A 56,708-nucleotide genomic window follows, 5' to 3' on the forward strand; every position below is an offset into this window, starting at 1 on the left:
ATCCACGACACCGCGCCGATCCGGCTGGGATCCGACGCCGACCGCGTCCAGTACTGGCTCGCGTCACCGGGGATGAGCAGAAACATCAGGCCTTCCAGCACGACGAACGCGCCCAGCGCCCGCGCCGCGTCCTGGCGGCGCCCGGTGATCAGCAGGTGCGGGATGAAGATCAACGGCGTCAGCTTCACCGCCGCGGCGACGCCGACCAGGATGCCGCCCCACCGCGAACCACGGGCGCACAGCACGAGGACGTCGAGCAGGACCATCGCCATCAGGATCAGGTTGATCTGGCCGAGCAGCAGCGTCTTCCACACCGGCTCCAGCGCCATCGCGAGCACCACGCAGCCCGGCAGCGCCCACCAACGCGCGTCGACAAGCTTCGGCGCCGACACATGCAGCGTGACGGCCAGCGCGACGATCGACACCGCCCCGACAACACCCCAGGTCAGCCCGGCGGGAACCCCAGCGAGCGGCACGAACAGCAGTGCGGCGGCCGGCGGGTAGGTGAACGGCAGCAGCACCCACGACGGCAGTGTGGAGAGCGCCTCGGCGGGGTACAGGTGTTGCCCGCGCAGGAACGTCAACGCCCCCGCGCGGTAGACGACGCTGTCCGCGCCGAGATGCCACTCACCGAGCCACGCGCCCAGCCCCAGCCCGAACATCGCGACGGCGAGCGCCGCCACGAGTAGCCAGGCTGTGCGGGGCTTAGAGCGGGGTCGAGTCGACATCGCTGGCCGCGGCGCGGCCGGCCCGTACCTGTATCCGCCAGCGGACGAACAGCACGATCGCGAGCACGAACGGCATCTCGATGTACATGTTGCCGACCATCGCCTGCCACACCTGCCAGTGCAGCTCGATATTGCGGCCGTTGGGCAAGATCAGCAGCGCGCAGCTGACGAAGACGGCGATCACCGCGACCGCGCCGAGCCAGCGCTTCCACGCCGAGGCGAAGGTGGTTTGCGGCAGGCGCGCGATGAGCAGCACGATCAGCGGCACCGCCCAGACCCAGTGGTGCGACCAGGAAACCGGCGAGACGAGCAGCACCCAGAACGCCGTGACCAGCAACGCGGCCAGGTTCTGCCCGCGCTTGTGGAGCCGGAGCATCAGCCAGAGCGCCGGGATGGCGATGAGCGCGCCGATGCCGAGCGCCGCGTTCGACGCCCACGGCGCGAGGTCGGTGATGCGGTTCATCAGGCCGTTGAGCGACTGGTTCCCAGCCCAGTGGATCGGCCCGATCCGGCCGGTGTCGCGCAGGGTCTTCGTCCAGTACTCGATGGTGTCGTGCGGGATGATCGCGAGCATCAGCGCCTGCAGGGCGACGAACGTCCCGAGCGCGCGCAGCGCGTCCTTCCACTTCCCAGTGACGAGCAGGTGGCCGATGAACACCAGCGGCGTCAGCTTCACCGCGGCCGCGATCCCGACCAGGACACCGCCCCAGCGCGAACCGCGCGCGCAGATCACCAGGACGTCGAGGATGACCATGGCCATCAGGATCAGGTTGATCTGGCCCAGGAAGATCGTCCGCCACACCGGTTCGAGCGCCAGGAAGACCAGCGTGAAGACGAGCGTCGAGCGGGCGGGTGACGCCCACCAGCGCGGCGCGTCGGCGGCCGGGCGGGGCAGCGAACCGATCGCGATGCGGACCACCAGCGCCAGCGCCAGCACGGAAATCGCGGTCAACGCGCCCCAGGCCACCTCCAGCGGCACGGTGGCGAGCGGGACGAACAGCAGCGCGGCCGTCGGCGGGTAGGTGAACGGCAGCAGCGCCCAGTACGGCTCGTTGGCGAGCGAACTCGCGTTGTACAGCGGATCGCCGTGGACCAGCGTCAACGCGCCGGCCCGGTACACCGCGCTGTCGACGCCGAGGTGCCAGTCGAGCAGCCAGCCGACGATGCCGACGATGATCGCGAGGACCGGGACCGCCACCAGGATCAACACCGACCGCGGCCGGACGGACAGGCGCGCGAGCGACGCGCGCAACGCCAGCCGAGGCTGCGAAGGACGCGCCGGAGCTTCACCGTCAGGCGGGGCGGAAACGATCCGGGTCACCCGAACAGGAAAGCATGAATGCCCTGAGCTTCGTTGGGAAGCCCCCGAACTGGTCGTTTCGTCTGGTTAGAACTCGTGAGCGTTCCGGCCGGGTTCTAACCGGCCGGAACGCTCACGAACGCACTCACCCACCTCAACCGCGGCTGAGGTGGGTGAGGAGGTCGCATGCGGCGTCGTGGGTGGGCGGGAGCCGGACGACGGAGATCCGCGGGTGGCCGAGTTCACGCAGCTGGGCGTCGATGGACAGCCGTTCGTGCAGCTCACGGCGCAGCAGCACGCCGCGCGTGGCGATGCCGCCGTCTCGGGCCACCAGCGCTGCCGCCGTCGACGGGCCGAGCGACGCGACGCTCTCGCCGCCGTCGAACACGGCTCGCAGGGCGTCCGCGACGAGGATCATTCCGGTCAGCCGCGCCCAGCCGGCGATCTCGGAAAAGTCCATCGCGACGACGAGCAGCAGGTGTTCGTCCGACGCCTGGTGCCCGTCCCGCACCGCCTGCCGGTAGAGCTCGGCCAGCCGGGTGCGCAGGTAGGCCACCGTCGGCAGGCCAGTCAGCGGGTCGGTGACCTCGGTGTGGACGAGTTGGTCGGTGGCGACGTCGGCCCAGGCCAACGCCGTGAGCCGGAGCAGCCGGGGCGGGGTCGTGTCGACGTCGGGGGCGATGAAGCCGTCGACCCCGTCGAGGTCGCCCATCACCGCGTGCAGCGCCGCGAGGTCGGTCAGCGTCTCGGACAGGCCCGCGCCCGACGCCGCCCTCGCCCGGCCGAGCCCGGCCAGCGCTGTCTCCGCGATGCCGCCCCGCAGGTCACCGCGGAGCAGCGCCGCGCACACGGCGTCGACCTCAGGGAGCGCCCAGTCGCTCGGGAACCGCCACCCCGACGCGAGACTCACCGCGCGCCAGCGCGCCCGCAAGGCCCGCAGCGCGCCCCACGAAGCTTCGTCCCGTGCCGTCTCCGTCCGCCCGCTTCGCGACCCGAACGGATCACCGGCCGCCGGCACATCCACCCCGTTACCCGCCCTTCGCCCGGCTTTCGATCTTGAGACCTTCCGACGAGGGGACGTCGAAACCCCGCCGGTGTGACGCCGAATGGCGCAGATAGCTCCTAAGATCGTCGAACCGGCCGGTCGAGGCATGCGCGGGTGAACTTGTTGGGCCCTCCGGGTCATCACTGGGCCCACAAGGTGACGCGCGAGTCCGCGTCCGTCACACTGAGCACTGCGGTACGCCGGGGTCGAGCGCGGTCCTTTCCGGCCGCGGTCGACGACGAGCGAAGAAGGAGAGTCGTGTCCACCCTTCCCGCTGAGTTCAACGGCAAGAGCGACGCCGAGCTGATCGACGCCGTCCGCGGCGGGACGATCGCCGCCTACGGCACCCTCTTCGAACGGCACTCGACGGCCGCCCACAACCTCGCCCGCCAGCTCGCCCGGTCCGGCGCGGAGGCCGACGACCTGGTCTCCGAGGCGTTCGCCAAGGTGCTCGACACGCTGCGCGCGGGCAAGGGGCCCGACTCCGCGTTCCGGGCCTACCTGCTCACCGCGCTGCGGCACACCGCGTACGACAAGACCCGCAAGGACAAGCGGATCGACCTCACCGAGGACATGTCCGACGCGGGCGGCGCCGTCGGCGAAGCCCTCACGGTGCAGTTCTCCGACACCGCGGTCGCCGGGCTCGAGCGCACGATGGCGGCGAAGGCGTTCGCGAGGCTCCCGGAACGCTGGCAGGCGGTTCTCTGGCACACCGAGATCGAGCAGCAGACGCCGGCGGAGGTCGCGCCACTGCTCGGCCTGACCGCCAACGGCGTGTCCGCGCTCGCCTACCGCGCCCGCGAGGGGCTGCGCCAGGCATACCTGCAGGTCCACCTGGCCGAGACCTCGGCGGAGCGGTGCCACGCGACGGCGGAACGTCTCGGCGCGTGGGTCCGCGACGGGCTGTCCAAGCGGGAGCGCGCCCAGGTCGAGACGCATCTCGACGAGTGCGAACGCTGCCGCGCCTTGGCCGCCGAACTCGCCGACGTCAACAGCGGACTGCGGCTCATCATCGCGCCGATGGTGCTGGGTGGCGCGGTTACCGCGTACCTCGCCGCAGCGGGCGCGAAGGCCGGCGTCATCACCGCCGGCATGGCGGCCGCGGCCGCCGCGGGTACTGCGGGAGCGGCCGGCGCGTCTTCCGGAGCCGCCGCCGGTGCCGCTTCCGGGCTCCCCCGCCAGCTTGTCGGGGTCGGCGCGTCGGGTGCGGCCATCGCCGCGGCCGTCATCGTCGGGCTCGCCGCGGCCGGCGGTCCGCAGCAGATCTCCGTCGCCGCGCAGCCCGCACCTCCCCCGGCGACGTCGCAACCCGCGGCTCCGCCGCCCGTCGTCCCGCCGGTGGTGCCGCCCGCCCCGCCGGCACCACCCACGACTCCGGCACCGCCCGCACCCGCGACGCCACCACCTGCCACCACGCCACCATCGAGCCCACCGGCTCCACCGGCTGTACCGGCACCGCCGAAGGTGACGGCCGCCCAGCCGGCCGACGTCGAGCTCCAGCCCGGCGGCGGCCCGGTCACCATGCCGATCACCGTGCGCAACGACGGTGGCAGCGTGTCCGACCCGGTGTCCGCGACACTGAACCTGCCGCCCGGCGTCACGGCCGTTCCGGCCGGTGGAGGCGGCGGTGCGGCGTCCGGGTTCTCCGCGCTCGCGAAGTCGGACGCGCCGATCATCGTGAACTGCCCCGGCGGCACGGGCACCGTGACCTGCAAGACCGACCACGGCCTGCAGCCGGGTCAGTCCGCCACGCTGAACTTCCGGCTGACGGCCGACGACACGGCCCAGGCCGGCACGGTGACCGGATCGATCACCTCCGGGGCCTCGGTGAAGGTCTCGGTCGCGGTGCAGGTCAAGGTCAAGGCGCCGCCGGACGTCGTCGTCCTTCGGGTGTCGAGCGCCTGGGACTCGGGGCTGCCATGGGTCCGCCACCCGGTCATGCACCTGGCCGTCCACAACACCGGGCCCACCACGAAACCGGTGTCGATCACCCTCGACCACTCGGTGGACCTGATCATCGGCAACTGGAGCGCGCGCTGCCACCGGACCGCCGACGGGACCACGTGCCTGAGCAAGGGCGCACTGGCCCCCGGTGAGCGGCTCGATCTCTGGGTCGCGCTCGACCGGCGTCCGCCGCACGACGAGGGCGTCACGGTGACGGCCAAGCTCGGCGCCGCCAACTCGGGACCGCAGACGGTGTACTTCGACTGCTGGGGCCAGGTCTGCGACGCGCCGGGAATCGCCCCGTCGACGTCGAGCACCCCGCCGACCAGCACAAAGACGAAGCCGACGGACACGCCGGACAAGACGCCCGATCCGACGCCGACGCCGGATCCGGGTGTGCCCGCGCTCCAGCCGAGCGCTCCGGTAGGCCCCGGGAAGCAGCCCGACGCCACGACCAGCGCACCTCCGCAACCAGGGCCGTCGACAACGCCCAGCAGGCCGGGTCTCCTCGGGATCATTCCGCTGCCGTAGTAGCGTCACACGGCGTGCCGACAAAGACGCTGCTGATCAAGTACCGCGAATTGCTGAGGTTCGGCGTCGTCGGGGGCATCAGCTTTCTGATCACCACCGGGGTCACCTACGGGCTCAAACTCACCGTGCTCGGCAAGAACCCGGTGACCGCGCTCGCGCTCGGCGTGCTGATCGCGACGATCTTCTCGTATGTCGCGTCCCGTGAATGGTCGTTCAACACCCGCGGCGGCCGGGAGCGTCAGCACGAAGCCGCGCTGTTCTTCGTACTGAGCGCCATCGCGCTGGGCCTGAACACGGTGCCGCTGGCGATTTCGCACTACGTGCTCGACCTGCAAGTGCCCAACGTCAGCAGCCTCACCCAGGAGATCGCCGACTTCGTCAGCGGGATGATCTTCGGGACGCTGCTGGGTACTGTTTTCCGCTACTGGTCGTTCAAGAAATGGGTATTCCCGCAGGCAGACGCCCGGGTGCGGGTGGTCGACGGCGGCGCGTCGACCGATTCGGACATACAGGGCGACAAGGCGGCCTGATCGGCTCGTCGCCGACCGCGCTCCGTAGACTCAGTTCGTGACTGTTGTCGAATCCGTGCTGTCGCACACGCCCGAGCCGTTCCGGTCGGTCCTGATCAAGCACCGCGAGATGCTCAAGTTCGCGATCGTGGGCGGAACGACGTTCGTTGTCGACAACGGCATCTGGTACATCCTGAAGCTGGGCGTGCTGGAGTCGAAACCGACCACCGCAAAGGCCATCTCCATCATCGTCGCGGCGATCGTGTCCTACATCCTCAACCGCGAGTGGTCCTTCCGGACCCGCGGCGGCCGCGAGCGCCACCACGAGGCCGCGCTGTTCTTCATCATCAGCGGGATCGCGGTGTTCGTGAACCTCATCCCGCTCTACGCGTCTCGGTACCTGTTCCATTTCGAGGTCCCCGAGACCACGCGGTTCGTACAGGAGTTCGCGGACTTCATCAGCGGTTCGATCATCGGCATGCTGCTCGCGATGGTGTTCCGGTTCTGGGCGTTCAAGAGGTGGGTCTTCCCGGATGACCTCGGCACCCGCCGCCGCGACTCCGGCGGCTCCGGCGGCGACCAGGACTCCGGCGCCGACGTCACCCCCTTGCGCCCCGTCAAATAGCCACCCTTTAGGCCGAACGGGTGACTGCCCCCTAGGGCAACGGTGGAAACAGTTGGGCTGTACGGCCGCTCTGCGACATGCTTCACCACGTGTTTAATTCCGGGGGAAATCGGCGTCTGCCGGCCCTCTTCCTGGCCGCCACCTTCCTGCTCCTGCTGATCGCGGTAGTGGGAGTGCTGTGGCGCGCCGCCGGCCCCTCGGACGGCACGATGGTCAACATCGGCGACACCGCGGCGTCGTCGGACGGCGTCATCGTCAAGGAAACGACCGGACCGACCCCGCTGCGGGTCGGCGACCGGATCGTCGCGATCAACGGCAGGCCGCTCGCCGAGTCGGTCGCGCACGGTGTCGGCGGCGCACCGGTCGAAGCCGGCACGACCCTGCCCTACGACATCCTCCGCGAAGGCGCCCCGGTCCGGCTCGAAATCACGCTGCACCGGTTCGGAGTCGCCGACGCGATCTGGGTCGGCTGGCCCACCCTGCTGGTCACCATCGTCCTGCTCGGCACCGCGCTGGCGATCTTCGCCGTGAGCGCGCGCGAACGGGCGGCGCATGCCGGGATCTTCGCGTCCGCCATCGGTGTCTCCACGGTCGCGTTCGCCGGCTACTTCCCGCTCGAAGCCGTCGATCTTGTCGCCGGCGACCAGTTCTGGCGCTGGTACACCGGGGAGTTGCTGTTCGCGCTGCTCTGGGGCGGGATGCTGCATTTCGCGCTGTCCTTCCCGGAGTTCACCGGCCGCGGCTACCGGACGCGGGTGATCGCCGGGTACGCCGGCACGCTCGTGCTCTATCCGCTGGTGGCCGGATTCGGGTTCCTGACCGTCGACGATCCGCTCGAAAGGCTGGCCATCGTCGGCTCGCCGGCACTCGCGGCCCTCGTGACGTACCCGGCGCTGATCATCAGCGTCCTGCTCGTCAAGTACGTCCGGAACAGCGATCCGATGCTGCGGCGGCGGTTGCGCTGGCTGGCCACCGCACTCGGCGGGGGTGCCGCGCTCTACCTGGGGATGTGGATCATCCCGATCGCGCTGACCGGCGGCTCACCGATCCCGCTGCAGTACCACACGCTGGCGTTCCTGCCGGTGCCGTTGGCGGTGGCCGTGGCGATCCAGCGGCACCAGGCGCTGAACATCGAAGTCGTCGTCGGCCGGACGCTCGTCTACGGGTCACTGACCATCGGGCTGCTGGCGCTGTACATCGGGTTGGTCAGCCTGATGAGCGTCGCGTTCGGCCCGGGAAACCACCTCTGGGAACAGGCGCTGGCCGCCGCGCTGATAGCCATGGCGGCGCATCCGCTGCATTCCAGGCTACAGTCGATGATCAACACGACCCTGTTCGGCGAGCGCTCCGATCCCTACCACGTGGTGTCGGCACTGGCCTCGAAACTCGAGCACATCCACACTCCGGCCGAACAACTTCCGGCGATGGTGGAAACGATTGGCACCGCTTTGCGATTGCCTTATGTGGCCATTGAACTGGATCGCGAAGCCGGCAGTGAAAAAGCGGCGAGCTTCGGCACCCCGACAACGTTGTCGCATCGACTGCCCCTGACCTATCAGGGCGAGCTCGTCGGCCAGCTGGTGATCGCCCGGCGGGGCGCGCGCCAGCTGCTCGGGCGCAAGGAACGCTCGATGCTGGCTGAGGTCGCGCGGCACGCCGGAACAGTCGTGCACACTGCCCGGCTGACCACCGACCTGGTCCGCAGCCGGGACAGGCTGGTCCGGGCCCGGGAGGAAGAGCGCCGAAGACTCCTGCGGGAGCTGCACGACGGTGTCGGCTCCACCCTCGCCGCGGTCAACCTCGGCCTGCACGCCGGGCGCCGCACGCTCGGCGGGACGCCGTCGGCCGACATGCTCTTCGACCGCCTCTCCGAAGCGCTCGCCGGCGCGGTCACCGAGATCCGACGGCTCGCCCACGACCTGCGCCCGCCGGCGCTGGAGAAGCTCGGCTTGCTCGGCGCGATCCGCGAGTACATCACCAGCCTCGAATCCCCCGAGCTCAAGATCGTCCTCGAAGCCCCCGAAAGCCTGCCCGCGCTGCCCCCGACCGTCGACGTCGCGGCCTACCGCATCGTGTGCGAGGCGCTGACCAACGTCTGCCGGCACGCCAAGGCCAGGCACTGCACGGTCCGGGTGCGCGTCACCGAAAACCTGCGCATCGACGTGATCGACGACGGCGTCGGCCTGGGTTCGCGCACCGACACCGGGATCGGGCTCGGGTCGATGCGCGAACGGGCCGCCGAACTCGGCGGGGAGTTCAAAGCGGACGAACCAGGTACGGGCGGCACCGCCGTCTGCGCTATCTTGCCCTTGCCTGGGGAGGGCTGATGACCGACGACGCACTCTCCTCCGCGGAGGAGTCATGACAACCGACGACGCACTCTCCTCCGCGGAGGAGCGATGACTACCGAAAACCTCCGTGTCCTGGTCGTCGACGACCATCCGTTGTTCCGCTTCGGCGTCTGCACCCTGCTCGACAGCGAGCCTTCGATCACCGTCGTCGGGGAGGCCTCGAGCGGGGTGAACTCGGTCGGCGCGGCGTCGGAACTGAAGCCGGACGTCGTGGTGATGGACCTGCACCTGCCCGATATCAGCGGGGTGCAGGCGACCCGGCTGATCGTCGCCGAGCGACCCGAGACCGGGGTGCTGATGCTGACCATGTCCGATGACAGCGAGTCGGTGTTCGCGGCGATGCGCGCGGGGGCGCGGGGGTACCTGCTCAAGGACGCCGAGCCGGACGAAATCATCCGCGCGGTCCAGGCGGTTTCGCGGCGCGAAGCCATTTTCGGGCCCGATATCGCGACCCGGGTGCTCGGTTTCTTCAACAGCGCCCAGCAGAGCCTCGACCCGGTGTTCCCGGAGCTGACCGGCCGCGAGCGGGAGGTCCTCGCGCTGATCGCGGCCGGGCGCAGCAACCCGGTCATCGCGCAGACGCTGTCGCTGAGCCCGAAAACCGTGCGGAACCACATCTCGAGCGTGTTCAGCAAGCTGCGGGTCGCCGACCGCGCGGAGGCGATCATCCGGGCACGCGAAGCCGGCCTCGGGAACAACGGCTCACAGCACTAGCCAGCGGGTTCGGCTGTGTCGTGTGATTCAGCTTCCTTGCGAATTGCCGGGGAAGACGAGCAGGACCACTCGGCACTAGTACCAGTCAGACGTCTTTTCGGGCAATTAGGGGACCTGAGTCCCATGCGCTTGGGACACCTCCCCCGGCAGGGTGATAACTGCGCGGGGGGCCCTCGCGCGCTCCGAGGGGAAATGAGAAACCATGTTCGAACCGAACCGGACGCCTGTACTCGTCCGAGCAACCGATCCGATCCTCCACAGCGGTGTCTGCATGGCGCTGCGCACCCGTGACGACGTCCGGCTGGTCGACAGCGCGGCGGCCGAGCCGTCGACCGTCGCCCTGCTGGTCGCCGACCGGCTCGACGCCGCGATGACGCAGCTGCTGTCGTCGCTTCAGCACCAGGGGTTCACGCGCATCGTGCTCATCGCCGGGGAGGTCGACGACAACGAGATCCTCAGCGCGATCGAGCACGGGGTGTGCGCGGTGGCCCGTCGCGTGGATGCCGGCGCGGACGTGATGGTCCGTCTGATCAAGGCCGCCGCGGCCGGGGAAGGCGCACTGCCGCCGGACCTGCTCGGCCGGCTGCTGAGCCGTGTTTCACGGCTACAGCGCCAGGTCCTGCAACCGCACGGCCTGCACATCGGGGGGATGAGCAAGCGGGAGACCGAAGTTCTGCGGCTGGTGGCTTCGGGGATGTCCACCCAGGAGATCGCCGATCAGCTCTGCTACTCGCAGCGCACGGTCAAGAGCATCCTGCACGACGTGACGAACCGGTTCCAGCTGAGGAACCGCTCGCACGCCGTCGCGTACGCACTCCGTGAAGGGCTGATCTGAGTCATGATCCCGCAGGTCGACAACGCGTTGTGCAGGCTGGTCAGCCGGCACCTGCCCGAGGGGACGGTCGTGCGACTTGACGCGCCGAAACCCACTTGGCAGACCGAAACGCCGATTCACGCCGTCGACCTCTTCCTGTTCGGGTTGCGCGACGCCGGGCCCTCCGGCGTCGCGCCACCCGCCAGGGGATGCACCTTGTCGTACCTCGTCACGGCCCGCGCGAGCACCGTGGGAGAGGAACACCAACTGCTCGACGTCGCGCTGCGCGCTCTGCTCGACGTCGACACCATCCCGGCCGAGTACCTGCCCGAGGGCTGCGCGTCGGCCTGCGTCGGTATCGCCGACACCGACCCCGCCGGCCTGTGGATCAGCCTCGGCATGCCCGCCAGGGCTGGTTTCGTCGCCACCGTCACCGCCGTCATCGCGTCAGTGGTCGGAAGCGCCCCGTAGGGGGTGGCGCTTCCGACCAGGGCGCTCTTGTACAAAAGTCGGTCTTCCGCCCTGGCGGGCGGGTTGGTGAGGGGTGAAAATCGGGTTAGGTCGCCTGCCGACGTCGTCGCACTGTGGTCCACGAGGCCGTGCAAAAGTCGGGCGCTGGGAACCTGGTACGAGTAGTTGAGTGTTGCTTCGAGCACGAGGATCAGATTCGCTGTGATGTGGTTCCCCAGGCGGCCGTGACGGTGATGGCGCTGTGTGGGAGGACCGATGCTCAAGCAGACGGAGGAGACCGAGGAGATCATCGCGCGGGTCGCCGGGCTCGATATCGGCAAGGCTGCGCTGATGTGTTGCGTGCGGGTCCCTGACACCGCTCGTGCTGGTGGGCGGTTGCAAGAGGTGGTGGAGTACTCGACGATGACCCGGTCGTTGTTGGTGCTCGCCGACCGGTTGAGCGAGCTCGGGGTGACGCGGGTGGTGATGGAGGCGACGTCGGATTACTGGAAGCCGGTGTTCTACGTCCTGGAGGCGGCCGGGTTCGAGGTGTGGCTGGTCAACGCCCGTGATGTGAAGCATCTGCCGGGTCGGGCGAAGACCGACAAGTTGGACTCGGTGTGGTTGTGCAAGGTCGCGGAGCGTCAGATGCTGCGGCCGAGTTTCGTGCCCCCGCCGCAGATCCGTCGGTTGCGGGATTTCAGCCGGTACCGGGCGGCGTTGGTGGTGTCGCGTGGTGCGGAGAAGCAGCGGGTGGAGAAGTTGCTGGAGGACGCGTGCATCAAGTTGTCGGTGGTTGCGTCGGACATCTTCGGGGTGTCGGGGCGGCAGATGATGGCCGCGTTGATCTGCGGTGAGCGTGATCCTGAGGTGTTGGCGTCGATGGCGCATGGGCGGATGTTGCGCAAGACCGCGGCGTTGACCGAGGCGTTCACCGGGTTCTTTGGTGATCATCATGCGTTTCTGCTGGCCAGGATGCTGGAGCGGATCGACGCGATCACCGCTGATATCGAGGCGATCGAATCGCGGGTGGAGCAGCTGATCGTCCCTTTCGAGCGGGCCGCGGCGGCGGTGCGCAGATTGTGTGAGGTTCCGGGGATCGGGGTGAGAGCGGCGCGGGTGCTGGTGGCCGAGGTGGGGTTGGACATGGACCGGTTTCCCACCCCGGCGCATCTGGCGTCGTGGGCGGGGTTCGCGCCGGGGGTGTCGGAGTCGGCGGGCAAACGCATAGGCAGCGGCAGGACCGGACACGGCAACCGCTACCTCGCTGCGACGGTGGGCGAGGTAGCGATCGCGCAGGCGCGTCTCGACACCTTCCTGGGTGAACGTTACCGGCGTATCCGGGGTCGTCGTGGGCCGAAGATCGCGTTGGTCGCTGTCGGGCGTTCGGTTCTGACCGTGATCTGGCATCTGCTCGCGGACCCGGACGCCCATTTTGTGGATCTCGGTTCTGGTTTCCACGCCTCTCGTATCGACCGTGATCGCCGGGTCCGTAACCATCGGCACCAGTTGGAGGTGTTGGGGTTCAAGGTGACGTTGGAGCCGTTGGGGGCCACCGCCTGAGCAGGTGACTCATGGTCGCATCCCACCCGGCTCCGCTGCGCTGCGCCGGGTTACAACCCTGCCCACCCACTTTGGATTTTCGGATCAGTACCCTGGTTGAGCGCTCAGCCATCGCAACTCGACGGCGAGTTGGGGTCTCTTGGAAACTAAGAGACCCCACAAAAGCGCAAAAGTGCGGCCCCGGGGTGCGCTGGGCAACTAGGGCGCGTCGAGCACTTCGGTGGTGAGGCGCAGTAGGTAGCTCGAGAAGCGTCGTTGGTCGTCTGCGGGCCAATCCGAGACCAGCCGTTCGAAGGCGTCCTGCTGGTGCGTGTTGCTGTGCTGGAGGAAAGACCGGGCCTCGTCGGTGAGTTTCAGCGCGGCGCGGCGGGCGTCGTGGGCGGAGGTGTCGCGCAAGACGAACCCGTCGCGGACCGCGTCGGTGATCATCCGGCTGGCGACCGAGCGGTCGAGCCCCAGCTGGCGTGCGACGTCGGCGACGGTCACCTCGGCGTCGCCCGTGCCGGCGGCGCCGTCGATCGCCTGGATCACGTAGAGGTTCTGCGCCGTCCACGTCGCCGGTGCGGAGTCGTCCAGCTGCTGTACGACGTCGGGTGCCCACTGGCGGGACCAATGCCGGACCAGCCGGAACAGCGCCGGGCCGGCGCCCTTCCCGTCGTTTTCAGCGTCCTCGGTCACGTCTGGGATGCCTTTCGCCCAAGATCACTCGATCTCGCCGACGCCATAGTGCCATGGCGAGGTTTCCGGCACCTGTCCGAGTGAGCGCCCGGCTGTCACATCCTCCGGTGTCGTTTCGTCTGGAAGGTGACAGCGAACAGCGCTTGCAAGGAGACGTACATGACTCGCATTCCCGTGGTGTCCCGCGATGAGGCCGGGCCGCTGCTGAAGCTCTTTTACCGCATGGCGCGCAGGCAGTTCGGCGCCGTGCCGGAACCCGTCGCGGTCACTGCGCGCCATTCCGGGCTGCTCCGGGCGTACGCGGTGCACGAGCTGATGGTCGGCCGCGCGGCACGCACGCTGCCGGTGAGCGTGCGTGAGCTCGCGGTGTACCGCACGGCCACCGTGGTCGGCTGCTCGTGGTGCGTGGATTTCGGCATGATGCTGCAGCTGCACGACGGGCTGGACATCGAGCGGCTCAAGTCGATAGACGACTACGCGACTTCGCCCGCGTTCAGCGCACCGGAACGGCTGGCGATCGCCTACGCCGACGGCATGACGTCGACCCCGGTCACCGTGACCGACGAGCAGGTCGCCGAACTGGAACGGGAGTTCGGCCGCAAAGGGGTGGTCGAACTGACCTACCTGATCTCGCTGGAGAACATGCGCGCCAGGAACAACCACGCGCTCGGCCTGACCGACCAGGGGTTCACCTCCGGCGACGCCTGCCGCGTGCCGATGCCCTGATCGGTCCTCTGTGGACGGTGGTCGGCCGCCCGCTATGGCACCCGGAGCTTGTCCGGGTTGGCGAGGTCGTAGATCGCCACGATCCGGCCGTCGCGGACGCTGACGGCTTGCACGTGGGCGTCCAGCGCGCGGTGCTCGTCGGTGCCCGTCGTGGGCGGCAGGTAGACGCCCGGATCGCCGTTGACGAGCACCGTGACCCCGCCGGCGAGCGCGTTCGGGGAGTACATCCGCAGCAGCCCGAACAGGAACCGGACGAGCTTCTCCGAGCCGACGACGATCTGGCGTGCCGTGCGGGCCTTTCCGTCCGAATCGCCGATCAGCACCACGTCGGGGTGCAGGAGTTCGGTGACGGCCTTGATGTCGCCGCCCAGCAGCGCGGTGACGAACCTGTCGAGCACCCGCTGCTGCTCGGCGAGCGCGGTGCGGGGAGGCGGGTCCGCGTCGGCCAGCGCGCGGCGTCCTCGCGACCCGTGCTGTCGGGCGGCGTCGGAGGAGCACCCCAGGATGTCGGCGATCTCGGCGAAGGGCAGCGAGAACGCGTCGTGCAGCACGAACGCCACCCGCTGCTCCGGGCTGAGCCGGTCGAGCACGATCATCGCGGCCATCCGCACCCCGTCGTCGAGGACCACGTGGTCCAGCGGGTCCGGCGTGCCGGGGCGGGTGACGATCGGCTCCGGCAGCCATTGGCCGACGTAGTGTTCGCGGCGCGCGGGCGCCGACTGGAGCTTGTCGAGGCAGATCCGGCTGGTGACCGTGGTCGACCAGGCCTTGAGGTCCCGGATCTCCGCCCGCTGCGGTGCGGTGAGCCCGGACAGCCGCAGCCAGGCGTCCTGGACGGCGTCCTCGGCGTCGGACAGCGTGCCGGTCAGCCGGTAGGCGACCGCGGTCAGATGCGACCGGTGCGACGCGAATTCTTCCGCCAGGAGGTCCCAGGTTCCGGTGCTCGGGTTCATTGCCCGAGTGTGCCGCATCGGCGCCGGCGGCGGAGAACTACAGTGGTGGGCGTGGCTGGACTGATTCGTGAGAGCGATATCGCGGAAGTGCGCGAGCGCAACCGGATCGACGAGGTCATCGGTGACTACGTCGCCCTTCGCCGGGCGGGCGGTGGTGGCCTGAAAGGGCTGTGCCCCTTCCACGACGAGAAGAGCCCGTCGTTCAACGTCCGGCCCACACACGGCACGTTCCACTGCTTCGGCTGCGGCGTCGGCGGCGATGTGATCAAGTTCATTCAGTCGATCGAGCACATCTCGTTCGTGGAGTCCGTCGAGCGGCTGGCCGACCGGGTCGGGCTGAAACTGACCTACGAGGGCGGTGGCGGCAGCGTCCAGCGCGACCGAGGCACCCGTTCGCGCATGGTGGAGGCACACAAGGCCGCGCAGGAGTTCTACGCCGAGCAGCTGGCCACCCCGGAGGCCGAACCGGCGCGGGACTTCCTCACCCAACGCGGTTTCGACGCGGCCGCGGCGGCCAAGTTCGGTTGCGGGTTCGCCCCGTCCGGCTGGGACAAGCTGACCAAACGCCTCCTCAACAAGGGTTTCGAGCTCACCGAGCTGATCACCGCGGGCTTGGCCAAGGAAGGAAGGCAGGGCCCGATCGACCGGTTCCACCGCCGTCTGGTCTGGCCGATCCGCGACGTCGGGAACGACGTCGTCGGCTTCGGCGCGCGGCGGCTGTTCGACGACGACCGCATCGAGGCGAAGTACCTCAACACCAGCGAGAGCCCTATCTACAAGAAGTCCCACGTGCTGTTCGGGCTGGACATGGCGAAGCGGGAGATCTCCAAACGGCACCAGGTGGTGGTCGTCGAGGGGTACACCGACGTGATGGCCATGCATCTCGCCGGGGTGCCGACGGCTGTGGCGTCGTCGGGGACCGCGTTCGGTGACGACCACATGAAGCTGCTGCGGCGGCTGATGATGGACGACGACGCCTTCCGCGGTGAGGTGATCTTCACCTTCGACGGCGACGCGGCGGGTCAGAAGGCCGCGCTCAAGGCGTTCGAAGGCGACCAGACCTTCGCCGCCCAGACCTACATCGCGGTGGCGCCGGACGGGATGGACCCGTGCGACCTGCGGCTCGCCAAGGGCGACGCGGCGGTGCGCGACCTGGTGGCCCGCCGGACCCCGCTGTTCGAGTTCGCGATCAAGTCCATGCTGTCGAACTTCGACCTCGATTCGGTCGACGGCCAGGTCGCCGCGCTGCAGAAGACCGTACCGGTGGTCGCCCAGATCAAGGACCGCTCGAGCCGGGACGGGTACGCCAACAAGCTGTCGTGGTGGGTCGGCTGGCAGGACGCCGCGCAGGTCGTCAGCCGGGTGCGAGGGAGTGCCGGGGTGAAGGCGAAGGCGCCGTTACGGGGGCGGCCTGCCGCGCCCGAGGCCGACGCGCCCCCCGCCAAGGCCGGTCCCGAGATTCCCCGGCCCGCGCCGAAGGACCCGCAGCTCGCAGCTCAGCGTGAGGCGCTCAAGGCCGCGCTGCAGGAACCCGCGATAGCCGGTCCCGCGTACGACGCGCTCCCTGAGGAAGCGTTCACCCATCCGGCGTACGCGGCAATCCACAAGGCCGTCCTGGCGGCCGGCGGCGCCGCGTCCGGGCTCACCGGCCCCGCGCTGATGGACGCCGCGGCCGAGCACTGTCCGCAGGGGATGATCCGGCGCGTGCTCGGCGAGCTGTCGGTGGAACCGTTGCACGCCACCAAGGGCGACGTGGATTCCCGCTACATCGGCGGCGTGCTGGCCGCGGTGCAGGAGAACCTCGTCGGCAGGCAGATCAACGAGATCAAGTCGAAGTTGCAGCGGCTGTCGCCGGTGGAGGCCCCGGACGACTACCGGGCGCTGTTCGGCGACCTGGTCGCGCTCGAGGAGTACCGGAAGGCGTTGCGGTCGCAGTCGATCGCCGGATTGGACTGATCTATGGGATGGCTCGCGCGGTTGTTCGGCGACCGGACGCCGGAGGGGTTCGACGGCGTCCTGGATCCCGGGGAGCACGTGCTGGACAGCGCGGAGGTGACCGGCGGGGGACTGCTCGTCGTCACCCCGCTCGGGCTGTGGATCCCCGGGCCGAGGCGGGTCGGCTGGCACCTGATCGCCAAGGCCGCGTGGCGTGACGACCTGATCGAGCTGACCGAGTCCGACGAGGTGGGAACGGCCGGGGACGCGGTGTTCCTGGCGGACCGGGCGCCCGTGCGGTTCGGGCTGGAGCGTTCCGGCAAGGTGCCCAAACTGATCTGGGAGCGGGTCGAGGGGTCGATCAGGTCGCGCTACCGCAAGGACTTGGCCGACGGTGGCGGTGCCTGGTTCGTGCAGCGGAAGGTCCCCGGCCGCGACGGCGCGGTGCTGCAGGTCCGCGCCGATCCGGGCACCGACCGTGACGTGGTGGCGGCCATCGCGCGCGAGGCGGCGGAGAAGCTGGCGACCCCGGAGCTTTAGCAGTACGCTCGTACGGGTTGAAGCAGTACGAGCGTACTGTTAAGCCTGTCCGGGAGGCGTCATGTGGGATCCTGCGAAGTACCTCGACTATGCCGACCTGCGTGCCAGGCCGTTCTATGACCTGCTCGCCCGCGTTGGCGCCACCTCGCCCCGCCGCGTGGTCGACCTGGGCTGCGGCCCGGGAAACCTGACGACGAGCCTGGCCGAGCGCTGGCCGGACGCGGTCCTCGAAGCCGGCGACAGCTCGCCGGACATGGTCGAAGCCGCCCGGGCGCGAGGGCTGGACGCGCGAGAGCTCGACGTCCGCGAGTGGACTCCGGCGGCGGACACCGACGTAGTGGTGTCCAACGCGGTGCTGCAGTGGGTGCCGGGGCACCAGGACCTGCTGCGCAAGTGGGCGAACGACCTGCCGTCCGGCGCTTGGCTGGCCGTGCAGGTCCCCGGCAACTTCGGCGCCGCTTCGCATGCCGCCGTCCGCGAACTGGCCGCCACCGACGAGTGGGAGTCTTCGCTGGCCGGAGTGGTGTTCCGCGAGGAAGGCACCGTGGAAGACCCGCTCGGCTACGCCAACCTGCTCGCCGAGGAAGGCTGCGCCATCGACGCCTGGGAGACGACCTACACGCAACGTCTGAGCGGGCCCGATGCCGTCCTGGAGTGGATCACCGGCACTGCGTTGAGGCCGGTGAAGGCCGCCCTCGACGCGGACTCGTGGACCCGGTTCCGCGCGCAACTGGCGCCGATGCTCGACCAGGCCTACCCGCCCCGCGCCGACGGCACGACGTGGTTTCCGTTCCGCCGGATCTTCTTCGTCGCGCGGACACCCTGAGGGTCAGGAGCGATCCCGCAGGAACGGCGTCTTCTCGCTGATCTTGGCCCTGGCCACCCCGGCGGCTCCCTGCACCAGCGGATGGTCGGCGATCCGGCGATAGGTGCGCACGATCTGCTCGTAGCGACCTCGCCCGGCCTTCGCGCCCAGGACGTACCCCGCGGCCGCACCCAGCAGAAACTTCTTCATGCGCTCCACACCCTCCGGTCGGCCTGTGCCGTCCCCGCCATTGTCCACGACCCGCGGCCATCGCGGAGCCATCGAAAGCCGGGGGTCGTGTACGGGCCGGATCGGGCATGCGTTAGAGTTTTCTTCGTTGGACGGAGTGATCCGGACAGCGAGATCCGAGTAAAGAGCGACATTCCCCTGTAGCTCAACTGGCAGAGCATTCGACTGTTAATCGGAGGGTTCTTGGTTCGAGTCCAAGCGGGGGAGCAAAGGCCCAGGTCAACGACCTGGGCTTCTTTGTGTCCGGGGTGCCTGGCACTCGATCCTCCATAAACCCGCCACTTTCACTACGCGTCGCTAGCCTCGTCGAACATGCCTTCCAAGGCATCTGCAGACGCCTTGTTGGCTACTCGGCGCTTGCGGTAGTGCTTGTCGGCCACCTGTTGCGTGTTGCCCAGCTGGTCGGCCAGTGCGCTCAGAGGGAGGTCTGCTTCGTCGATCACCGACCCGACGGTCTTGCGGAAGACATGAGACGTGACCCAGCCGTAGCCGACTTCAGTCAACGCTTCCTTGATGCGATGGACGACGTTAACGGGGTCCAGCCAGCCACCGTTCACCCAGCCGTACACCGGTGGCCAGCCAACTGACCGAGCGGGGTTGACCGACATCGCTCCGTAGCGGGTCGCGTAGCCACACAGGCCGGTCAGGACAGTGCGGGTACTCTTGCCGTTGTCGTGACCGGTTTCGTCGCGCACCTTGTTGATCAATTTATCGCAGGTGATCACGGTCGGCTCTCTTGCTTGAAGTTCGGTCGTAGCGGGCAGGATCCAGTTCTTCAATCGACTTCGGTAAAGTCGAACAGTGTTGGGTGCTCGGCTCCCGAGTCGTACCTCTCGGTCCAGTTCCGCACACCAGAGTTCTGCGATTCGAGCCATGCGTGTATCGCCGGAGACCTCATCGCCTCGGACTTCGGCTGCCAAGTTGCTCATCGCCTCTCTGCGGCGATTTTTGGCAGCGGTTCTGCTGGTGCCAGTACGCTCGACCTGCTTGATCCCTCCGTCTGCCTTCCGGAATCGCGCGTGCGCCGTATACGATTTGGCGTTGTTCATTTTAGTGTTGATCTTGCCGAAGGTTCCCTTTCTTTAGGCTGGTGGGTCAACTAATTATAGTGAAATATCCCCGCTATGGGTGATCTTTGGCGTGGTGGTCCGATCGCTGGGAGCTCACTGGAATTTCGAATGCAGTCGGATAAAAGTGGGTGAGCTGCCATCGTCTGAATTAATGGGAGACGGATGGTCCTGGGGAGAATCCCGGGCACGTTGCAGCATGTCCTTGGCTTGGGACCGCAGTGGCGCGCCAGCGTCGGCGAACGGCGCCTCGGCAGGTGGAGGCTCACCGGCTGCGGCGGCTTTCTGGTGCTTCCGCCCTTCGCGGGCGGCTGAGATCGAGCCGCCCTGCATCACTTTTCCGCCTGTTCACCGCCGACCACCTCCTGCGAGAGGTGCTGCCGCCCTTCCTCGACCGCGATACCACCACCGGGACCATCGCGCTGCTGCACGTCTACGACCGGTCTAGGCCCGACCGCCGGGCGGCATTCAGCGCGCGAGGCCGGCGCCGAGCAGGGCCAGTCCGGTGTGGAGGGTCTCGGCGGGCACGTCGTCGACCAGATGATGCATCACGATCAGTCCGTGCATCAAGGAGAACAGCGTCGCCGCTGCGGCATGGGTGTCCGCGTCCGGTGGCAGGTGACCCTCGGTGCGCCAGCGGCGGGCCAGCTCGTCGATGTGACCGAGGGCGTCGGTGTAGATCGTGCGGGCGCGGTCCAGCAGACGCGGGTTGCGAAGTGCTTCGGCCCAGGCCTGCAGGGCGATGCGCGTCATGTCGTAGTCCGGGTGCGCCGTCCGGCTGTCCAGCTCGCCGGTCAGCAGGACCACCGTCTCGGCCGGAGACGGGCACGGGTCGCGGTCGAGGATCGCGACGAAGATCTCCCGCACGCGGGTGAGGCCTTCCTCCGTCGTCGCGTCGATGATCTCGTCCTTGCTGCGGAAGTAGCGGTAGACCGCGCTGGAGGACATGCCGGTCTCGGCGATCACGTCATCGATGGACGTCGCGTGGAAACCGTTGCGGGAAAAGCACTTCCACGCGCTCGTGAGGATGTGCTGCCGGCGGTCCGCGCGGGTTTTCTCGCTGAGTCTGGGCACATCCGCAGTCTAAACGGAAACGATCGCTTGCGCTATGCCGGAAGGAAGTTTAGGCTGCTTCGCTAAACGAAAACGAATGTTTCTCTTTGGCGAGAGGCTCCGCGATGGACAACGAAGTTCGTCCCCGGCTCGACCACCTCCTCGACTCCGGCGGTTTCGGCCGCGGACAGGTCGCCGTCGTCGTTTTGTGCGCGCTGGTCGCGATGGTCGACGGGTTCGACACCCAGTCGATCGCGCTGGTCGCCCCGGACATCGCCGCCGAATGGGGCGCCGAGACGGCGGCTTTTGGTGTCGTGTTCGGCGTCGGGCTGTTCGGCGGCCTGATCGGCGCGATCTTCTTCGGCTTCGCTGGTGACCGGTACGGCCGCAAACCGACCCTGCTCGTGGCGATGGCGGTATTCGCCGTGTGCTCGTTGCTCACCCCGCTCGCGAATTCGCTGACCCTGCTTGGCCTCCTGCGGCTGGTGACCGGCTTCGGCCTGGGCGGTGCGCTGCCGTGCATCATCGCGATCACGTCCGAGTACACCCCGGCCCGGATGCGGGCCACCGGGGTCGGGCTGATGTTCTGCGGGTTTCCGCTCGGTGCCGTCGCGGGTGGCCTCGCCTCGGCTCGGCTGATCCCGGCCTTCGGCTGGGGCAGTGTGTTTCTCGTCGGCGGTGTCGTACCGATCCTTCTGCTCCCGCTGCTGTGGGCGCGGCTGCCCGAGTCCGCCCGGTTCCTCGCGCTCAGGGGTGACCAGGATGCGCTTCGGGCGGTCCTGCGGCGGCTGGGCATCGCCGGTGGTGACGACACCGTCGAGCCCGAACCCGAGGCGGCCCGGCCTTCGGTGGTCCGCCTGTTCACCGAACGGCGGGCCGGCGGGACCCTGTTGCTGTGGGCAACTCTGTTCCTCAGCTTGCTGCTGACCTACCTGCTCACCAACTGGATCCCCTTGCTGGCCAGGCAAAGCGGCATCGACGCGGCGTCGGCGATCTTCGGCGTCGTCGCGCTCAATCTCGGTGCTGTCGTGGGTTGCCTGGTGATCGGCCGCCTGGCCGACCGGTCCCGGCCGACGGTCGTCATCGGCTCGGCGTTCTCTCTCGGCGCGGTGGCCATCGCCGCGATCGGCTACACCGGCAGCTCGGCCGTCGCGTTGCTGGTGGTGTCGTTCCTGGCCGGGAGCCTCAGTGTGGGCGCGCAGATGTGCACGGTTGCGCTGTGCGCCAGCTTCTACGAGACGTCGGTGCGGGCCACCGGGATCGGCTGGGCCGTCGGGATCGGCCGGATCGGCGGCATCGCCGGACCGCTGCTCGGCGGGCTGCTCGTCACGCTCGGGGTCGGTACGCCGGACCTGTTCCTGGTCACCGGGTCGACTTCGCTGGGCGCGGCCGTTGCGGTCTTCGCACTGGCCCGCTTCCTCACCCCCGCCGGGCGGAAATCAGTGCTGTCAGCGCGTTGACGGTCAGGTGTCGCGGCTCGGTGACGTCGCCGATCAGCGTGTACCGCGGGGCTTCGCGGGTGCATGCCGGCCAGGCGGCGCCGTCCGGGCCGCGGGGTCGGCCGGTGCGCGCGAACTCGGTCCACGCGTGCCGCAGTGTCTTGGACACCGCGAGGTCGGTCTCGTCGTCGGCCCGCAGGGTGCCGAACACGTAGGGGAGTTCGGCGCCGTGACAGGCCAGCAAGCCCGAGTGCCGGGCAGCGGGGGAGACCCGCGCGAAGTGGTAGTAGTACGCGTCGCGGTCGAGACCGGCGAAGCGGCGATAGGAAGCCAAGGCGGGTTCCAACCACACCGCCGTGGTCGACAGTTCCACGAGTGCCTCGTAGGGATTGTGGTGGGCTAAGACCGTTCGGTCACCTGCCAGGACGCCGGCCATCGTCGCCAGCGTCTGCGGGGTGTAGACGTCAGCCGGATCGACGTCCGGTCTGCTGTACAGCCCGGTCGGGCGGTGGAAGAACCGCGCTTCATCCTGCGTCGTGCCGAAGAGAACGGACACGTCCCGCGTCCAGGCCGACAGGTCCTCGGCCACGACGTCGTCGTCGCGGGCCGGGTACCAGACGAGGTTCGCCGGCGTGTGCACCTGGCTCGCTGGCGGGACGATCCCGGATTCGAGCAACGAGGCCTCGCGGACGGCGTCTGCGGGCATCCCGCGCAGGACGTCGATGTCCCGGCTGCCCAGCCGGTCGAACAGCGCCGCGCTGTGCCGGGCCACCCGCTCCGCGGACGGGGACGCCACCACGGCGTAGTCCTCGAACCCGGCGCTCTGGACGATGCCGCGCCGGAACAGGCCACGAGCGGCGGGGACCGACAGCAGGGTGCGGACCGCCGCGGCGCCCGCCGACTGGCCGAACACCGTGACGGCCGACGACGTAGCGCCGCAAGTGCGCCATGGTGGATCCTTTCGGTGGTTCAGAAGGATGAGGGGAAGCCGCTCGCCGGAGCCGGCGGACGCGTGTACCCGGCGGTGGCCGCGACCCCCACGTCCGCGGCGGCGACCGTCGTCTCGCACAGCCGCCGGAAGGCGAGGACGTCGAGCCCGACGCACAGCACCGAGATCCCGCTTTCCAGTGCGGCGGAACAGGTTTCCGGTGACGGATCGAGGATCGGACCGCCGATCAGCGCCACGCCGTGCCGCTTCGCCGCGGCGTATACTGCGCGCTGGGCTTCCCGAACCTTGGGGCTGCTGTGCATGCTGGGCCCTTCACCGAGGGCGAAGGCGAGTTCCCCGGCCGCGAAGACCAGCATCTCGACCTGGTCCAGCGCGCAGATCTCGTCGATCTCGGCAACGGCCTCGACGGTTTCGATCATCGGGATCACCAGTAGCCCGGAGTCGCTCTCGCGCAGGTAGTCGTCGAAGCCGGCGATGGTGTAGCCCGGCACGCGCAGCGCGGGGCAGAGCCCGCGAGTGCCGCGGGGCGGGAAGGTCAGCGCGTTGATCATCCCGCGCATGTCGGCGGCGGAGCGCACCATCGGCACCACGATGCCCGCGGCGCCGGCCTCCAGGGCTCGCCGGGCCGACGTCGTATCGGCCGGGTCGGGGATTCGGACCAGCGGGACCAGGCCGGCGACCTCGCAGGTGCGCATCGTGTCTTCGAGCGCGCGCGGATCGAGGGCGCTGTGCTCGCTGTCGAGCCAGACGTAGTCGAACCCGGTCGAGCCGAGCACCTCGATGAGCGTGTGGTTCCCGGTGAAGCACTGCATCCCGATGGGCACGACGTGCTCGTCGACCATGCTGAGCAGGCGGTTTCTCGCCATCTTCACTCCAAAAAGAAACGATCGGTTTCGCTTAGTGTCGACGGTAGCCGTCAGGATGGTGTAACGCAACCGATCGTTTCCGTTATGGCGACTTGCCGGGCGCAGAGGATCCGCGTGAACCAGGAGATTCCGGCGTCGCGGATGCAGGCGACGACGTGATGTGAGGGATGCCGCTGATGGCGGGCACCGCCTACCCGCCGGGGTCCGCGAACAGCCCGGCTGCCTCGATCCCGGCGACCGGCACGAGGGTCCCTTCGGCGAGCGCTGCCGCCTGTGCTCGCCGGGTCACGGAGCCTTCCCCTGCCCAGGTGTACCTGCGATCGCTAGCTCGGCCCGGGTAGGAGGCGTGCTTGCCTCTCGCGAAGTCGTCGAGTGTCCCAGCGGCGACCGATTCGCCTGACGCTGTGCGGGCAATACGCCGGCCAGCAAGCTGATCCCGAGTGGAATCGCCGCTGCCGAGACGCCGGTGGTGGCTCGTCCCACGATCATCACGGTCACATCGGACGTGAGTGCGTCCACGATCGAGCCGATGGCGAGACAACCCAGACACACCAGCAACATCAACCGACGTCCCAGCATGTCGGCGAAGCGCCCGACGATCGGTACGGACACCGCCCCTACCAGCAATGTCGAGGTCAGCAGCCACTGCGTCTCGGCGGCGGACGCCCCGATCTCGCGCGAGATCACCGACAGGACGGGGATTACCAGGGTCTGGGTCAGGGCTGCGGCCAGCGCCCCCAAACCGACCGCGCCGATCTCCAGGTTCGCGCGCGGGGATGTGACTGCTTGCGGGGTCGAACTCATATCAGCTCGTCAGTAGTCATGTTGCTGTCAGCGGTCGTGCTGGTGAAAGCAGCGGAGCGCGAGGAGAACGCCCCGAGGGCTCCCGCGGTCAGCCCTTAGGTGCCGGTCAGAAACGTGCTTCGACAGCGACAGCCATGACTTGCGAGCTACACATGTATTGCACCATGCACAAGCTGCGCATGGTGCAATCAACATGCATCATGAGGGTCGACATGGGGTGACGTAACAGAGACGCGCCATCGGCGGCGAACGGCATGGACTTGCACCAGGCAAGCGAGCACATCGAGCGGGAACTGCTGATCATGACCCGACATCGCGAGATGACCTCCTCCCGCCGCACCCGTCCGGGCGATTACCTCGATCGCAGCGCTTACGTGCTGCTGAGCAGGCTTGAGGTCCAGGGCCCGATGTCGATCGCCGAGTTCGTCGAGGCGTTCGGGCTCGCCGCGTCCACGTTCACCCGGCAGACGAACGCCCTGCTCAAGGACGGGTTGGTGGAGCGGATGCTCGACCCGGACGGCGGACTCGCCCGCAAGCTCCGCATCACCGGCAACGGAGCGAAGAGGCTCGCCTGGGAACGGAACCAGTTCGTCGCCGGACTCGCCGGCGTGTTCGTCGCTGGCCACCCGAACGGCTGGCGAACTTCGTCGCCGACCTCCAGCAGTTCAACACCGACATCGAGCGGCTCACCGGTCGTCCCTGGCCTCGCGGCTGACCCCATTCGGATCCCTCGCGGCGATGTGGGAGCAGGTCGGCCCCCGGCTAGGAGGCTTGTTCATCGCTTTCGTTGATGCTTGAGGCCGATTCGATAGAAGATCCGCGCAAGCACGCGATAGGTGAAAGCATCGAATGGCCATTGGGTGACGATGCGGCCCGTCGAGGACTTGTAATAGTTGTTCGCAGCGACCCACGATGTCTTGCGCATGCTCTTCTGCAGCCATTTGTCGAAAATCTCGAACGGCCGCTCGCGTGTTTCGATCGTGCCGCCGTGACGCTGCAGGCGCTTGATCGACCGGGTTGCCCACTTGGCCTCGGCGCGGTGGTTGCTGAAGATCTCTCCACCGTTGGTGTTGGGCCCGTAGAGCATGAAGAAGTTCGGCATGTCCGGCACGGTGATACCCAGCAGGGCGCGTGGCTCCGTGCCCCAGATGTCGTGCAGGCTTCGGCCGTTGCGGCCGATTACCCGTAACGAGCTGAGTACATTCGCCTGCTGGAAACCGGTCGCCATGATGAGGATGTCCACGGGTGTCTCGATACCGCCCGCATCGACAACACCGTTGCGGGTCACGCCGACAACAGCGCGGGGGATGATTTCGACGTTCGGCCGAAGTAGTGCCGGATAGAACGCGCCGCTCAGGATTGTGCGTTTTCCCGCGAACGGATATTTCGGGGTGACTGCCTCCTTGAGATCAGGTCGTTCGGCGAACACGCTGTCGATGTAGGCAAGTGCCTTTTCCTGCAAATTTTGGTTCATCTTCGTGGCGGGGCGCCACATCCGCGCAAAGGCCTGCGTCCGCATCTGCGCGACATAGGGCTTGACCCGCCTCCAGCGACGCTTCAGTTCGCTCTCGTTGGCGAACTTGGCCCGCTCCTCGGGGTTGTAGTCGCGGTCGCCCTTCGGGAGCACCCAGCCTGGCTCGCGCTGGAAGAGATGCAGCTTCTCGACCAGGGGAGCGATCGCCGCAACGACCTGCGAGGACGTCGACCCAGTTCCTGCGACCGCGACGCGTTTACCGGCGAGATCGTGCTCGTGTTCCCAGCGCGCGGTGTGGAACTTCGGCCCTTCGAACTCGTCGAGCCCCGGCCAGTCCGGATAGTGGGGGACGTTCATCAATCCCACCGCGCTGATCAGTACCCGGGCGGTGACGAACTCGCCCGTGGAAAGGGAGACACGGTACCGCTGGGCGTCTTCGGACCAGACGGCCTCGACGGCCGTGGTCAGCAACGAGACATGCGGCGAGAGGTCGTACTCGTCGACGAGGTCCTTGATATACCGCTGCATTTCGGGCTGCTGCGCATGCGTTCGTGACCAGTCGAAAGCCTTGAACGGGAAGGAGTACAGGTGCGACGGGACGTCGACCTCAGCACCGGGATAGTGATTGTCCCACCACGTTCCACCGAGGCCGGCAGCCTTCTCGATGATGCGGAAGTCGTGGATGCCGGACTTCTTCAGGTAGATGCCGGCGGCAACGCCGCCGAAGCCCCCGCCGACGACGAGGGCGGTCACATCGGACTGAGACGACGGCTTGTCCCGCATCGCGGGGGTGGTGTTCACCGGCCACCTGCTTCCTGCTGGAACCGCACGGGAACGGGGACCGAGCCGGCGAGCCGGTCCCAACTGCGGGCGCCAGGTGGTTTCGAGCGCAGTGAGCCCTTCTGGGCGCGGCCGGTCGTCGGCGTGCGCGGAAGTGCGTTCACCTGCTCAAGAAACCGAGGAATCATGAAGCGCGGCATGGACTGTGCCAGCGATAGTCCCACCGCGGCGAGATTCAGTGACACCCCCGGACTCGCCACCAGAAAGATCTTGACGTCCTGCTCCCCGTCCTCCGCAGGTACACCCACGGCCGCCGCCTCGGCGATGCCTGCAACCTCCAGGGCGTATGCCTCCACTTCGAAGGACGAAATGTTCTCGCCCTTGCGTCGAATGCAGTCCTTGAAACGATCAACGAAGTAGAAATTGCCGTCCGAATCTTGTCTCAACGCATCGCCGGTGTGGAACCAGCCATTGTGCCAGGCTGCCGCGGTGGCCTCCGGGTTGCGAAAATAGCCGGCGTTGAGGGACCAGGGGACGGATGTTCTCACCGCGAGTTCACCAACATCGCCAACTTCGACTTCTCGGTCATGTTCGTCAACGAGCCGGACCTCATAGCCTCGCGGGTCGGCAGCATTCAATCCGCCACAGGACTCCAGGTTTGTGCCATCTATGTCTACGCCATAAATTGGCCCGCCAATTTCCGTCATCCCGAATCCGGTGCTGACCGCGACACCGAAGCGCCGCATGAATTCTTTTGTATCCTTCGTGACGGGTGCAGTCCACATGAATTGCAGAGGACTTTTCGCATCGGCGTCGACCGGAGGCTGGCTGAGCAGATATTTGATCATGGCGGGAAAGAGTTGTGTTACCCTGCAATCGTAGCGGGCTATGTCTTCCCAAAATGCACTGACACTGAACGTCTCCCGCAGTACAAGGGTGCGCTCTTCGGTCAGTGCTGAAGTCAGCGCCGATTTGCCGGACAGGTGCGCGGGTGAAAGAAACGAATATCGAGAACCGCCTCGAATCCGCTCCGGCAGTCGCTTGATGGACGTAGCCTGCATTCCCCATGGGATGACTACGCCTTTCGGTGGGCCGGTCGTGCCCGAGGTGTAGATGATGCAGGCGGTGTCATGCCTTTCCGCGTACTGAAATTCGACATCTATTTCACGCGCGGCGAATTCAGGGTTGCTCAGCACCCGTAGGCCGCCCGCGGTTTGCTCAATGCCTTCTGCCGCGTCGATTACGACGATCTGCTCCAACGTGTCGAGGCCATCTGCGATGGACAGGAGGTTCTCAAGGAAAGCCGACTGCGTGACCAGTATCCGTGGCTCAGCGTGGTTCAGCAGGTACGTCAGCAGTCGGCCCTTGAGTTGCGGATTGATGGGAACCTCGACTGCGCCGAGTCCGCTCAGGCTGATCCAGACGTAATAGGCATCGAAAGTCGGGCCGAGCAGGGTCGCCACGTGGTCGCCGGCGACCACCCCATGAGCCGCCATCCGCCGGGCCCATGTTTGAACGTTCGCGCCGAACTCCGCAAAAGTGACGCTAAGACCGGTGGGAGCGTCGATAAGCGCGACCTGCTCGGGCGCTGAGGCTACTCGGTCGCGCAGCACTCGCGGCAGAGTCGTGGTCGACATAATTGGTGAATCCATGCGAACCCCTTTGTTCTCCTTGCCTGGCCATGCGAACCCGCTCAACCAGGTCGGCACAGTCGACTGTGGCACCGAGGCTCGGCAGACGCTTGAACGATGCTCCTGGGTCCTTGCACGATCCTCTTGATGCCGACAATCACCGCGGGTCGTGTGCTGGAATCGCGGAATGTCTCTGGGCGAGCTGCACGCGCTGCTGGAACGGCAGGTACGTCCGGATTCGTGCAACTTCCCTCCACCGCCGCGACGTCTTGAACGTCCAGCCGCATCGTCGGTCCGGTGCTTGCCGACCGCACCGATGCCGGCTCTCGAAGATCGGACATCCATCTCATGTATGACGACTACGACAATTTCCTGGTCAAGGCCGACGGTCCGATTCTTGAAGTGATCATCAATCGGCCCGCTGCGCGAAACGCGATCACCTACGCTCTTGAGGAGGAGCTTGAGCGCCTGCTGAACACTGCTGCCGACGATGACGCAATCCGCGTGGTGACGCTCCGCGGAGCCGGCAAGCTGTTCTCCGCTGGGCACGACCTCAAGGAGGTAGCCGCCAAATATGTCGCCGGCGGACCGCCGCCTCACAAGGTTCCTCACCTTCGCGCCATGTGGTACTTCCCCAAGCCGATCATTGCGGGCGTACATGAGTATGTGGGGCCGATCGCACAGGACATCGTTGCCCACTGCGACTTCGTGATCGCCGTGGAAGGGACGAAGTTCAGTTTTGAACAGGCTCGAATGGGTGCCGGCGTCATCGCCTACTCGCCGCTGGTTTTCCAGTTGCCGATGCGGGTCTACAAGAAGCTGATGATGGCCGGCGGCTGGTACACCGCCGAGCAGGCGCTCAAGTGGGACTTCGTCCAACGAGTCGTCCCTGCCGACGAACTCGACACCGTCGTTCGGGCGTGGGCCGACGAGTTGGCCCTGGTGCCGCCTCAGCAGACCAAGGCGGCAAAGCTCGGCATTCACCGTCAGTACGAGCTGATGGGGTTGGCCAACATGGCACTCGTGCAAAACGCGCTCAGTGGTCACGGGTCGGCTGACGACAAGAAGTTCTTTGCCACGGTTATGGAAAGTGGCCTTCGTAAGGCACTTGAGTTCCGGCAGACGAATTCCGACGAAAGCATTTCGCAGGTTTGACGTCGGATCATTGCCTACGATGCCGTGTCCACTCAACGAATCTTGTCAGGACGAGTCAATGATTCGACACGTAGTTTTGCTGAAATGGCGTAAGGAACTTTCGCCCGCCGAGATGACCGAGGTTCGGAGCTGTCTTGACAAGCTGGGCGCGGAAGCGCCGTCTGTTGGGGCAATGGCGCACGGATCTGGTCTGAGTATCGCCGACTCCGGAGCAGACTACGCGCTCACTGCTGATTTCGACGATGCGGCCGGTTGGCGGGCCTACGCTGAACATCCGTCTCATGACCTGCCTCGGCAAGTCTTGCGTAGGCTCGCGTCCGAAGTGACAGCGATTCAATTCACTGTGCCTGATTAATCTACGAAAGCTTCACTATTTGCGTGAACAGGAGAGGGCCAGTTGAAGCGAATCATTTGCGGAGTTGGCGGGAGTGGAAAGAACACTGTCCTGTTTCAGGGCGCGCCTCGCGCCATGGCGATGGGGAACCAAGAAGTCGAAGTTTCGTCGGAGGCTCCGAGCACCCGCATGTACCTTGGGTGGGCCGCGGCGGCGGTCGATGGCAGCACCAACGACTACGTGGCCGAGATCCAGGAGTTCAACTTCAAGCTGAGCCCGGGAGAAGTCCGGTTTCTGCGAGTCGAGGTCGCTCCCGGAAGCGCGAGCCCGATGCACCGGACGCCGCACATCAACGAATATCTGGTGGCCATCTCTGGCGAGCTGACGATGCACACCGAGGACGGAATGTCGGTCAAGTTCGCCGCTGGTGACATGCTGGTGCAGCTCGCTGGCTGGCACTCGTGGAGGAACGACGGAGACGAGCCGTTCGTCATGGCCGGGGTCGCCATCGGGGTCGAAACCGACGAGGACGTCGCCTTCGGAGTTCAGCTGGCGGACGACGATACTGAACATGGAGGCTGAAGTCCGCACAGTCGAGGATTGCGACATCGCGCTCGTGTCCTGGAACGGGCGGCATCATGAGTGAACAAATCGCCGTTGTGCCGCGTGGCTGGAATGCCGGAGGCGAGCCGTAAAAGCTGCCGTACTAGTTGCTGACGCCGACCGCGTGTTGGATCGTGCCGGGTACGGAGATGTAGTCCAGCATTGCGCGAGCAACGTCTGAACGGGTGATCGTGGTGCCGGTCGGGCCCGCTTCGATGGCATCACGGTAGGAGCCCTTGGCTTTGGCGTTCGTCAGACGGGGCGGCCGTAGCGCCGTCCAGTCAAGACCGCTCTCGCGCAGGATCCGCTCCATTCGCTCGAGGTCGATGTATGCCTCACGGAGAACTGCCCACAGTGCGGGGGTGAGTACTCGGTGCGAGAACCACGGCTGCCCCACTCCGGTACGGTTCAGCGTGCCCGAGCTCATCACGACGATGCGTCGTACACCGGTCGCCACCATCGCTTCCACCGCCGCTCGGACCGACGTCGATGCCGGCCTGAGCGGGTCCGCCCGGCCGGCTTGACCGATGCCGGACAGCACGGCGTCGGCCCCTTCGATAACCCCGGTCAGCGACGTGGCATCGAGGGGATTCGTGCGGACGACCGAGAGGCTCTCGTGCTCGATGCCCAGCCGGGCGGGATCCCGGACCACCGCGGTCACCTTGTGCCCATCGGCCAAGGCGTGCCTGACGACATGCCGCCCCACTCCACCGGTGGCACCCAGTACCGTGAGATTCATAGCCCCTCCAAGGGTGCGTATATGCCGACGACTCTAATGCTCTTGATCTTTGTCGGGTGGGATAGCGTCGATCATGGTGCCGACGAGCAGACATGGGGAGTCCGAGCGGTTGCTCCAGGCGTGGTTGGTGCCGCGGATGATCACGGTGTCTCCTGGTCGCATGAGGACCTCGTCGACGTCGGTGACGAGGTAGATCTCGCCTCGGACGCAGGTGATGCAGTCGAGGGTGTCGGTGCGGTGCATGCTGGGGTGCCGGGCGAGGTCGTCAGCGCTGGGCTTGTGCTTCTGCCGCACCTGGTCGTTGAGGTCGGTGAGGACCTGGCGGTGTTCTGTGGTGTCCGCGGTATCCGGCGGGATTTCGAGGGCGCGGCACAGCATCCCGTTCGGGAACGGTTCCCGGCGCGCGCCCAGGCCCGCGGTCAGTGACCGGTCGCCCACGATGGCGTTGTCCACGGGTGTCTCCTGGGCGGCCCACAGCGTTGCGCGCCAGTAGAACCCTTCGCGGGTTTGGACGTTGGTGAGGTCTCGGCCGAGTACGGTCGAGCGGCCTTCGGCGTCGGGTCCGACCACAAACCTGTTCAGACGTGGTGTCACAGCACTGGTTTCCTTTCGCGTTGTCGTGGGAGGTGATGTTTCAGCGGGCAGGGAAGGCGCTGGTGGGAGGCGCGGGACGGGTGTCGCGGAGCACGTCATGCCGGTCCGCGGCCGCCTTGACCTTTCCGGTCATGTGATGAGCGGTACCACGGGACTCGCCGAATGTCCGCGGCCGATTTGGCCATGGGCACGAACAGGCCCTGGGCGTCCGCCTCCATCCTCGATGGCGCGAGGGTTGGCCGGGGAATGCTCGGTGTCGAGCATGACGAAGTCGAAGCCGGTCAACCCGAAGACCTCATCAGGGCCCCGATGAGCGGTAAAACACTGCATTCCCAACGGGATCTGCTGCTTTTCGAGCATGGCGAGCAGTCGGTTGTCTGTGTCGAACACCGGTGGGGTGCTCCTTTCGATGGCAGGACTTGTGCTTCAGGTGCCGGGATCGGGTCGCAGATCGCAAGCGGTGATGGCGTGGATGGCGCACGCCTCGTCGTCGTCCGGCTGGTGGCCGCTGACCCCGGCGGCCCCGATGACATCGTCGTTCTCGTCGCGGATCAGGACGCCGCCGGCGACGGGCACGAGGTTGCCGTCCGCCAGCGACACGAGGGAGTTGACGAATGCGGGATGGGCCGCCGCCCGGGCGGCGAGGCTTCGGCTGCCGACGCCCATGTTCAGTGCGCCGTGGGCTTTTCCTCGGGCGATGCGTTCGCGCAGCAGGCTCGAGGAGTCCTCCCGGGCGAACGCGACAAGCTGCCCGGCCGCATCGAGCACCGCGATCGTCATCGGGGGAAAGCCGTGGATCCGCGCGTGCGCGAGTGCCCGGTCCACGATCGTGCGGGCCTGGGCGAGCGTGATCACGAGTGTCGTCCGGCATGACTCGTGACGTGGCAGTCGAGGTCCTCGACCGGGCACGTCAGATGGCGCAGACCGGACAGTGTCGGCGGCGACATCCCAACCTCCAAAGAGAAAGGATCGTTCGTGTTTGGGAGTGACGGTACCCACATCGAGCGAATAGCGCAACCGATCGTTTCCGTTTAGAGTGGGGTCTGTGCCCAGACTCAGCGAGCAGACCCGCGCGAAGCGCCGCGAGCACATCCTTGCCAGTGCATGGGCGTGCTTCTCCGACAACGGCTTCCACTCGACCTCGATGGACGACGTGATCGCGGCGACCGGGATGTCCTCCAGCGCGGTCTACCGCTACTTCCGCAGCAAGGACGAGATCATCAACGCCACGGCCGACGAAGGCCTCGCGAAGGTCCGGGGCATCTTCGTCGGCCTGGTGAACCGGGACCCATGTCCGGGTCCCGCCGAGACGCTGACATTGCTGGTGGGCGAACTGGCCAGCAGGGCGAGCAATCCCGACTACGACATGTCCCGAATCGCCCTGCAGACGTGGGCGGAGGCGCTGCGCAATCCCGCGCTCCAGAAACGTGCCCGCGTGCTCTACCTGGAAACCTTGGACCACATCGCCGAACTGGCGGTGCGGTGGCGCGATGCCGGGCACCTGCCGCCCGGCGCCGACACCCGCGCCACCGCCGCGACCCTGTTCTCCCTGATGCACGGCCTGATCGTGATGCACCACCTCGTCGACGACGTCCCGGCCGATGCCCTTCGCAACGGTCTGTCCCTGCTCGGCGCCGCCGTCGACCTGCGCACCCTTGCCGCTACCCCGCCACAGGAGGCGAAACCTTGACCGACATCGACCTGACCAACCTGGCCAAACCCCAGAGTGGTTCCCAGCCCCTTCATGCCTACCTGGCGCAGCCGTCCGGGACCGGACCGTGGCCGGGTGTGGTGATGATCCACGAGATCTTCGGCCTCGACGAGGTCATGCGCCGGCACGCCGACCGACTGGCCGGGCTCGGCTACCTCACCCTCGCCGTCGACCTGTTCAGCGCGGGGGGCACGGTCCGTTGCCTGGTCTCCACCATGCGCGCGATGCTTCGGGGCCAGGGTCGTGCATTCGCCGATATCGCTACCGCACGTGAGTACCTGGCAGCCTCCGCCGACTGCACGGGGAAAGTCGGTGTCATCGGCTTCTGTATGGGGGGCGGCTTCGCGCTGCTGAACGCGAGCTCCGGGTATGAGGCGGCCGCCGTCAACTACGGCCAGCTTCCCCGCGACCTCGACGCCGCGCTCACCGGCGCCTGCCCGGTCGTCGGCAGCTACGGCGGTCGAGACCCTTCCCTCAAGGGCGCCGCCGACCGGCTCGACGCGGCACTCGACAAAGCCGGAGTGACGCACGATGTCAAGGAGTATCCCGCCGCCAGCCACGCCTTTCTCAACGACGCCGAAGCCGGCCCCCGACTCCTGCGGCCGCTTTTGCGTGTCGCGGGTATCGGCCCCGAGCCCAAGTCGGCGCAGGACGCGTGGAACCGGATCGAGAACTTCTTCGGCACCCACCTGCACTGATCGAATTCCGCCAGGAATCCCCACTGTCAGTCCATTGCTCATCATCTATCACCAGGAGTGCAGGTTGCTGGACGGGAAGATCGCGATCGTCACGGGGAGCTCGCGCGGGATCGGGCGTGCCATCGCCGAACGGCTCGGTGCGAATGGGGCGAGCGTGATCGTCAACTATCGGTCCGAGCGCGACGCGGCCGAGCAGGTGGTCGCGCGGATCGAGGCGAGCGGCGGCCGGGCCGTCGCGATGCGGGCCGATGTCACCGATGCCGACGAACTGCGTGGTCTCTTCGACGCCGCTGAGCGACACTACGGTGGGCTGGACATCGTGGTCAGTAACGTCGGCGTGGCGCGGTTCGTTCCGCTCGCGGAATTCACCGATGAGGACTACGAGCTGATATTCAGCACGAACACTCGCGCCACGTTCCGGACGCTGCGCGAGGCGGCCACGAGGGTGCGCGACAACGGCCGGATCGTCGTGATCTCCAGCGTGGCAGCCGCTACCCACAGGCCGGGCAGTGCCGTCTACGGTGCCAGCAAAGCGGCCGGCGACGCACTCATGCGAGTGCTCGCGAAGGAGCTCGGGCCGCGAGGAATCACGGCGAACAGCGTGCTTCCCGGCGCCATCCGGACGGACGCGTTGATCGAGCTCCGACCGGCCGCTGTGCTCGAGGAGATAGCCGCACGGACACCGCTCGGCCGCATCGGCGAACCCGATGACATCGCTGACATCGTCGCCTTCCTGGCCTCCGACGCTGCCCGCTGGGTCACCGGCCAGGCCGTGCACGCGGGCGGCGGCATGTTCTGATCGGGGCCAGTCCCACAGCTCAGGCGGGTCAGTCGAGGTCGCGCTGGGCGCAGCCCAATTGCGAGCCGCCGGCTCAGTGCTCACCGTCGCTTGTCGAGCCATCGCGGGAGGTAGGCACACCGGGCGCGCTGTAGAGGAATCCGCGCACGTCGTCAGGCAGCGCGTCGAGCAGGTGCCGGCGTACCGCTTGCGCATGCGCCCGGTCAGCCGCGGCCATCACGCCACGACCACCGTCCGCGATCTCGACGTTCACGTGACGCCCGTGCCCGGAGCCGGCGCGTGCCACCAGACCTCTGGCTTCCATCCTTCGCAACTGGTGCGACAGCCGCGAAGGAGACCAGGACAGGCTCTGCTCCAGCGCCTGGCGCGGCAGCGCACCATCGGCCTCGAGGAGGCGCTTCAGAACCTCGTAGTCGGGCTGTGAGAGACCCACCTCGACGGCCAGCGCCTGCGCGACCGCGGCCGTCACACCTTCACTCCACTGCAGAAAATTACGCCAGAGCCGCAGCTCATCGCCCGCCAATGCAACGCCCGCCGACCTTTTCGTCCTCGAATCCTTGGAAGCCACGATTGATATCATTGGCCAATTGAATTGACACGTCAAATGAGGTCGCCGGCCGAGCGGAGGGGGCCCGGGTGATCTTGAGTGCCGAGCGTCCCGCCCCGGCACCCAACCGGCAGTCGCCGATTTGCTCGAAACAGCTGGACCTCACAGTCACGTGAGACCACCAAACATCCGGGCCGGCGGTCAAAATGCTGACAACCCCGTTCTTCGGGCCGACAGAGCCGGCCCACGACTGTGGAACGCAGACACATCGGACGCAACCGGTCACCCGAACGCCGGCCCGTGCGCCTTCCGACTTGACATGTCAATACACAAGGTGCCTACAATGCCGGCATGTCAATGTCGACACAGGAGACATGGGTTGGTGCGCAAGAGAAGCAGCCGGCTCTCGACCGCGGAGCAGCCGTGGCGAGGATTCCTCATGTGGCCGGAAAATGCTGCGGTGTCGGCGGCACCCGAGTTCACGGCCGGCACGGGACAGTCGAAATCGAAACGAGACTTCGAGATCCTGGTTCTACTGCTCGAAGTCCACCGATGAAGCTCACGTAGCGAGGCCGAGGTCGTTTCTGGTAAATCAGGTGCTGGTCACCTTGACAACCGGGCTCCCTCGACGAGTTTTGCCGATAGTCAGAAATTAATCGAACGACGACACACCTTGGCCTGAACTCGACAGCCGGCCCAAAGCCGCCGCCAGGTGACGTGCCATCTCGCCGCACTCGGCCCGATCTGTGGCATGGGGCTGTTCGGCGCGATCCGCTCGGATTCACCAGCGACTGGATCAGCCGGAGATCCACCCTTCCAGTGGCGATGGCGCTGTTCGCTGTCGTTTCGATGCTCACACCTGTCGACTCCGTAGCCGCCCACGCCGGGGATCGCCTTCGCGGTCGATGAGAACGCACCAGCCGTGCGACCGAGCGGAACAGCCGTCGCCACAGTCTTCACCGCTGAGAACTGGAGTCGATGAATGGATACCTTGCAGGCGTTCGATCGGGCTGCCGCGATTACGGACGGCATGGTCGGACCGATTACTGACGAACAGCTCTCATTGCCGACACCGTGTTCGGATTGGAACGTTCGCGACGTGCTCAACCACATTGTGCTCGGAGACCTGATCGTCACCGCGTTCTTCCAGAACGAGCCGCAACCCGACAGGAGCGCCGACCATCTCGGTGCTGACCCGACGAGGGCGGTGGCCAAGTCACTGGTCGGTACCCGCGCCGAGCTGACCCCGCCGGGTGCGCTCGAACGCATCGTCGAGGGCACCTTCATGGGAGCCGCGACCGTGGCGGAGTTGGCGGAACGGCGGATCGCCGACCTCGTCGCACATTTATGGGATCTGGCCAGAGCAACCGGCCGATCCACCGACTACGACCCGGAGTTGGTGGATCGGGTGATGGCGCATTATCGCGCCAGGCTAGAGGGAAGGCCGCGCGAGGGCATGCCGATCGCCTCCATCAGTCCCGTACCCGAGGGCGCCACGCCGGCGGATCGACTGGCCGGTTATCTCGGCCGAACAGTGATCGTCGCGTAACCGGGAGAATCCGGCCGGCTGGGCGTTCCCGGACGGACCGCATCTGAAGATCAGGAGCAGCTATGCGATCAAGGAAACGCTCAATGAGAATGGCGCTGGCGGTGGCGGCATCTCTTGTCGTGCTTAGCGCCTGTGGAGGAACCGCTGTCACCGGTTCCGGGTCCGGCCAGCCGAAACCGAGCGGGAAGGTCGGCGAGGTGCTGACCCTTGCCCAGCCAGCCGCGCCGAAGACCCTCGATCCGACGAAAGAGACGACTTCCGATCGCTTCTATGCCGCTCTCGCGTACCAGCCGCTCATCGTCCAGAACTCTGCCGGAGATCTGCAACCGGGTCTGGCCTTGTCGTGGCACTACGTCGGTACCGGGAACATGACTTTCGTACTCGCACTGCGTCCCAACGTGAAGTTCTCCGACGGAAGTGCCTTGTCGGCGCAAGGTGTGGTCGATCATTTCAGTTACCTGGTGAAAGCCGCGGGGCAGCAGGCCCCCCTGTTCGCCGGTTACGAATTCGCCGCGACCGGCCCGCTGGAGGTCACGGTCAGGAGCCCGAAGCCCGACCCCGATCTTGGCAAGCACCTCAGCCAAAACTTCGTCGCCGGTGACATTGTCAGCCCCACGGGCCTGAGCGATCCGGCCAAGCTCGGTGGCGCGACCTTCGGAGCCGGGCCTTACCAAATCGACGCGGCGCAGACCGTTGCCGGCAGCCAGTACACCTATGTGCCGAACCCCAACTACTACGACAAAGCTGCCGTGCACTGGAAGAAGGTCGTGGTCAAGGTCATGCTCGACCCGCAGTCGACGCTGGCCGCAATGCAGACGGGACAGGTGAACCTCTCGCTGGGTGATCAGGGCACTGTCCCCGCGGCGAAACGAGCGGGCCTGACGGTGACGAGCGCACCGCAGCTGGTCGTCGCCGTAACGCTCGCTGACCGCGGGGGCACGCTGGTCAAGCCGCTCGCGGATGTTCGGGTGAGGCAGGCCCTGAACTACGCGACCGACCGAGCGTCGATCGCCAAGGCCCTGTACGCCGACAGCGGCGCCCCGACGATGCAGCTGAGTGTGCCGGGGTCCGCCGGGTATGACGCGGCCCTCGAGCACACCTATCCCTACGACGTCACAAAGGCGAAGGCCCTGCTGTCGCAGGCGGGCTACGCCAACGGGTTCACGCTGGACCTGTTCACCACGACCGGCGGCGGGCTGAATCTCGTCACGCAGGCGGTGGCGCAGCAGTGGGGAAAGGCCGGAGTGACGGTCAAAGTCAACGAGATCTCCAACGCCAGTGCCTACCGGACTACGGTGTTGGGTGAGGCCAAAGCGCCCGCTTTCACCAGCAACTTCAGCGTCCCGGTTGCGATCGAGGGCAGCTACCTCTATCTCCCGAACGCGCTGTACAACCCGTTCCGCAATGCCGACCCCGTTCTGCAGAAACTTTACAACCAGAGCGCGGTTGCCTCACCGGAGGCGAAGGCCGGCGTGGACAAGCAGATCATGGCGTACCTGGTCCAGCAGGCCTGGTTCGTTCCGATCGTGAGCCAGGATCTCTATTACTACGCTTCCAGAAACATCACCGGAACGACCACGACACCGACCTCATATGTATCGATCTACGAGGTTCAGCCCGCCACCTGAAGGCCGCATCAACACTGCTCGACGACAAGAGGAGGCCGCGATGATCCGTACGACACTCCAATGGCTGGCATCTTCGTTCGTCCTGCTGTTCACGGTGACGGCGTTGACGTTCGTGCTGGCTTCGCTGGCACCGGGTGACGCGGTTCAGGCGGTGCTCAGCGACCAGGCCAACCCCACGCCGATGCAGTACGCACAGGTACGGCAGCAGCTCGGCCTCGACCGGCCGCTTCTGGAACAGTACTGGCACTGGCTGACGAACGTGCTGCACGGCAACCTGGGAACGGACCTCTTCAGCGGGCAGCCCGTCGCCGACACGCTCAACGGCCAGCTCGGGACCAGCCTCTCGATCATCAGCGTGACCCTTGTCGTCGCCACGATCCTCGGCGTCGGCGCTGGTGTGGTCAGCGCCGTCCGCGGTGGCCTGATCGGCAAGGCGCTCGAGGTCGCGACTGCGGTCGGTTTCGCGGTTCCGAACTTCTGGCTGGCACTCGTGTTGATCGAGATCTTCGCCATCGGGATCCCGTTGTTCCCGGCAACGGGCTACATACCACTCGGCGAAAACCCGGTGGGGTGGGCACAGAGCATCGCCCTGCCCGTCATCACCCTCGCTGCCGGGGCGACGACCTTCATCGCGCGACAGACCCGTGACTCGATGATGCGTGTGCTGGCGAAGGATTTCATCATCGCGCTGCGAGCACACGGACTCCCGATGCGGTCGATCGTCTTCAAACACGCACTGCGCAACGCCGCCGTGCCGGTCGTCACGACGCTGGGGCTGATGTTCATCGGGTTGCTCGGCGGCACGGTGTTCGTCGAGAACATTTTCGCCATCGCGGGCATCGGCCAGCAGGCCGTCAATGCCAGCCTCACCCACAACCTGCCGATGATCGAAGGCGTCGCGCTCTACTTCGCGGTAATCGTCGTCGTCGTCAACCTGCTCGTGGACATTTCCTACCGCTTCCTGAGCCCGACAGTCGGAGTGAAGTCGTGACGACGATCGCCAACCAGGCCCCCACCAGCCCGGTCACCCCGTCGCGGACACAGTCGCGAATGCGCACGTCCGTGGTGCGCAAACCAATCGTGCTGGTGTGCAGCGTCTATCTCCTGCTGCTGGTGGTCGCCGTGCTCGCGGCACCCATCCTGGCTCCTGGCGACCCGAACCTGCAGGACCTCGCCCATGTCCTCGCGGGACCTGGTGGGGTGCATTGGCTCGGGACCGACCAGCTCGGCAGGGACGTGTTCAGCCGCCTGCTCCACGGTGGCGGCGTCGCGCTGCTCGACGTTGCGACGGCGGTTCTCACGTCGCTGGCCGTCGGCGTACCACTCGGGATCGCCGCGGGTTATCTGGGCGGGTGGCCGGAAAGGATCATCACCCGCGTCGCTGATCTGGTGTTCGCGGTGCCGGGAATCGTGGTGCTGCTCATGGTTGTCGCGATCTTCCCCGGCAACGATCTCGCCGCCATGGTCACTCTCGGACTTCTCCACGCGCCCGGCCTGCTGCGGATCGTCCGCGCCTCGACCCTGGCCTGCCGCCGAGAGCTGTTCGTCACCGCGGCCGTGCTCTCCGGCCTGCGGGCGGTGACCATCATGCGCCGGCACATCGTCCCGAGCCTGGCCGGCCCCATCATCGTGCAGACCTCGCTGTTCTGCGCCAGCGCGCTCGTCATCGAGAGCGGCCTGTCCTTTCTCGGTCTCCTGAGACCGGACTCCAGCGGGCCCAGCTGGGGGAACATGGTCAGCCAGGCCGCCCGCGTCAGTTCCCAAGCCCCGTGGCTCCTCGTCCCGGCAGGCGGCCTGATAGCGATCACCGTGCTGGCTCTCAGCCTGCTCGGAGACGCGGTCCGCGACGGGACCGTCGGCCGCTCGGTCCCCGTAGTCGCCCTGCGGGCTCCGACTCCGCGCCATCCGGTTTCCCCGGCCGAGCCGGGCGGCGGTCTGCTCCACGTACGCGGCCTCGACGTCACGCTCCGGCGAGGTGGCGTCGACGTCCCCGTACTGAAAGACGTCAGCTTCACGATCGAAGCGGGTGAGTCGATCGGGATCGTCGGCGAATCGGGCTGCGGCAAGAGCACCACCGCCAAGGCGATCCTCGGCCTGCTTCCGGCCGGCGGACGGGTCACGGCCGGAGCAGTGCATTTCGACGGCAAAGATCTGACGCACCTGAAGGAGAAGGAGCTGTCCCGGATCCGGGGATCGGGGATCGCGCTGATCTCGCAGGACGCCGTCAACAGCCTCGACCCGGCCTACACCGTGGGCAGCCAGCTCCGCGAAGTCATCATCAGGCACACCGGCCTCGCCAGGAAACCGGCTGGCGAGCGCGCGGCGGAGCTGCTGCGCATGGTGCGCTTCCCTGATCCCGCGGCGATCATGCCGCGCCGCGCACACGAGCTCTCGGGTGGTATGGCGCAGCGAATCGGGATTGCCATGGCGATCGCGGCCGAGCCGAAGCTGCTCATCGCCGACGAACCGACCTCCGCCTTGGACGTCACTGTTCAGGCCGAGATCCTTGCGCTGCTCCGTGATCTGCGCCGACAGCTCGGCATGGCGCTCATCATCGTGACCCACGACTGGGGAGTACTCGCCGACGTCTGCGATCGGACCTTGGTCATGTACGCCGGCGAGATCGTCGAGTCCGCCACCGTCGAGCAGATCTACACGGCACCCGGCCACCCCTACTCCGCGGCGTTACTGGCATCGAACCCGCAGCTGGCCGAGGCCGGCGAGCCGCTGCCCACCATCTCGGGCAGGGTTCCCGAACCAGGCAGGTGGCCCAGTGGATGCCACTTCGAGCCCCGGTGCGGATTCGCCACGGACGCCTGCACCGGGAAACCGATCCTGCTCAGCCCCTTGCCGGACGAACGCGCGTCGCGCTGCATCCGGACCGAGCAGCTACTGGCGGGCCGATGAACACCCGGGCTGCGTCGTTGCTCACGACCCGCGGTCTCACAGTCGGGTACCCGCGGGGGAGGGGCAAGCCTCCTCTCTTCGCACTCAACGACATCGACCTCGACATCGAGGTGGGGGAAACGGTCGGAATCGTGGGCGAGAGCGGCTCAGGCAAGTCGACACTCGGCAACGCGATCCTCGGCGTGGTGCGGCCCACCGCCGGACGTATTGCGTTCGAGGGTGAGGACATCACCCACGCCGGTGCCGCCCGCAGACGTGCCCTCACCCAACACATCCAGGCCGTGTTCCAGGATCCGTTCGGTTCGCTCAACCCGATGCGCACCATCGGAAAGACGCTCGAGGAGCCACTCCTCGCCCATCGGAAGCTCGCCCGGCGAGAGCGTGCGAACGAGGTCGGCGAAGCGCTCCTGCGCGTCGGTCTCACCGCAGCCGATGCCGACCGGTATCCAGGTAGCTTTTCCGGCGGCCAGCGCCAGCGGATCGCGATCGCACGGGCCCTTCTCCTGCATCCGAAGCTGATCATCTGCGACGAGGCGGTCAGCGCGCTCGATCTGTCCGTACAGGCTCAGATCCTCAATCTGCTGCGATCCCTGCAACAGGAGTTGAAACTCGCACTCCTGTTCATCTCGCACGACATGGCAGTCGTCCGGCACGTCTCTGATCGAGTGGTTGTTCTCTACGCGGGAAAGTTGATGGAAAGCGGCAGTAGCGCCGAGATCTGTGACGATCCGCAGCATCCGTACACCCAGCGGCTGCTGGCCGCGCGGCCGGTCCCGGATCCCGTCGAGCAACGCAATCGGCATCTGGCCGGCACCCCCGCAGTGACTGCTCCGGTCCCGGAAGTCGGCTGCCCGTTCCGGCCACAGTGCCCACTGGCGACGGACGTCTGCGCAGTCGAGCCGCCCGTCATCAGGAGCGACAGCCGAACGGTGAACTGTCACGCATTCCCCGCTCACCGGGTATCAGGCGGGGAGTCCGAGTGAGATCGCAGCAGACCCGGTAGGTCCCGCCACGTACGCAGGGCTGGGACACGGACCTCGGTGGTGATCGTTCGTGGTGGTCGAGTCGTTCGAGTGTCCTGGCGGCCGCGGTGACCGTGGGCCGGCTGGACGCGCCGGCCAACCTTGATCAGCGTGGACGTAACGGCTCGACGGCTGACGGGGCAGCTGCCATTCGACTGCGGTAACGGCTCTTGACAAGTGATCGCGCGCGGGTGAAGCTGTTCCAGTCCATCAGGTCAATCGTTTGTCTTGGCGCCACGCGGCTAGTCGGACGAGCGACCTCCGCCGGAAGACTGCACGTGAGATGGATGAGTGTCAGGCGTCCGCTGACCGTGTCCGAAACTGGCGGAAATCAGCGTTAACCGGCCCGCGGGATGACTTCCAGTGGTCGGCCAGGCGAGCAAGTCAAACGTTTGAGTTGTTTTGTCCCTTGACGAGAGACTGACGAGGACCTGTGTGCGTCGATCTGGTCCGGCCGCAGTCGAATCCGTTGCAGCCGAGCCAACTCGGTCGGCGTGGTCGGGGGAATGCGGCTCAACCTCGTTCGGCGCCACGCTTCCGCCCGCTTCTCCCATCCAATCCATGTGGTAATCGAGTTCGAACGGGGTCAGACCAGTGACCGGAGCCATGCACAGCGCAGTGCGGAAATCAGCGCGTAGGAGGTTTGCGGCCCTTGCTGCGGGAGTCGCCTTGGGGACATTCGCGACGGCGTGCGCGTCGCCCGATGCCACCGCTCCCGCCGCCGGGAAAGCGGGCGGTTCCTTCACGATCGGCCTGGCCAACCAGCAGGAGTCGGTCACCTTCCCGGCTGCGATCGCCAAGGGCGCCAAGGATAAGGCGGCGCAGCTCGGGGACAAGCTGATCGGTCTCGATTCTCAGGGTGACCAGCAGAAGCAGGCAAGTCAGGTCCAGGATCTCATCGCTCAGCAGGTCAGCGCCATCCTGCTGGTGCCGCTGTCGCCGGGACCGGCGCAAGCACTGGTGGATCAGGCGACCGTGGCGGGTATCCCCATCGCGACGGTCCACGGGTACGTGGGAGCCGATCGCAACGTCAGCGACCCGTACTCCAAACTCAAGTTCGTTCTGGACGAAAACGAGGCCGAAGCGGGCGCGACAGCCGGCCAGCTGGCCCTCAAGGCCTTTCCCGCCGGGGGCAAGGTCGCCGTGATCACCGGTGCCGCCGGGTTCGTTGAGAACACGACCCGCGTGACGAAGTTCCAAGCAGCCCTCGACGGCGCGGGCGCCGGCAAGTACAAGATTGTCGCGAACCAGCCGGGTAACTGGACCAAACAGGACGGTCAGTCGGCCTGCCAGAACATCCTCGCCGCCAATCCCTCGATCGGTCTGTTCTACGCGATTTCCGATGACATGGCGGTCGGCTGTGCCGCGGCGGTCAAGTCTGCCGGGTCGAGCGCGAAGGTTCTCGGTGTCGGCGGTTCCCAGGCAGGCATCGACGCCGTCAAGTCCGGTGATCTTGCCGGAACCGTCTGCTACAAGCCGTACGACGAGGGTGCGATGGCGGTGCAGATGATGCACGACGTACTGGCCGGCAAGACTTCTGCGCCGCCGAAGACGACCTTCTACGACTCGCCCGGTATCACGGCCGACAACGTGTCCAGCTGCACTCCCCAGTGGTGACCCGGATGACCCCGTTGCTCACAGTCGAGGGCGTTCACAAGATCTACCCCAGCGGCACCCACGCGTTGCGCGGGGTCTCCCTGGCCGTGCGACCAGGCACAGTCCACGGACTCATCGGGGCGAACGGCGCGGGGAAGTCGACGCTCATCAAGATCATCTCAGGGGTCGAGCCGCCGAGTAGCGGCGGCCTTTCCTGGAAGGGCGAGCCCGCGGCCTGGACCGATCCGCTCGGGGCGCTCGCAGCGGGATTGGCCGCGGTACATCAGCACACCCCGCTGGTGGGTTCGATGAGCGTACTGGACAACGTATTCCTTGGCCGGCGCGAGACGATCAAGTGGGACGCCCCGGCACGGCGGCGGGAGCTGCAGGCACTGTGCGAGCGGATCGGGTACGACCTGGAGCCCGACCAACCTGTCGGCGACCTCTCGGTGGGAGCCCGCCAGATGGTCGCGATCCTGCAGTCACTCGCCAGGGATCCGTCGCTGGTGCTGCTCGACGAGCCCACGGCCGCGCTGTCGCCCCCCGAAAGGGACATCCTGTTCCGTTCCGTGCGGCGGCTGCGCGAGCTGGGCGTCACCTTCATCTACGTCTCGCACTTCCTCGACGAAATCCTCGACCTCACCGACCACCTCACCGTGCTGCGGGACGGGCAGGTCGTGGTGGATGAGGAAACCCGCGTCACCACCGAACAGCAGCTCGTCTCCGCTATCGTCGGTGATCGCCTCGCCCGGGTCGAGGAGAACGCGCCTACCTCCGATGGGCCACCGGGCGAGCCGCTCCTCACTGTCCAAAACCTGTCCTCGCCTGGCAAGTTCGGCCCGGTCAGCTTCACCGTGCGCGCCGGTGAGGTGGTGGGCCTCGCGGGGCTGCTGGGCAGTGGACGGACCGAGCTGCTCGAGGCGGTCTTTGGTGCAGACCCCGTCGCGAGCGGCACGGTCCTGATCGGTGGGCGGACACTGCGCGGGCGATCACCGCGCCGTGCGGTCCGGGCCGGGCTCGCACTGGTCCCGGAGGATCGGTCGCGGCAGGGACTGCTGCGGGACTGGGAGATCTGGCGGAACATCTCGCTGCCCTACCTGCGTTCGTTGTCGTGGCGTTCGCTGGTGCCCAACCGCGAACGCGAGCGCCGGCTGGCCGTGAAGGCGGTCACCGACCTGCGGATCGTGGCAGGCACTACCGAGATGTCCGTCGGTGAGCTCAGCGGCGGCAACGCCCAGAAGGTCGTCTTCGCGAAATGGCTCTACGGTCCGGCGACGGTCTTCCTCCTCGACGAGCCGTCGGCGGGAGTCGATATCGGCGCCAAGGCCGACATCGTCGGACTCATCCGGAGCCTGGCGGCCGCCGGCAAGGCGGTGCTGATGGTCTCCTCCGAGTTCGAAGAGCTGCGCGGCGCGTGCGACCGGATCGTGGTCATCCGCCGCGGGCAGATCGTCGCCCAGCGGCTCGCGGCAGCCACCGACCTTCACGAACTGACCGCACTTGCCAGCGGTCTCTGAGAGCAGCACTGACAACGATGAACAACGACGGAGAGTGAATCCCATGAGTTCCGCCAACACGTTGGGCGGGTGGCGCCGCGCATTGTCGCCGCGTTCGGCAGGCGTCGTGTACGCGCTGCTCCTGCTGGTGGCCGTACTGACGATCACGACGTCGGCACAGGGTCGCCCGCCGTACCTCAGTAGTGTCAACCTGAGCAATATCCTCGATCAGGCTTCCCTCATCGGGATCCTGGCGATCTTCATGACTCTGACGCTGATCACGGGCAACTTCGACCTGTCCGTCGCGTCGACGGCGGCACTCGCGGGGACGGTCGCGCTGAAGCTCGTCGACCAGTATGGAGCGCTTGTCGCGCTCTTCGGGGCGCTATTGACCGGTGCCGTGGTGGGGTTCGTGAACGCGGTGCTGGTACAGAAGGTCGGGGTCAACGCCTTCATCGTCACGCTCGGCACGTTGACCGCGGTTCGTGGTGTCGTGCAGGCGATCCTCGTCGGACAGAGCATCACCGCGACCAACAGCTCCTTCCATGACTTCGCGACCGCTCGGTGGTCCTTGCCGTTGGTGGTCGCTGTCGTCATCGCGGCCCTGTTGCTGATCGCGGCCGTGGTTCTGTCTCTGCGCAAGGAGAGTCGGCTCGCGGGCCTGGTTGGGACAGCGCCCTTGTCGTTGTCCGGCGTTGCCTTGGGTTTCGTCGCGATCGCTCAGCCCAAGATGCTCACCCAGACCGCGCCGGTCTGGATCATGCTCGCGTTGACCGTCGTCGTGAGCGTGGTCCTGCGGCACACGGTCGTCGGGCGCAACCTTTATGCCACCGGCGGGAACTCGGAGGCCGCGAGGCTCTCCGGTATCAGTGTCGACCGCTACAAGATGGGCGCGTTCGTCCTCAATGGTGTCGTGGCCGCCGCCGTCGGCGTGCTCTACGCGGGTCGGTTCAACTCCGTCGACCCGACCGTGCTGACCGGCGGTGAGCTCACCGTCATCGCCGCGGCCGTGCTCGGTGGAACCTCGCTGCTCGGCGGTTCCGGGTTCGTCGCGAAATCCGTGGTGGGCACGCTGATCTTGTTCACCTTGAGCAACGGCTTCAACGTGCTCAACATCGGCTCCAACTACCAGAACGTCGTCCAGGGCGGGGTGCTGGTGGCCGCTGCGACGTTGTATACGGCGACGAGCTCCCGGCGACGCAACCTGGTCCGTTCGTGGTTTTCGCGGCGGGGCCACGGAGACGGTGAGGCGCTGACACCTCCGGGCGACGTGGCGGAACCGAAAGCCACCGCGCAGACCGAGGGGCTGGGACTTCGACGGTGACCGGTGACGTCGGCGGCGTCACCGTGGTGGGGCCGTGCTGTCCCGGACGATCAGTTCCGTTGCATCGCGTACGACCTTCTTGACGACCTCGTCGGCGTCCTCGTCGAACAGGGCGAGGATGCCTTCGCGGCCCATCTCGGCCAGTGGCATACGTACGGTGGTCAGCGCCGGCACGAGATTCGCCGCCAGCGGGATGTCGTGGATCGTGACCACGGACATGTCGCCGGGGACATGCACGCCGGCCACTCGGGCCGCCGTGAGCGCGCCGATCGCGGCGGCCACGTTGGCCACCAGCACCGCGGTCGGGCGCTCGGGCCTTGCCAGGAGTTCCCGCATCGCGTCGGCGCCGGCCTCGCTGGTGTACCCGTTTCCGGCGACCAGAGCGGCGTCGGGCGTGAGTCCGGCGGTGCGCAGCGCCCGGCGGTAACCGTTGAGTCGACGGCGGGCGGTATCGCTGCCGGCCGGGCCGCGGATGTGCCCGATGCGCTGGTGGCCGAGTTCGATCAGATGCCGAACGGCGATCCGGCTCGCCCGTTCGTCGTCGGCCAGGATCATCCGCTGGACGCCGGGAATGCGCTGGTTGACCGAGACGACCGGGCGACCTGTGGCGACCATCGCTTCGACGGCGTCCGGCGGGATCCGGTCGGAGGCGAGAAGCAGTCCTTCGACGCGGCCCGAGGCCAGCATCCGCACATACCGCTCGGGTCGGTCTTCGAGCGCGGTACCCGTCAGGAGCAGTGCGTCGTGCTCGGTTGCGGTCTGCTCGGCACCCTTGATGATCTCCGCGTAGATCGGGTTCGCGAAGTCGGGGATCAACAGTCCGAAGGTGCCCGATTGCGCTGTCCGCAGGCTCTGTGCCGCGGCGTTGGGGTGGTAGCGCAGCTGTTTGATGGCGGCCACCACCCGTGCGCGCGTCTCGTCTTTGATGACCAACCGCTCGTCGCTGTTGATGACCCTGGACACGACTGAGGGGTCGACACGCGCGAGTGTGGCCACCTCGACGAGGGTGACCCGGGAGGGCTTCCGGCGGCCGGGTGTGGTCACGGCGCCGGAAGTGCTTGTGCGGAACCGGAGGCGATGGACGCGTAGCAGGCCTCGACCAGCCGCAAGGTGCCCAGGCTGTCCGCGCCGCTCGTCGGCGCGGGGGTGTCGTCGGCGATCGCGGCGAGCAGCGCGCGCATGGGGCCGGCGAACGCGTCGGGAATCCAGCGGGTGGTCACCGGGTAAGGGACCCAGCCGTCGGTAGGGAGCGCGATGCTGTTCACCTCCAGGGTGTCGGGGCGACCGTGTGGGTAGTCGTACAGCAAGCCGATGGTCCCGCGCACACTGCCCTTCGAACCATCGATACGCAAGCGAGCGTAGTGGTCTCCGGTGACGTTCTCGTGGTTGACGTTCACCAGCGCGCTGCGGCCGTCGTCGTACAGCAATGTGGTGGTCGTCCTGGTCTCACCGGTCGCGAGCTGGCCGGGTCGCCGCCCGGCGGCGCAGAAGACCCGCTGTGGCGTGCCGAGGATCGAGCGGATCGAGTCGAAATAGTGGATCGAGTGGTACATCAGGTCCAGTCGTGGCGAGGTCACCAGCCATCCCCACGCCGACCAGTCGGTGGCGATGTTGACGTCGATGGTCACCGAGGTCAACTCGCCGAGCCAGCCCGCGTCGGCGATGGCCCGGGCGGCCGCGATTCCTTCGCCATAGCGCATCTGCTGGTTCACCACCAGCTTCCGGTCCAGCTCTGCGGCCAGCTCGACGATACCGCGCGCCGTGTCACTATCCACGGCGAGCGGTTTCTGGGCGAGGATGTGCTTACCGGCGCGCAGCGCGCGCCGCGCGATCTCGGGCTGGGCCTCTGGCACCACGGCGATGTCGAGTACTTCGATCTCGGGGTCTTCGAGCAGTTCGTCCAAGCCGGCCACGCGCGGCACGTCGAACCGGTCGGCGACCTCCTTCGCGAGGTCCTGACGCAGATCGCAGATCGCGGCGATGGGCAGGCCGGCCTTGCGGTACGCCGGCAAGTGTCCAACTTGGACGATCGCCCCGGCGCCGACCACGCCGATCTTCCGGTGGTGACCGGGCGGAACGGTCAGCTCGCAGGCGGCGGCGATCGGGGCGAACATGTCGAGCACGGCGGTCTCCTGGAGAAGCTCGAGGACTTCTGGTCGGCGGATCTCTTCCTCATTTGACCACCGCGTGATAAGAACAGTCAATCGTTTGAGTGATTGAGGGGAGCCGGGATGTCCCAGACGCCGCTAGTGGTGCTCGGTCGGAAGTTCGACGGGTTCGACCGCGCGTTGACCGCACAGCTGCGTGAGCTGCCCGAAGTGGACGCTCGCTTCGAACTCGTCGAGATCGGCGACCTGCAGCGGCAGGTCTTCGACGGCGTCGGAACGTCTTCCGGCGCGTACGACGTACTGATGCTCATCACGGACTGGTTGCCGTCGCTGATTGAATCGGGCGGGTTGCTGCCGCTCGATGAGCACTTCGAGGTGGATCCGCCGCAGGGCTGGCCGTCGGCGTGGGTGCCGTCACTGCGCGCGCTGCAGAAGGGGCCCGACGGCAAGACTTACGGCGTGGCGTACCACGACGGCCCGATGCTGCTGCTCTATCGCACCGATCTGTACGCCGACCCCCAGGAGCAGGCGGGTTTCGCCGAACGGTTCGGTTACCCGCTCGCACCCGCCGGCACCTGGTCGCAGTTCCACGACCAGGCAGTGTGGTTCAACCGGCCGGGCGAAGGCTTGTACGGCACGGTTCAGGCCGGTTTTCCTGACGAGCACAACAACGTCTACGATTTCCTCACCCACCTGTGGAGCCGCGGCGGAGAGCTGGTCGACGCTGCCGGCCGCTCGGGGCTGGACCAGCCCGCCGCCCGCGCGGCGATCGACTTCCTGCACGACCTCTGGCACGTGAGCAAGGTCGTCGACCCGGGCGCGGCAGAGTGGGACAGCGTTGCGTCCGGCGCCCATTTCGCGGCGGGAGAAGCGGCGATGATGGTCAACTGGTGTGGCTTCGCCGCCCTGTCGGCCGATCCGGAATCGCCGACGCACGGTCTTGTCGGCTGCGCGCCCACCCCCGGCCACGATGGCGCCAACGGCTCCGCGGTCACCATGAACGCCTACTGGGTGCTCACCGTGCCTTCGGGGGCACGCGACCCCAAGCGGGCTGTCGACCTGATCCGCAAGCTCGGGACCCACGAGATGGACGTCCTCACCGCGCTCGGCGGCGGTTCGGCGACCCGGCGTGACTCGTGGGCGGCGCCGGAGGTCCAAGCGATCGCGCCGTACTACGAGGTTCTGGAAGAGGCCCATGCACACGCTCGGTCCGTACCGGTCGACCCGCGTTGGCCGCGGATGGCGGCGATCCTCAACGAGATGATGCGGGCTGTGGTGTCCGATTCCGCCGGGCAGGAGGCGCTCGACCTTGCGCACCGCGAACTGGAAGCCCTGCTCGGCGCTACAGCGGAAGCACAGTGACCGCCCCACCGACGACCACGTCGCGAGCGTAAGAGTCAGGGGTACCTATGGACTTCCTTGTCGAACTCGAAACCCGGCTGCCGCCGGAGATGCCTGCCCCGGATAGGAAGAGTCTCCTTGCCAGGGAACTCGTGCACGGTCGGGAGCTCCGCGCGAGCGGGGTGATCGACGCGATCTGGCGCCTGCCGGGCAGGCTGGCGAATGTCGGTGTCTGGAGGGCACCGGACGCCAACGCCCTGCACGAGGCGATCGCCGGCCTCCCGGCGTGGCCGTGGATGACCGTCACCGTGACGGTCCTCGCCGAGCACCCGCTCATGCTGAGCTAACGCGGCGGGCCGGTGGATTCCCGGACGACGACGGTGACGGGATCGGTGACGACCTCGGTGATGGTCTCCTCCGGACCCCGCTGCGCGAGCAGGTGCAGCGCGCGGCGGCCGAGCTCCTCCAGAGGCATGCGGACGGTGGTCAGGCTAGGGACGAGGTGGCCGGCCAGTGCCATGTCATGGATCGCGATCACCGAGATGTCCCGCGGTACCGACAGGCCCCGTGCGTGCGCGGCGTGCAGGGCACCCACGGCCGAAGCGACGTTCGCGACGAACACCGCTGTCGGTGGGCGGGGGGCCGAGAGCAGTTCGTCCATTGCCGCGGCTCCACCGGCCGGGGTGTAGTCGGCGTGCGCGATGTGGCCAGGTTCGACGGCCAAACCGGCTGCGGCCATCGCCGACGAGTAGCCCCCGCGCCGTCGCCTGGCGGTATCCGCGCCCTCGGGACCGGCGAGGTGCCCGATGCGGCGGTGCCCGAGCGCGACGAGGTGGTCCACGGCGAGTTGGCTGCCCCGCTCGTCGTCGAGTATCACGTACCGGTGGGAGCCCTCTGCCCGGCGGTTCACCAGGACCCAAGGTACCTTCGACGTGCGCAGTTGCTCCATGTCGTGCCCCGACTGTTCGCCGGCGAACAACAGCCCGTCGACCCGGCCCTGGCCGAGCAGATCGAGGTAGTGCCGCAGACCTAGCCGAACTCCGTTCGAGCTCGCTGTCATCAGACCGAAGCCGAGCTGCGCGGCGGCCTGCTCGGCCCCTTTGATGATCTCGGCGTACACCGGGTTCGCGAAATCAGGGATGAACAGGCCGTACATGTACGCACGAGCGGTACGCAGGCTGCGGGCGGCGGCGTTGGGACGGTAGTCGAGCTTGTCGATGATCTCTTGTACCCGCGTGCGCGTCTCGGGCCGGACGCTCAGGTTCGGGTCGTCATTGATGACCCGCGACACCACGGACCGGTCGACGCCCGCCAGCCGTGCGACGTCGTTGAGCGTGACCTTGGCCGGCCGCGCTGGTTTTCGCATGTCCGGCATAGCCCTGCCGTCCCCTCCAGTTGTGTTCTCGCCCACTCTAATGGTCGTCCGCTGGTGGCCGGCGCAGCGCCGACCACCAGCTTGTTCGCGCCCGGTTTCGTGGGCAGGCAGGTCAGTGATCCCTGCTTCACCCCGGCGAAGCTCCCGGTCAGAACAGGCACAGGGGATTGACGGGTGATCCGGTGCCGCCGGGGAGACGTAGCGGTGCGACGGTGAGCAGGAATTCGGCCGTACCGAGCTCGGCGCAAACCTCGACCAGGTCGGCGAGGCGGGGGCAGTCGAGCAGCACCAGCCCCATCGCCACCAGCCCGATCTGGTGCAGCGGCAGGGGGACGGCCTTACTGGGGAACGGGATCTGGTCGACGCAGTCACCGCTGTACACGGCGACTTCGCGTTCGTGCAGCCAGGGCAGGCAGCTCGCGTCAAGCCTGGCGCGCACGCTTGGGTCCTCCGTGCCCTGCTCGGCTTCCCGGCGCTCCAGGCCGACGTGCACGAACACCGCGTCGCCGGAGGTGACTTCGGTTCCGGACAGGCGTTCGGCGGCGGTGAGATCCTCGGCGGTGACGGCCTCGCCCGGAGTCAGGAACGGCACCCCTCGCACGGCCGTGACGTCCAGCAGGACGCCGCGAGTGACGATCCCGTCCCGTTGCGCGTGGACCGAACCGGACCGCAGGCCGTCGGGCCGCAGCAGCTCGTCCGAGCGGCGGCCGTTATAGGCGTTGCCCTCCCAGAACACATGGGTGATCGCGTCGAGGTGGGTGATGGCGAATCCGTGCGGAGCCAGCTCGAAACTGTCCAATGCGGACGTAGGCGATGTCGAGTCGAACAGCATCCGGTGCCGCAGCGGGTCCGCGTTCAGCTGATCGGCCACTGTGGACAGATCGCGGCCGATGGACACGCAGCGGCCGTGCTTCACCAGGGCGGTGGCGGTACGCCGGGTGGCGTCGGTGATGTAGTTCAGCGTGCCGAGCTCGTCGTCGGCACCCCACTTGCCGGTGTTGGAACAGCGGTCGAACAGGGCAACGATCTCGTCGTCGGTCACTGATTCGCTCCTTCGTCCGGGTTCAGCCGGTGTGCGGGCGGCTGGACCATTTCGAGCACGATCCGGTCAGGATCCTCGAAGTAGCAAGTGAATCCGCCCGCGTTGATCCCGGCCGTGATGTCGTTGGGCGGCGAGTAGAACTTGACGCCCGCCGCGGTCAGCGTCTGGTAGCGATCGTGGATGTCGTCCACGGTCAGCGCGAGGTGAGCGGCACCGGGATTGCGGATCTCGGCCTCGCCGCGGGTGCCCTTCGGCTGCAGGTACTGCACGAGCTCGAGGTCGTGGCTGGACAGGCCGCGCGGCTGCCCGGGCACCACCAACTGCGCGATCCGCAGATGCGCGTCGGGATAGCCGACCAGTCGGCGGGTGTACTCGTTGCTCTGTTCCTGGGTGTGGATCAGTTCGAAGCCGAGCTGGTCGGTGTAGAACTCCACTGACTTGTCCAAATCGGACACTGTGAAACTGAAATGCCAGACACCGTGCAACACGTGAACTCTCTCAATCCATTTCGAGGCCGCCGCAGACGTTGACTGCCTGCCCGGTGATGTAGGAAGCGGACGGCGAAAGCAGGAAGCCCGCTGTCTCGGCCACCTCCGCCGGGGAAACGATGCGCCCCAGCGGGATCTGGGCGGCTTGCCTGTCGAACGACTCCTGCGGGGTGATGTGCTCGATCTTCGCCTTCGTCTCGTGGATGGCGCGGGTCATTTCGGTGTCGACCACCCCGGGACAGATCGAGTTGACGGTGATCCCGAATTCCGCGAGGGCCTGGGCAGCCGAGCGGACGAGGCTGATCACGCCCGCCTTGCTCGCCGCGTAGTCCGCGGCGGTCGCCCGGCCACCTCGCCCGGCGACCGAGGCCACCGCGACCATGGCTCCGCCGCCGTGCCGGCGTGCCCGCCGGGCCACCGCCTGCAGCAGCAGGAAGGTGCCCTTGAGATTGACCGACATCGTCAAGTCCCAGCTGTCCTCGGGCAGTTCGAGGAACGGCCGGTTGCGGATCATCCCCGCGGCGCTCACCGCGAGAGTCAGCGGCCCTAGCTCGTTTTCGGCCATGGCCACGACCTGCTCCACGGCTGCGCCCGAGGTGACATCCACGGGGTAGACGCGGGCCACCCCACCGTCGCCGGTGATCAGGTCCGCGGTCTCCTGGGCCGGCCCCGTCGCGATGTCGGCGACCGCTACCTTGGCCCCTTCCGCGGCGAGCAGCCGGGCGCACGCGCGCCCGATCCCGCCACCAGCACCGCTGACGATCGCGGTCTTTCCGTCGAAACGTCCCATTGAACCTCCTCGTTCTTGGGGCTTCTGGCCTTAGACTTCTGTTCTCCACAGCGCGAGTGCCGCGTTGACGGTCTCGTGTGGACGGCCGAGATAGGACTCGGGCGGCAGCTCCTCGATCGTCGCGGCCACCTCGGCCGGCAAGGCGTGGCGCAACGCCGTGAACAGTGGTTCGCCGGTCGCGCGGCAGTGGCCCACGGCTTCGTAGACCAAGTCGTGGGCGCGTTCGCGGCCGAGCCGGTCCGCCAGCCGCATCATGTACGCCTCCGCCATCACCAGGCCGCCATCGGCACGCAGGTTGGCGCGCATCGCTTGCGGGAACACCTGCAGCCCGGCCGCAATCGAGGCGGAGGTGCGCAATGCGGCCGCGCTCAAGCAGACCAGCTGCGGGAGTACCTGCCATTCCGCCTGCCATTCACCCGCGGCGCGTTCGTGCCCCGCCTCCATCACGCGGAACAGTGCTGAACTCAGCGCCCCGGTGGTGGCCGACAGGCCGATCACCGCCTCGGACTCGATCGGGTTGACCTTCTGAGGCATCGTCGACGAGGCGCCCCGGTGATGCCCCGAGGCCTCACCGACCTCAGCGATCTCGGTGCGCGACAGGTCGACGACCTCGCGGGCGAAGCGCGCGCAGGTCCCGGCGAGCAGGGAGCAGACCAGGCCGAACTCGGCGAGCCCGTCGCGTGCCACATGCCACGGGACGTCCGTCGTGCGCAGGCCCAGTAACCGCGCGACCCTGGCACGCAGCGCCACTGCGTGCACACCGTATGCGGCGGACGTCCCGCCGGCGCCGAACAAGGACACGACGGCGAGCCTGGTGCGCGCCGCCGCCAGCCGGTCGCGGTGACGTGCCAGTTCGCCGACGTAGGTGGCGATCTTCGCGCCGAACGTGGTGGGCACCGCCTGCAATGCGTGGGTGCGCCCGGCGATCACGGTCTCGGCGTGTTGTTCGGCCAGCCGCGCCATCGAGTCGCCGAACTCGGCGAGAAGCACCCCGAGCCGTGCGGCGGATTCGTCGAGTTGGAACGCCAGCCCGGAGTCCATGATGTCCTGGGTGGTGGCGCCGTAGTGCACGCGGCCCCGGTGAGCCTCCGGCAGCGCGGCGTCGATCTGGCGGACCAGGGACAGGATCGGGTAGCCGACGGTGCGGGTTTCCTTCCAGAGTCGGTCACGATCGATGTTCCCTGGCTTCGCGGCTTCGACGATCGCTTCCGCGGCGTCGGTCTCGAGTATGCCCAGTTCGCCTTGTGCGGTGGCCAGTGCGGCCTCGACGCGCAGCCAGGACCCGATCGTCGCTTCCTCGGACAGGATCTGCGCGGTGCGGTCGTCGCCGTACAAGCCGACGAGTATCTCGAAGCGCTGCGGACTCATCGCCCTCCTTCGTGGCTCGGTAGCCGATCACGCTCGGCATTCGATCAACAAGCAGTCAATCGATTGTCTAATCCTACGACGGCCCGGCGTCAAGCTCAACGTGAGCCTGGTTTGCCAGATGTGGAACCCTGTGTTTTAGTGAGATCAATCGATTGACTAGATGAGCGGACACCCGAGTGGTGGAGGTATCGATGACTACGGATCAGCTCGCGGCGGATCTGCGCGCGATGTGGCGGATCAGGGCCTTTGAGGAGAAGATCCAAGTCCTGCACAAGGACGGGGATGTGCGCGGCTCGGTCCACCTGTGCATCGGCCAGGAGGCCGGCCCGGTGGGCGCGTGTGACGTTCTCGGTGAGTCCGACGCGTTGTTCGTGACCTACCGCGGGCACGGCTGGGCCATCGGCCGCGGGACGCCGCTACGCCCGCTGTTCGCCGAACTGCTGGGCCGCGCCACCGGCGTCAACGGCGGACGTGGCGGCTCGGCGCACTTCAGCGCTCCCGAGTACGGCTTCTACGGCGAGAACTCCATCGTCGGCGGCGGCGCTTCGCACGCCGTCGGGGCCGCGCTCGCCGGCAAGCACGACGGCACGGACCGTCTCGCCGTAGCAGTCTTCGGCGACGGCGCGATGAACCAGGGCGCGGTGTACGAGGCGATGAACTTCGCCGCGGTGCTCAGCCTTCCGGTGTTGTTCCTCTGTGAGAACAACCGGTATTCCGAACTGACCCCCATCCGCGACATGGTCCGCAATGAGCGGCTGACCGACCGCGCCACCGCACTCGGGATGCCCGCCGGCCGCATTGACGGCAACGACCCGGCCGTGGTCCGCGAGACTGTCGCCGATCTCGCCGAGGCCGCCCGCGAAGGCGGCGGTCCCGCGTTCGTCGAGCTCACCACCCAGCGGCTTGTCGGGCACTACATCGGCGACGTGCAGCAGTACCGCACCAAGGAGGATCTCGAGGCAGACGCTCTC

56 protein-coding genes and 1 tRNA gene (2 of these 57 cut by a window edge) are annotated in these 56,708 nt (G+C 67.2%); 32 read left to right on the top strand and 25 right to left on the bottom strand.

Features of this window, described 5'->3' with window-relative positions:
• The 3 genes from JWQ81_RS15370 to JWQ81_RS15380 form a co-directional block, all read right to left on the bottom strand.
• Nucleotides 1-728, bottom strand: partial view of a glycosyltransferase 87 family protein gene (locus JWQ81_RS15370; protein ID WP_297541960.1) — the 5' portion only. Its footprint begins 475 nt before the window's first position; 728 of the gene's 1,203 nt are visible here — the first part of the coding sequence; its start codon is at nt 726-728; the stop codon falls past the left edge of the window.
• Nucleotides 706-2,049: a glycosyltransferase 87 family protein gene (locus JWQ81_RS15375; protein WP_297541962.1), complete on the bottom strand. Its 1,344-nt coding sequence runs from the start codon at nt 2,047-2,049 to the stop codon at nt 706-708. The genes JWQ81_RS15370 and JWQ81_RS15375 overlap by 23 nt, the downstream gene beginning before the upstream one ends.
• 133 nt (nt 2,050-2,182) lie before the next feature.
• The gene (locus tag JWQ81_RS15380) at nt 2,183-2,968 is read right to left on the bottom strand and encodes a GGDEF domain-containing protein (protein WP_297542073.1); all 786 of its coding nucleotides are present in this window, start codon (nt 2,966-2,968) and stop codon (nt 2,183-2,185) included.
• Between the two features lie 363 nt (nt 2,969-3,331).
• Between JWQ81_RS15380 and JWQ81_RS15385 the strand changes: the two genes are divergently transcribed.
• From JWQ81_RS15385 to JWQ81_RS15420, 8 genes are all read left to right on the top strand, one after another.
• Nucleotides 3,332-5,548, top strand: coding sequence for a sigma-70 family RNA polymerase sigma factor (locus JWQ81_RS15385; RefSeq protein WP_297541964.1), 2,217 nt, complete (start codon nt 3,332-3,334; stop codon nt 5,546-5,548).
• 14 nt (nt 5,549-5,562) lie between these two features.
• Nucleotides 5,563-6,078, top strand: coding sequence for a GtrA family protein (locus JWQ81_RS15390; RefSeq protein WP_297541966.1), 516 nt, complete (start codon nt 5,563-5,565; stop codon nt 6,076-6,078).
• 37 nt (nt 6,079-6,115) lie between these two features.
• Nucleotides 6,116-6,682, top strand: coding sequence for a GtrA family protein (locus tag JWQ81_RS15395; RefSeq protein WP_297541968.1), 567 nt, complete (start codon nt 6,116-6,118; stop codon nt 6,680-6,682).
• A gap of 89 nt (nt 6,683-6,771) precedes the next feature.
• Nucleotides 6,772-9,009, top strand: a complete 2,238-nt coding sequence (locus tag JWQ81_RS15400; protein ID WP_297541970.1) for a histidine kinase — start codon at nt 6,772-6,774, stop codon at nt 9,007-9,009.
• Nucleotides 9,010-9,081: 72 nt separating this feature from the next.
• Nucleotides 9,082-9,747 carry a response regulator transcription factor gene (locus JWQ81_RS15405; RefSeq protein WP_297541972.1) on the top strand — a complete coding sequence of 222 codons (666 nt, stop codon included), beginning with the start codon at nt 9,082-9,084 and terminating at the stop codon, nt 9,745-9,747.
• Nucleotides 9,748-9,949: 202 nt separating this feature from the next.
• On the top strand, nt 9,950-10,582 hold the full coding sequence (locus JWQ81_RS15410; protein ID WP_297541974.1) for a response regulator transcription factor: 633 nt from the start codon (nt 9,950-9,952) through the stop codon (nt 10,580-10,582).
• A 3-nt stretch (nt 10,583-10,585) separates the two neighbouring features.
• Nucleotides 10,586-11,032, top strand: a complete 447-nt coding sequence (locus tag JWQ81_RS15415; protein WP_297541976.1) for a Pvc16 family protein — start codon at nt 10,586-10,588, stop codon at nt 11,030-11,032.
• A gap of 255 nt (nt 11,033-11,287) precedes the next feature.
• Nucleotides 11,288-12,574: an IS110 family transposase gene (locus tag JWQ81_RS15420; protein WP_297541978.1), complete on the top strand. Its 1,287-nt coding sequence runs from the start codon at nt 11,288-11,290 to the stop codon at nt 12,572-12,574.
• Between the two features lie 198 nt (nt 12,575-12,772).
• Here JWQ81_RS15420 and JWQ81_RS15425 read toward each other — a convergent pair whose 3' ends face one another.
• Nucleotides 12,773-13,252: a MarR family winged helix-turn-helix transcriptional regulator gene (locus JWQ81_RS15425; RefSeq protein WP_297541980.1), complete on the bottom strand. Its 480-nt coding sequence runs from the start codon at nt 13,250-13,252 to the stop codon at nt 12,773-12,775.
• A 159-nt stretch (nt 13,253-13,411) separates the two neighbouring features.
• On the opposite strand from JWQ81_RS15425, the gene JWQ81_RS15430 reads away from it, so the two are divergent.
• Complete coding sequence (locus tag JWQ81_RS15430; protein ID WP_297541982.1) at nt 13,412-13,978, top strand: carboxymuconolactone decarboxylase family protein; 567 nt, start codon at nt 13,412-13,414, stop codon at nt 13,976-13,978.
• Between the two features lie 32 nt (nt 13,979-14,010).
• Here the strand turns inward: JWQ81_RS15430 and JWQ81_RS15435 are convergent, their stop codons facing one another.
• Complete coding sequence (locus JWQ81_RS15435; RefSeq protein ID WP_297541984.1) at nt 14,011-14,931, bottom strand: sigma-70 family RNA polymerase sigma factor; 921 nt, start codon at nt 14,929-14,931, stop codon at nt 14,011-14,013.
• Between the two features lie 51 nt (nt 14,932-14,982).
• Between JWQ81_RS15435 and dnaG the strand changes: the two genes are divergently transcribed.
• The 3 genes from dnaG to JWQ81_RS15450 all read left to right on the top strand — a co-directional run bounded on the left by dnaG (nt 14,983) and on the right by JWQ81_RS15450 (nt 18,232).
• Nucleotides 14,983-16,887 carry a DNA primase gene (dnaG, locus tag JWQ81_RS15440; protein ID WP_297541986.1) on the top strand — a complete coding sequence of 635 codons (1,905 nt, stop codon included), beginning with the start codon at nt 14,983-14,985 and terminating at the stop codon, nt 16,885-16,887.
• Between the two features lie 3 nt (nt 16,888-16,890).
• Nucleotides 16,891-17,406, top strand: coding sequence for a hypothetical protein (locus JWQ81_RS15445; protein ID WP_297541988.1), 516 nt, complete (start codon nt 16,891-16,893; stop codon nt 17,404-17,406).
• A 61-nt stretch (nt 17,407-17,467) separates the two neighbouring features.
• Nucleotides 17,468-18,232 (top strand): trans-aconitate 2-methyltransferase, encoded by a 765-nt coding sequence (locus JWQ81_RS15450; protein ID WP_297541990.1) that lies wholly within the window; start codon nt 17,468-17,470, stop codon nt 18,230-18,232.
• Between the two features lie 3 nt (nt 18,233-18,235).
• Here the strand turns inward: JWQ81_RS15450 and JWQ81_RS15455 are convergent, their stop codons facing one another.
• Nucleotides 18,236-18,421, bottom strand: a complete 186-nt coding sequence (locus JWQ81_RS15455) for a hypothetical protein (RefSeq protein ID WP_297541992.1) — start codon at nt 18,419-18,421, stop codon at nt 18,236-18,238.
• Between the two features lie 173 nt (nt 18,422-18,594).
• Between JWQ81_RS15455 and JWQ81_RS15460 the strand changes: the two genes are divergently transcribed.
• A tRNA-Asn gene (locus JWQ81_RS15460) sits at nt 18,595-18,667 on the top strand.
• An 80-nt stretch (nt 18,668-18,747) separates the two neighbouring features.
• On the opposite strand, the gene JWQ81_RS15465 is transcribed toward JWQ81_RS15460, so the two are convergent.
• Nucleotides 18,748-19,239 (bottom strand): hypothetical protein, encoded by a 492-nt coding sequence (locus JWQ81_RS15465; protein WP_297541993.1) that lies wholly within the window; start codon nt 19,237-19,239, stop codon nt 18,748-18,750.
• 756 nt (nt 19,240-19,995) lie between these two features.
• Complete coding sequence (locus tag JWQ81_RS15470) at nt 19,996-20,601, bottom strand: TetR/AcrR family transcriptional regulator (RefSeq protein WP_297541995.1); 606 nt, start codon at nt 20,599-20,601, stop codon at nt 19,996-19,998.
• Between the two features lie 104 nt (nt 20,602-20,705).
• On the opposite strand from JWQ81_RS15470, the gene JWQ81_RS15475 reads away from it, so the two are divergent.
• On the top strand, nt 20,706-22,040 hold the full coding sequence (locus JWQ81_RS15475; RefSeq protein ID WP_297541998.1) for an MFS transporter: 1,335 nt from the start codon (nt 20,706-20,708) through the stop codon (nt 22,038-22,040).
• On the opposite strand, the gene JWQ81_RS15480 is transcribed toward JWQ81_RS15475, so the two are convergent.
• The 3 genes from JWQ81_RS15480 to JWQ81_RS15490 all read right to left on the bottom strand — a co-directional run bounded on the left by JWQ81_RS15480 (nt 22,000) and on the right by JWQ81_RS15490 (nt 24,638).
• Nucleotides 22,000-23,088: a carboxylesterase family protein gene (locus JWQ81_RS15480; RefSeq protein WP_297542000.1), complete on the bottom strand. Its 1,089-nt coding sequence runs from the start codon at nt 23,086-23,088 to the stop codon at nt 22,000-22,002. The genes JWQ81_RS15475 and JWQ81_RS15480 overlap by 41 nt on opposite strands.
• Nucleotides 22,989-23,834, bottom strand: a complete 846-nt coding sequence (locus tag JWQ81_RS15485) for an aldolase/citrate lyase family protein (RefSeq protein ID WP_297542002.1) — start codon at nt 23,832-23,834, stop codon at nt 22,989-22,991. Before JWQ81_RS15485 ends, JWQ81_RS15480 begins: the two co-directional genes overlap by 100 nt.
• 285 nt (nt 23,835-24,119) lie before the next feature.
• Nucleotides 24,120-24,638 carry an MFS transporter gene (locus tag JWQ81_RS15490; protein WP_297542004.1) on the bottom strand — a complete coding sequence of 173 codons (519 nt, stop codon included), beginning with the start codon at nt 24,636-24,638 and terminating at the stop codon, nt 24,120-24,122.
• Nucleotides 24,639-24,892: 254 nt separating this feature from the next.
• Here JWQ81_RS15490 and JWQ81_RS15495 point away from each other — a divergent pair, with 254 nt between their 5' ends.
• On the top strand, nt 24,893-25,429 hold the full coding sequence (locus JWQ81_RS15495; protein ID WP_297542006.1) for a MarR family transcriptional regulator: 537 nt from the start codon (nt 24,893-24,895) through the stop codon (nt 25,427-25,429).
• Here JWQ81_RS15495 and JWQ81_RS15500 read toward each other — a convergent pair.
• Complete coding sequence (locus JWQ81_RS15500; protein ID WP_297542008.1) at nt 25,414-26,913, bottom strand: NAD(P)/FAD-dependent oxidoreductase; 1,500 nt, start codon at nt 26,911-26,913, stop codon at nt 25,414-25,416. The genes JWQ81_RS15495 and JWQ81_RS15500 overlap by 16 nt on opposite strands.
• A complete protein-coding gene (locus tag JWQ81_RS15505) occupies nt 26,910-28,544 on the bottom strand; it encodes an AMP-binding protein (RefSeq protein ID WP_297542010.1) in 1,635 nt (544 codons plus the stop codon). The genes JWQ81_RS15500 and JWQ81_RS15505 overlap by 4 nt, the downstream gene beginning before the upstream one ends.
• 276 nt (nt 28,545-28,820) lie before the next feature.
• On the opposite strand from JWQ81_RS15505, the gene JWQ81_RS15510 reads away from it, so the two are divergent.
• The 3 genes from JWQ81_RS15510 to JWQ81_RS15515 all read left to right on the top strand — a co-directional run bounded on the left by JWQ81_RS15510 (nt 28,821) and on the right by JWQ81_RS15515 (nt 30,594).
• Nucleotides 28,821-29,678 carry an enoyl-CoA hydratase/isomerase family protein gene (locus tag JWQ81_RS15510; protein WP_297542012.1) on the top strand — a complete coding sequence of 286 codons (858 nt, stop codon included), beginning with the start codon at nt 28,821-28,823 and terminating at the stop codon, nt 29,676-29,678.
• A gap of 58 nt (nt 29,679-29,736) precedes the next feature.
• Nucleotides 29,737-30,033: a Dabb family protein gene (locus JWQ81_RS44940; protein WP_366942292.1), complete on the top strand. Its 297-nt coding sequence runs from the start codon at nt 29,737-29,739 to the stop codon at nt 30,031-30,033.
• A 114-nt stretch (nt 30,034-30,147) separates the two neighbouring features.
• On the top strand, nt 30,148-30,594 hold the full coding sequence (locus JWQ81_RS15515; RefSeq protein ID WP_297542014.1) for a cupin domain-containing protein: 447 nt from the start codon (nt 30,148-30,150) through the stop codon (nt 30,592-30,594).
• Between the two features lie 124 nt (nt 30,595-30,718).
• Here JWQ81_RS15515 and JWQ81_RS15520 read toward each other — a convergent pair whose 3' ends face one another.
• The 4 genes from JWQ81_RS15520 to JWQ81_RS15535 form a co-directional block, all read right to left on the bottom strand.
• Nucleotides 30,719-31,354, bottom strand: coding sequence for an NAD(P)-dependent oxidoreductase (locus JWQ81_RS15520; protein WP_297542016.1), 636 nt, complete (start codon nt 31,352-31,354; stop codon nt 30,719-30,721).
• Nucleotides 31,355-31,387: 33 nt separating this feature from the next.
• Entirely contained in the window at nt 31,388-31,948 is a 561-nt protein-coding gene (locus tag JWQ81_RS15525; protein WP_297542018.1) for a cupin domain-containing protein, read from the bottom strand.
• Between the two features lie 129 nt (nt 31,949-32,077).
• Complete coding sequence (locus JWQ81_RS15530) at nt 32,078-32,338, bottom strand: hypothetical protein (protein ID WP_297542019.1); 261 nt, start codon at nt 32,336-32,338, stop codon at nt 32,078-32,080.
• Between the two features lie 36 nt (nt 32,339-32,374).
• Nucleotides 32,375-32,803: a heme-binding protein gene (locus JWQ81_RS15535; RefSeq protein ID WP_297542021.1), complete on the bottom strand. Its 429-nt coding sequence runs from the start codon at nt 32,801-32,803 to the stop codon at nt 32,375-32,377.
• Between the two features lie 190 nt (nt 32,804-32,993).
• Between JWQ81_RS15535 and JWQ81_RS15540 the strand changes: the two genes are divergently transcribed.
• Genes JWQ81_RS15540 through JWQ81_RS15550 form a run of 3 tightly spaced genes read left to right on the top strand, consistent with a single transcriptional unit; the run spans nt 32,994 to nt 35,156 of the window.
• A complete protein-coding gene (locus JWQ81_RS15540; RefSeq protein WP_297542023.1) occupies nt 32,994-33,638 on the top strand; it encodes a TetR/AcrR family transcriptional regulator in 645 nt (214 codons plus the stop codon).
• A complete protein-coding gene (locus tag JWQ81_RS15545) occupies nt 33,635-34,357 on the top strand; it encodes a dienelactone hydrolase family protein (RefSeq protein WP_366942293.1) in 723 nt (240 codons plus the stop codon). Before JWQ81_RS15540 ends, JWQ81_RS15545 begins: the two co-directional genes overlap by 4 nt.
• Before the next feature lie 34 nt (nt 34,358-34,391).
• On the top strand, nt 34,392-35,156 hold the full coding sequence (locus tag JWQ81_RS15550) for an SDR family oxidoreductase (RefSeq protein ID WP_297542025.1): 765 nt from the start codon (nt 34,392-34,394) through the stop codon (nt 35,154-35,156).
• A gap of 73 nt (nt 35,157-35,229) precedes the next feature.
• On the opposite strand, the gene JWQ81_RS15555 is transcribed toward JWQ81_RS15550, so the two are convergent.
• Nucleotides 35,230-35,724 (bottom strand): MarR family winged helix-turn-helix transcriptional regulator, encoded by a 495-nt coding sequence (locus JWQ81_RS15555; RefSeq protein WP_297542027.1) that lies wholly within the window; start codon nt 35,722-35,724, stop codon nt 35,230-35,232.
• 961 nt (nt 35,725-36,685) lie between these two features.
• Between JWQ81_RS15555 and JWQ81_RS15560 the strand changes: the two genes are divergently transcribed.
• The 8 genes from JWQ81_RS15560 to JWQ81_RS15595 all read left to right on the top strand — a co-directional run bounded on the left by JWQ81_RS15560 (nt 36,686) and on the right by JWQ81_RS15595 (nt 47,225).
• Complete coding sequence (locus JWQ81_RS15560; RefSeq protein WP_297542029.1) at nt 36,686-37,252, top strand: TIGR03086 family metal-binding protein; 567 nt, start codon at nt 36,686-36,688, stop codon at nt 37,250-37,252.
• A gap of 83 nt (nt 37,253-37,335) precedes the next feature.
• Nucleotides 37,336-38,880 carry an ABC transporter substrate-binding protein gene (locus JWQ81_RS15565; protein ID WP_297542031.1) on the top strand — a complete coding sequence of 515 codons (1,545 nt, stop codon included), beginning with the start codon at nt 37,336-37,338 and terminating at the stop codon, nt 38,878-38,880.
• 40 nt (nt 38,881-38,920) lie between these two features.
• Nucleotides 38,921-39,871: an ABC transporter permease gene (locus JWQ81_RS15570; RefSeq protein WP_297542033.1), complete on the top strand. Its 951-nt coding sequence runs from the start codon at nt 38,921-38,923 to the stop codon at nt 39,869-39,871.
• Nucleotides 39,868-41,787: a dipeptide/oligopeptide/nickel ABC transporter permease/ATP-binding protein gene (locus JWQ81_RS15575; protein ID WP_297542035.1), complete on the top strand. Its 1,920-nt coding sequence runs from the start codon at nt 39,868-39,870 to the stop codon at nt 41,785-41,787. Before JWQ81_RS15570 ends, JWQ81_RS15575 begins: the two co-directional genes overlap by 4 nt.
• Nucleotides 41,784-42,770 carry an oligopeptide/dipeptide ABC transporter ATP-binding protein gene (locus JWQ81_RS44945; RefSeq protein ID WP_366942294.1) on the top strand — a complete coding sequence of 329 codons (987 nt, stop codon included), beginning with the start codon at nt 41,784-41,786 and terminating at the stop codon, nt 42,768-42,770. Before JWQ81_RS15575 ends, JWQ81_RS44945 begins: the two co-directional genes overlap by 4 nt.
• A gap of 708 nt (nt 42,771-43,478) precedes the next feature.
• On the top strand, nt 43,479-44,426 hold the full coding sequence (locus tag JWQ81_RS15585) for a sugar ABC transporter substrate-binding protein (RefSeq protein ID WP_297542039.1): 948 nt from the start codon (nt 43,479-43,481) through the stop codon (nt 44,424-44,426).
• Nucleotides 44,427-44,431: 5 nt separating this feature from the next.
• Nucleotides 44,432-45,922 (top strand): sugar ABC transporter ATP-binding protein, encoded by a 1,491-nt coding sequence (locus JWQ81_RS15590; RefSeq protein ID WP_297542041.1) that lies wholly within the window; start codon nt 44,432-44,434, stop codon nt 45,920-45,922.
• Nucleotides 45,923-45,965: 43 nt separating this feature from the next.
• The gene (locus JWQ81_RS15595) at nt 45,966-47,225 is read left to right on the top strand and encodes an ABC transporter permease (RefSeq protein ID WP_297542043.1); all 1,260 of its coding nucleotides are present in this window, start codon (nt 45,966-45,968) and stop codon (nt 47,223-47,225) included.
• A gap of 18 nt (nt 47,226-47,243) precedes the next feature.
• On the opposite strand, the gene JWQ81_RS15600 is transcribed toward JWQ81_RS15595, so the two are convergent.
• Together JWQ81_RS15600 and JWQ81_RS15605 are read right to left on the bottom strand one after the other, a co-directional pair.
• Entirely contained in the window at nt 47,244-48,269 is a 1,026-nt protein-coding gene (locus JWQ81_RS15600) for a LacI family DNA-binding transcriptional regulator (protein WP_297542045.1), read from the bottom strand.
• Nucleotides 48,266-49,339 carry a Gfo/Idh/MocA family oxidoreductase gene (locus JWQ81_RS15605; RefSeq protein ID WP_297542075.1) on the bottom strand — a complete coding sequence of 358 codons (1,074 nt, stop codon included), beginning with the start codon at nt 49,337-49,339 and terminating at the stop codon, nt 48,266-48,268. Before JWQ81_RS15605 ends, JWQ81_RS15600 begins: the two co-directional genes overlap by 4 nt.
• 117 nt (nt 49,340-49,456) lie before the next feature.
• On the opposite strand from JWQ81_RS15605, the gene JWQ81_RS15610 reads away from it, so the two are divergent.
• Both JWQ81_RS15610 and JWQ81_RS15615 read left to right on the top strand, forming a co-directional pair.
• Nucleotides 49,457-50,695, top strand: a complete 1,239-nt coding sequence (locus JWQ81_RS15610; protein WP_297542047.1) for an extracellular solute-binding protein — start codon at nt 49,457-49,459, stop codon at nt 50,693-50,695.
• A gap of 47 nt (nt 50,696-50,742) precedes the next feature.
• Nucleotides 50,743-51,021 (top strand): muconolactone Delta-isomerase family protein, encoded by a 279-nt coding sequence (locus tag JWQ81_RS15615; RefSeq protein ID WP_297542049.1) that lies wholly within the window; start codon nt 50,743-50,745, stop codon nt 51,019-51,021.
• On the opposite strand, the gene JWQ81_RS15620 is transcribed toward JWQ81_RS15615, so the two are convergent.
• From JWQ81_RS15620 to JWQ81_RS15640, 5 genes are all read right to left on the bottom strand, one after another.
• Nucleotides 51,018-52,040 (bottom strand): LacI family DNA-binding transcriptional regulator, encoded by a 1,023-nt coding sequence (locus tag JWQ81_RS15620; protein ID WP_297542051.1) that lies wholly within the window; start codon nt 52,038-52,040, stop codon nt 51,018-51,020. The two genes, JWQ81_RS15615 and JWQ81_RS15620, sit on opposite strands and share 4 nt — an antisense overlap.
• A 157-nt stretch (nt 52,041-52,197) precedes the next feature.
• Nucleotides 52,198-53,091, bottom strand: coding sequence for a cyclase family protein (locus JWQ81_RS15625; RefSeq protein WP_297542053.1), 894 nt, complete (start codon nt 53,089-53,091; stop codon nt 52,198-52,200).
• Entirely contained in the window at nt 53,088-53,579 is a 492-nt protein-coding gene (locus JWQ81_RS15630) for a VOC family protein (protein ID WP_297542055.1), read from the bottom strand. The genes JWQ81_RS15625 and JWQ81_RS15630 overlap by 4 nt, the downstream gene beginning before the upstream one ends.
• 10 nt (nt 53,580-53,589) lie before the next feature.
• A complete protein-coding gene (locus tag JWQ81_RS15635) occupies nt 53,590-54,369 on the bottom strand; it encodes an SDR family NAD(P)-dependent oxidoreductase (protein WP_297542057.1) in 780 nt (259 codons plus the stop codon).
• 30 nt (nt 54,370-54,399) lie between these two features.
• On the bottom strand, nt 54,400-55,737 hold the full coding sequence (locus JWQ81_RS15640; RefSeq protein WP_297542059.1) for an adenylosuccinate lyase family protein: 1,338 nt from the start codon (nt 55,735-55,737) through the stop codon (nt 54,400-54,402).
• Nucleotides 55,738-55,928: 191 nt separating this feature from the next.
• Between JWQ81_RS15640 and JWQ81_RS15645 the strand changes: the two genes are divergently transcribed.
• Nucleotides 55,929-56,708, top strand: the 5' portion of a protein-coding gene (locus tag JWQ81_RS15645) for a thiamine pyrophosphate-dependent dehydrogenase E1 component subunit alpha (RefSeq protein WP_297542061.1). Its footprint extends 162 nt past the window's final position; the window shows 780 of its 942 coding nt (coding positions 1-780); it begins with the start codon at nt 55,929-55,931; its stop codon lies off the right edge, out of view.

Origin of the sequence: Amycolatopsis sp., from assembly GCF_025464955.1 — a bacterium.
GTDB lineage: Bacteria > Actinomycetota > Actinomycetes > Mycobacteriales > Pseudonocardiaceae > Amycolatopsis.

Coding starts and splice junctions, on each gene's coding strand:
- JWQ81_RS15635 (WP_297542057.1), bottom strand. CDS start 54,369: ATGGGACGTTTCGACGGAAAGACCGCGATCGTCAGCGGTGCTGGTGGC.
- JWQ81_RS15560 (WP_297542029.1), top strand. CDS start 36,686: ATGGATACCTTGCAGGCGTTCGATCGGGCTGCCGCGATTACGGACGGC.
- JWQ81_RS15410 (WP_297541974.1), top strand. CDS start 9,950: ATGTTCGAACCGAACCGGACGCCTGTACTCGTCCGAGCAACCGATCCG.
- JWQ81_RS15520 (WP_297542016.1), bottom strand. CDS start 31,354: ATGAATCTCACGGTACTGGGTGCCACCGGTGGAGTGGGGCGGCATGTC.
- JWQ81_RS15605 (WP_297542075.1), bottom strand. CDS start 49,339: ATGTTCGCCCCGATCGCCGCCGCCTGCGAGCTGACCGTTCCGCCCGGT.
- JWQ81_RS44940 (WP_366942292.1), top strand. CDS start 29,737: ATGATTCGACACGTAGTTTTGCTGAAATGGCGTAAGGAACTTTCGCCC.
- JWQ81_RS15620 (WP_297542051.1), bottom strand. CDS start 52,040: ATGCGAAAACCAGCGCGGCCGGCCAAGGTCACGCTCAACGACGTCGCA.
- JWQ81_RS15420 (WP_297541978.1), top strand. CDS start 11,288: ATGCTCAAGCAGACGGAGGAGACCGAGGAGATCATCGCGCGGGTCGCC.
- JWQ81_RS15485 (WP_297542002.1), bottom strand. CDS start 23,834: ATGGCGAGAAACCGCCTGCTCAGCATGGTCGACGAGCACGTCGTGCCC.
- JWQ81_RS15455 (WP_297541992.1), bottom strand. CDS start 18,421: ATGAAGAAGTTTCTGCTGGGTGCGGCCGCGGGGTACGTCCTGGGCGCG.
- JWQ81_RS15590 (WP_297542041.1), top strand. CDS start 44,432: ATGACCCCGTTGCTCACAGTCGAGGGCGTTCACAAGATCTACCCCAGC.
- JWQ81_RS15615 (WP_297542049.1), top strand. CDS start 50,743: ATGGACTTCCTTGTCGAACTCGAAACCCGGCTGCCGCCGGAGATGCCT.
- JWQ81_RS15505 (WP_297542010.1), bottom strand. CDS start 28,544: ATGGATTCACCAATTATGTCGACCACGACTCTGCCGCGAGTGCTGCGC.
- JWQ81_RS15640 (WP_297542059.1), bottom strand. CDS start 55,737: ATGAGTCCGCAGCGCTTCGAGATACTCGTCGGCTTGTACGGCGACGAC.
- JWQ81_RS15610 (WP_297542047.1), top strand. CDS start 49,457: ATGTCCCAGACGCCGCTAGTGGTGCTCGGTCGGAAGTTCGACGGGTTC.
- JWQ81_RS44945 (WP_366942294.1), top strand. CDS start 41,784: ATGAACACCCGGGCTGCGTCGTTGCTCACGACCCGCGGTCTCACAGTC.
- JWQ81_RS15445 (WP_297541988.1), top strand. CDS start 16,891: ATGGGATGGCTCGCGCGGTTGTTCGGCGACCGGACGCCGGAGGGGTTC.
- JWQ81_RS15565 (WP_297542031.1), top strand. CDS start 37,336: ATGAGAATGGCGCTGGCGGTGGCGGCATCTCTTGTCGTGCTTAGCGCC.
- JWQ81_RS15515 (WP_297542014.1), top strand. CDS start 30,148: ATGGCGATGGGGAACCAAGAAGTCGAAGTTTCGTCGGAGGCTCCGAGC.
- JWQ81_RS15430 (WP_297541982.1), top strand. CDS start 13,412: ATGACTCGCATTCCCGTGGTGTCCCGCGATGAGGCCGGGCCGCTGCTG.
- JWQ81_RS15570 (WP_297542033.1), top strand. CDS start 38,921: ATGATCCGTACGACACTCCAATGGCTGGCATCTTCGTTCGTCCTGCTG.
- JWQ81_RS15495 (WP_297542006.1), top strand. CDS start 24,893: ATGGACTTGCACCAGGCAAGCGAGCACATCGAGCGGGAACTGCTGATC.
- JWQ81_RS15435 (WP_297541984.1), bottom strand. CDS start 14,931: ATGAACCCGAGCACCGGAACCTGGGACCTCCTGGCGGAAGAATTCGCG.
- JWQ81_RS15415 (WP_297541976.1), top strand. CDS start 10,586: ATGATCCCGCAGGTCGACAACGCGTTGTGCAGGCTGGTCAGCCGGCAC.
- JWQ81_RS15475 (WP_297541998.1), top strand. CDS start 20,706: ATGGACAACGAAGTTCGTCCCCGGCTCGACCACCTCCTCGACTCCGGC.
- JWQ81_RS15450 (WP_297541990.1), top strand. CDS start 17,468: ATGTGGGATCCTGCGAAGTACCTCGACTATGCCGACCTGCGTGCCAGG.
- JWQ81_RS15405 (WP_297541972.1), top strand. CDS start 9,082: ATGACTACCGAAAACCTCCGTGTCCTGGTCGTCGACGACCATCCGTTG.
- JWQ81_RS15595 (WP_297542043.1), top strand. CDS start 45,966: ATGAGTTCCGCCAACACGTTGGGCGGGTGGCGCCGCGCATTGTCGCCG.
- JWQ81_RS15490 (WP_297542004.1), bottom strand. CDS start 24,638: ATGAGTTCGACCCCGCAAGCAGTCACATCCCCGCGCGCGAACCTGGAG.